We start from the raw sequence: 57,671 nt of genomic DNA on the forward strand, positions 1-57,671 counted from the left end.
ACACCCCGATCTTCCCTTACTCTCAGCTATCACTACGTCGAAGACTTTGATATATTGACCGAATTTTGAGCAGGCGGGCCAAGCGCCGGGGCTCCACCCGTTCCCATCCCGAACACGGCCGTGACACCCGGCAGCGCCGATGGTACTTCCCACAAGGGAGGAAGCGTAGGTCCCCGCCCGCTCTTTTTTTTATTTTTGTATTGTTATTATAAAGGTGATCCACAGATGGGTCACCTTTTTTATTTTAAAAAGGTGCCGGGTAAAGAAACTTAAATTTTGGTACCCAAAACTTCTGCTTTTTCTTTATACCAAGTATGGAAGGTATCATTGGTAATACGCTCTTTTACTTTATCCATCAGCCATAAGTAAAATGTTAGATTATGGAGGGAGGCCAATTCCAATCCAAGTAATTCATTGTTGCGAAATAAGTGATGGATGTAAGACATTTTATATTTCTGACATAAATCGGTGGGGAAGTCGGGATCTAACGGTTTTTGATGATTTTTCCATTTGGCATTTCGAATATTAATATACCCATTGCGGGTGAATATTTGACCATTGCGGGCATTCCTTGTCGGTAGTACGCAATCAAACATGTCAATACCGCGGGCAATGGCATGCAGAAGGTTTTCAGGTTTTCCAACTCCCATTAGGTAACGGGGTTTATCCTCAGGAAGATAATCGGTATTAAGGTCCGTCATTTCATACATTAGTTCGGTGGGCTCTCCAACGCTAAGTCCACCGATTGCAATGCCCTCAAAATCAAGATCAGTTACATACTTTGAGGATTCTATGCGTAAATCCTCATAGGTGCCGCCTTGAACAATGCCAAACTGAGCTTGTTTATGACTGTATTTAGGTTTTGTGTTGAGAAACGCTTCACGCCCTCGTTTTTCCCAGCGATGCGTAAGCTCCATCGACTCTTTAGCATATTCGTAGCTGCTGGGATAGGGTGGACATTCATCCAGAACCATCATGATATCAGATCCAAGGGTACGCTGGATATCGACAATATTTTCTGGAGTGAACATATGTTTGGAACCGTCCAAGTGGCTCTTAAATTTAGCCCCCTCTTCGGTTAGTTCTCGATTATCGGACAGGGAAAAGATTTGATACCCTCCTGAATCTGTTAAAATGGGTCGATCCCAATTGATAAAAGAGTGAAGCCCACCGGCATTTTCTATAATATCACAACCCGGACGCAGATAGAGATGATAGGTATTGCCCAGTATTATCTGAGCTTTTACTTTATCGATCAATTCGTCCTGCTTTACAGCTTTCACGGTTCCTAAAGTACCTACCGGCATAAAGATGGGGGTGTCTATTTTTCCATGGTCGGTAGAGAGTGTGCCAAGACGAGCCTTTGTTGATGAAGCAGTCTTCTTTAATTTAAACAATGGTAATTATATTAATAAGTTAGTAATTCTTTTATATTCTTAGTCGCTGAAGATAGGAAAATTATTTATGCAACATTAATAAGCTATTTTGTATCCTTAGTGCATCTTAAAAGAAAGAAAAGTATCGATGAATAGTAGAAATAATTATTACAAAAAGGTTTATGCCTAAAGAGACATTAGTAATTATTCCCACGTACAATGAAGCCAATAATATTTCGGAGCTTATCGGACAGGTGTTCAATCAAGATGAGAATATTGATTTATTGATTGTTGATGATGGTTCGCCCGACGGAACTGCTGATTTAGTTAAAGAAGCTCAAAATAAATTTGGGGAACGATTGCATCTGATTGAGCGATCCGGCAAGCTGGGATTGGGAACTGCTTATGTAGAAGGGTTTAAGTACGGCCTTGAACAGGGATATTCGTATATCTGTGAAATGGATGCTGATTTTTCTCATAATCCGGATGATCTCCCGGAATTAATTGCCAAAGTTAAGTCAGGGAATGCAGATGTAGCTGTTGGATCGCGGTATGCCAAAGGAATAAGTATTATTAACTGGCCGCTGAGCAGACTTATTTTGTCTTATAGTGCTAATCTCTATGCCCGATTTATTACGGGACTGCCCATTTTTGATACTACAGCCGGATTTAAGTGTATCCATCGTAAAGTGCTTGAGGGTATTTCGGTAGATAAAATTCGGTCGAATGGGTACGCTTTTCAGATTGAACTGCATTTTAGGGCTTGGCAAGCAGGATTTACGCTAAAAGAAGTGGCTATTATTTTTCGTGAACGCGAAGAAGGGGTATCAAAGATGTCAAAATCAATAGTTTGGGAGGCTATTTGGCGGGTATGGACATTAAAAATTCAAAGTATATTTGGGACACTTTAGTAAGTAAGATATCTTCTTAATATCTTCGTATATGTTCTTATATTTGAGGTCATTTTTAAGTGATAAAAATCCTTTATGCAGTATTTAGATTTTGAGCAACCTATTGCCGATCTGGAAAAAAAGATCAAAGAGTTGAGTGAATTATCTGTTGCGGATGATGAAGTACTTTCGCCAGAGATAAAACGGCTCGAAAAGCGTGTTGATGAACTCCGGGAATCAATATTTACAAACTTAACACGCTGGCAACGTGTACAGTTGGCACGTCATCCCGAACGTCCCTATACGTTAGATTATATTTATAAAATCACCGAAAATTTTGTTGAGATACACGGCGATCGATATCACAGTGATGACAAGGCCATTGTAGGTGGTTTTGCGACAATTGATGGTCAGTCTGTGGTTATAATGGGACATCAAAAAGGTCGAGATACCGAAAGTCGGCAATATCGTCGATTTGGGATGGCCAATCCCGAAGGATATCGCAAAGCTCATCGCTTGATGAAGCTGGGGGAAAAGTTTGATATCCCCGTAATAACGTTGCTTGATACGCCTGGCGCCTATCCGGGCTTGGAGGCCGAAGAGCGCGGGCAAGCTGAAGCTATCGCAAAGAATCTTAAGATGATGGCTACGCTGAAGGTGCCCATTATTACAGTTGTTATCGGAGAAGGGGCCAGTGGCGGTGCTATTGGTATTGGCATGGGCAATGAAGTGTATATGATGGAGAACACCTGGTATTCAGTAATTTCTCCGGAATCATGCTCATCTATTCTTTGGAAAACTTGGGATTACAAAGAACAGGCAGCAGCGGTATTAAAGCTTACGGCTGAGGATCTGGAAGGGATGGATATAATTGATGGTATCATCAAGGAACCACTTGGCGGGGCTCACCGTGGTCCGGATCAAGCAGCTAAAGCAGTAAAGGAGCAAATACTGGAATCGTTAAAACGGTTGAAGAAAAAATCGTCCGAGAAGTTGGTTGAATCCCGCATCGACAAGTATGCGAATATGGGTGAGTTCAAAAAAGTATCTAACAACAAGTAGACGAGTGTCCATTGTTTCCCGATAAAGATCCAATTTATAGCTATACCCATCAGTTGCGCAGTCGATATGGCGAAACCGATCAGATGGGGTATGTCTACTATGGACGATACCTGGAATATTTTGAGGAAGCTCGTACCGAAATGATACGGTCACTTGGTTTACCTTATGCCAAATTAGAGCAAAATGGCGTTATGCTTCCGGTCATTCACACCCAAGTGGATTACAAATCACCGGTCTTTTATGATGAGCTAATGGATGTGGAGGTATTGCTGTTTGATATCCCCACAGTGCGGCTCGAAACATATTATTATGTTAAGACTGAGCGACGGGAAGCTCCCCATATTCAAGGAAAAGTTGAGCTCTGTTTCATGAAAGAGGACACGCGCAAACCGTGCCGGGCACCCTCTGATTTTGTGAATGGACTAAAGGAAGTAGTCAACAGTTAATGCTATTATGCAAATACGTCAGCCAATATTATATGGATTGGTATTTATATTGGTTTTAATTTTAGTACTTGTTGCTATTGGAGGTGGATTGTTTAACCAATCTGCTCGGTGGCCTGTACAATGGCAGCACCAGGCTTTTAATAGTTTGTGTCACCAAATGGCTAACCGTTCGTTTTGGATTAACGGGCAGCCTATGGCGGTTTGCAGCAGATGTATTGGGGTTTATTCCGGCTTTGCTTTGGGATGGATGTTATTGCCAATGTTATCCTTAATAAGGATAACGAGATTGGCACATATAAAGAAAGTTTTGGTAGTTATATTATTATTTAATTTTATTGATGCTGCAGGAAATTTATTGGGACTGTGGCAGAATACATTGTTTTCACGAGCGATATTAGGTGGAATGTTGGGAAGTTCAGCAGCACTCATTTTTGTTGGGGATTTTTTTCATCATAACTAAAACAATAGGGGATCATTATGGATGAAGTAACAGAACAACAAGCAGAGCAGAATAATCAACCATCGTATTGGACATCAGTAGGGATAGCAGGAGTAATTTTTGGGATTATTGTTTTCGCCCTCTCGTTAGTAACGAGCTATGCAATGATTAATTCTGAGCCTTCTGGATCGCTATTTTCTCCAGTACAACTGTTGGGAATATTCGTTTGTCTGGTGGGTGCCTTTGGGGGAATGTTGGCTACCTGGCACTATGCTAATGAATATAACATCAGTATCAAGTTGGGCAAAGGGGCACTAATCGGATTATTTACCGGTATTTGTATTACAGTAGTTTACATTGTGTTTAATCAGATCTGGCAGTTTATTGATCCCGATATGACACAAAAAGCAATTGACAGTGTTATTGCCAATTTTGAGGCATCAGATTTACCCGATGCTCAAAAGCAGCAAATGATTGATTCTACGGTACAAAGTATGCGCGGTCAAAATAGTATAGGCACGCAGCTTTTATATAATCTCCCCATGTATGGTATCTTAAATGTTTTTACCGGAATGATAGGAGCTAAGGTTTTTGGAAAGCAGGAAGGATAATTAAGGCAGAGAAAATAAGTTAGTGAATAATAATTTATCTGAATCTGGTATTTCTAATTCCAATTATCAATCATGGGCCGAGCGCAATGGATTTTCGGACTGGGCGCTGGCCCTGCTTTGGATTATAGCGGCTTTTATCCTTTTTCAAGTGACGGCTTCTATTGTGGCTATTGCATTGATGTTAATAGAGGGTGGGATAAATGCTGATGCCAACCAGATGATGTCGCAACTAACAGAAAACCTGGATTTGCTTTTTATCGGCAATTCGGCGGGACAGATTTTATTTTTGGGATTGGCAACCTGGTTTTTTGCGCGATTGCATAGCTCCAGAGAGGGACGAAAGAAGTTTCTCCGATTTTCTATTCAGCCCGATACTTTGCGAAAGTCAGCCATAACGGTTGTATTAATTATTGCAATACAACCTACCATCTGGTTTTTATCGTGGCTTAATGCCCTTATTCCCGTGCCCGAGATGTTTAGCAATATGCAGAATACCCAGATGCAGATGATCGAAAATTATCTGCAGGGCGATCATATGCTGATGCTAACCTTATTTCATGTAGCACTGGTACCGGCAATTTGTGAGGAAACTCTTTATCGAGGTTATGTAATGAGGGCTTTTCAAAAAAGCTGGGGCATTTGGCCGGCCATCATTGTATCGGGATTGCTTTTTGGACTATATCACATTCAGCTTAGTAATTTAATTCCGCTTGCAACACTGGGGATGTTATTCGCATATGTTACTTGGGTATCAGAAAGTATTGTGCCGGCTGTTGTTGCCCATTTGGTAAACAATGGCGGGAGCGTATTGGTGGGCACCTATTATCCTAAATCTGCTTTTGCAGAAATTACACCAGAATCAATGCCGCCCCTTTGGGCCGTAATAATTAGTCTGTTAATTACTGCTTATATTGTATATTGGATGTACGGTCAAAATAAGAATTCAATAGCCTAAGGAGGTTTATTATGTTGGAAGGTTCTGAACCAAACGATATTGAAAACTGGACTTGTGTTAAGGAAGGCGGCACCGAATATGAAGTTGAAAGTGCTAAGAATTACCTTGCCAGCCTCGATATCCCCTCTAACATCTTGTCCAAACGAGATTCATCATTTAGTGTAAATTATGGTGAAATGGGAATGGTTTATCTGTATGTGCCAGATGAATACGAAGAAGAGGCCCGAAAAGCACTGGCCGAATTTGAGCTGCCGGAAGAAGGAACCAACGAAGAAGAATAATTGATCTGTGACTGAGCTTGCTAAACGTATTCTATTTGCTGTCCCGGCTGCGGCTTTCTTTATATTTATTACATGGCTCGGTGATTTTTATTTTGTTGGGTTAATTATTCTTGTGGCCCTTTTTATTCAGCGGGAACTTTCTATGCTGGCTGCCGGTGCCGGATTTGAACCGGATAATCTTTTCCCGTATACCATTGGCATGTGGATATTATTGAGTCCCTATTTACCTCATGCACTTGCCATTGGAATGGCTATCTTTTTGCTGTTTATAGCTATTCAGATTTTCAAGTCCGGTGACCATGCTTTAAAGCAGGTAATTGGTACGTTCTTTTGTGGTATTTATGCACCGCTGGGGTTGTTGGCCATTATTTTGATTAGAAATACAGGTTCTTCGGCTGTTGGTTTTGCTCTAACTATTGGATTACTACTCATGGTATGGGGGAACGATGTGTTTGCCTACTTCGGGGGTAAATATCTCGGAAAAAAGAAACTGGCGCCTGCAATCAGCCCCAATAAAACCTGGGAAGGATTTTTCTTTGGAATTCTTGGAGCACTGGTGGGATTGACCATCGCTTATTATGCCGTTCCGGTTGCCCTTTCGGTGTCATTACTTGTGTTAGCTCCGGTTACATTGCTGATCAGTATATTTGGTCCCATTGGTGACTTGACAGCCAGCAGAATAAAGCGAGTAGCTAATGCCAAAGATGCTTCTGATATTTTGCCGGGGCACGGTGGATTTTTTGATCGTTTTGATGCTCTCATTTTAGCAAGCCCCGTATTTTACCTTTACTTATACGCACTTCAAATTTTAGGATATGTCTCGTTTTAAGCTCGAATATGAAAAATTAGAACTTGTTCCTTCCCATCCGTTTACAATCGCACGCGGAACTAAAGAAACGGTTCCCAATGTACTGGTGAAGTTAACGGCCGATGGTATTACGGGATTGGGAGAAGCTGGTCCCAATAGTCGATATAATGAAGATGCGGATACCGTTATTGCTTTTCTAAAACAACTCCCCGCCTCATTTTTTGATGAGATTAATTCTGCCGAGGTAGTTTGGGAGAAACTTCAGCAAATAGATCAATCCGTACAGTCGGCAAAGACAGCAGTAGAGATGGCGTGGCTGGATTGGTGGGGCAAAAGCCAGGGACAACCGCTATGGAAGTTGTGGGATGCTCCCTCACAACAGACGCCTCCGACTTCTTTCACTATTGGCCTTGATGATATTGATGTCATGCAGCAAAAGGTGGAAGGAGCTAAAGAATATCCCATATTAAAAGTAAAATTAGGAACTGATCGGGATGTAGAAATTATTAAAGGCATTCGCGAAGTATCAGACCAGATTATTCGAGTAGATGCCAATGAGGGATGGGCAGATTTAGATACGGCCAAACGGCAGGTTCGTTTTTTAGCAGATCAAAATGTGGAATTTATTGAGCAGCCTATGCCTGCCTCATGTAAAGAAGAACTGATTCAGTTAAAACAATGGTCACCATTACCCATTATTGCCGATGAAAGTTTTGTAGGCAGAGAGTATATGGATGAAATAGCTGATCAGTTTGACGGAATCAATATTAAGCTCCAGAAGGTGGGGAGCTTGGTTGAAGCTTTTAAGCTAATTGATAAGGCCCGTGAGCAAAATATTGAGGTGATGATTGGATGTATGATCGAAAGTTCTCTGGGGATTGCCGCTGGAGCGTTACTGGGAACATGGGCCGATTATGTAGATCTCGATGGTCATTTGTTGATTAGCAACGATCCTTTTTCAGGGTTGACGCTTACTAAGAATAAGGAAGTTCGCCTATCTGATAACCCAGGGTTGGGAATAGAGGAGTCTAAAAAGTAGCGACCTTATCCAGTTAATAAATAAGTCCTACCCAAACTTTTTATTGATCTAATAAAATTAGGGATTTATAATGTAACATACTGCATGCTTTAGACTCTTGTAGAGCTGAAAGTGAAAATTTCTAAAAATATTAGTCATTACCTTTTAGTATGCAAGAAAAAAAAATATCGCTACAAGCCTATTCCCTTAAAATTTTCAGTTAATGTTTTAAAAGAGAATTTAAAAGAAATACCGACTGTACAACGTTGGGCTCGGCAGATGGGGTATTCCCGGTGTTACTTTTCGACTTCTTTTGCAGAACACTTTGATGAGACTCCGCACGAATGCCTTTCTAGAGTGCGGTATACCCGACTACACAAAGTGATTTTATCTTATCCCCATAAAACCAGTCGGGCTATTGCTGTAGAAATTGGTTTAAAAGATGACCAAGCCTTGTATAAATTTCTTAACCGACACTTTGATACAAATTTTACGGAAATTCGGAAAAAGTTATTGAACGGAGAACAGTAGGAAGTGTGCAGAATTTAGGTTCAGGATAAAAAATAGAATATGCAGCCATTGATTGTTGTAGGTTAGAAGAATTTGCCTAAGTGCCCTACTTAACCTGTAACATTCAACTTGCAACTTTTAAATAAGGGCTTGTAAATATAGTAACCACAAGAAACTGGACGCTGACGATGAGTACTGACACTCCAAAACAAAAAGGAGAGACAACTAACAAATTGGATACCGAACTTTCTTGAAGGTACGAATCAAATTTTTGAATATGGAAGTGAACTCATCGAAGGGGTACAGAGATGGTGATACGCAAATTATTGTGTGGCTTTTTCGGTGAAATATTCTAAAATAAAACTATAATTAAGTTAAGAGGTTTATTATGGAAAAGTTGGCAATAGAAAAAATGGAACAAATAGAAGGCGGTAATAAAGACGCGATATTAGGAGGTGCATGTGGATATGCAACCCTTATTGGAATAGGTGTAGCTGGTGCAGCTACTGGTGGAATAGGTACTGCTGCTGGAATTGCAATCGCAGGGCCAGCATGTGCGGCTGCTGTTGCTGGAGTTGTAGCTACGTAAATCCTATCTTCATATTTTTAATTCTAATTAAAAATTATTTGATTATGAATACTTTAAGTAAACAACAGATGACACAACTTAGTGGTGGTGATATGTGGGATTTTGTAGATGGCGGTTGTGCAGTATTTGCGGTTGGTACTGTACTATCTGGCGGTGCTGCTGCTGCTAATCCTGTAGGGGGTACTATCGCAGCTGGTTGTGCTGCTAGACAAGCATATAAAGCCTTTAGTTAAAAATAGGTTAACCATTTATATATCTAATCGGGGGGGATTTGCCTCCGATTAGATTTTATTATGTATACATTATTTTTTCTTTTAAAAAAAAGAATTAAATATATATTCGGTAAACAGAGATTACTTTCAACCTTATTTTATTTTTTATTTGTTTGGCTTCCATCTTTAGTTGCTGGCATAATTGGAGGGATTAGTTTAGCTAGATTTGAGGTCGGACTTAATGTAGGTTTTTTAGTGTTATCTGCTGTATTCATTAGTTTTATCAATGTCTTTATTAAAACTAATATTGGATATATAGTAAGGTCTTACCTAGTACTACCAATATCCAAAAAAGTTATTGCTGTTGAACTTATTTTATCTGAGTTATTTAGAGTCCTAAATATCGTTTTTTTTGTTTTCACCTCTTCTTATTTTATATCTATATATAATAATTTATTAACAAATTTAATACTCTCCATTCTCTTGTTTGTTTTTATATCTGTGCTATCAATTTCATTTCGAATATTGGTTAACAGATCTAGTTTGCATTTTGTTACAATTCTATTAATCGTCGGCTTTACATTTTTGTTAAATTATATTACAAATACATCTTTATTATATATTTCATTTTATAGGGTAATGCTCATAACAATATTAGCTGGGGGAGTTTTTTTCTTATTTAAAAAAGTAATTTTAAAAGGATTTTATTTGGAATATTTGTAAGATGAATAAAATGAGCTGGTTATATATTAAAGTGCTATTCAGAAATAAGCGTGCTGTTTTTCAACCTATTAATATTGTTATATTTTTTTATATAGGTTTATTTCAATTTGTAGTTGGTGCTGAAAACAATTTATTAATACAGGAAGTGTTAGGGTATTCTCTAGCTATAATTTCAACAGGTTTATTTTTTACACTACACTCTTATAGATTAGTCAGCATAAATTTTGATGCACTTTCTGTTTGGCCCATCTCATATTCTTCAATAAATCTATCTGTTTGGTTAATAAGTTTTTATATATCAACTCTTATATTTTTATCCGGTTTTTTGGTATTAGTATTTCTTAACAAATCACTAATATTTGATTTACTTTCATGTTATTTATTTACCATTGGTGTTTCAAATGTTGCCTATTTAGCTCTCGCTATCCAAGAAGAAAAAAGGTACGATCCTTCTCTAAGTGCTTTTAGTACAAAAGGATCTAGAGTTAGCCACCCATTTATTAATAATGCAGTCACATTATGTTTAGGGTTATTTGTTTTTTTAGTAAAAATGTTGAGCAATTGGTTCGGAGGTTATCTTTTTTGGTTTCTTATGAGTTCCGCTGGAGTTGTGGGTTTATTGCTTAATCCAATATTGTTAAAAAAAGTAGATGAGTTTGTTTTGCAACGGAGTTATTTAATGAAAGAGGGGTTTAGAAAATAATGACAATATATTTTAACAACGTAACAAAAACCTATAAGGATTTTTCTTTATCAATTCCAGAATTACATATAAAAACTGGCGAAGTTGTAAAACTATTTGGAAAAAATGGGGCAGGAAAAACAACTCTGCTTCGTTTGATAGTTGATCTTGTTGAGGTAGAAAACGGTATTGTGACTATAGATGGTATGGAGACTTCAAAAACGGCAGCCTGGAAGAAGTCTACAGCATGTTTTTTGGATGATTCATTTTTGATAAAGTATCTTGAAGTGCAGGAATATTATAAACTACTTTATAATTTTTATAGTATTCCTTCAAAAAGTGCTTCGGAAGTCAATGAACTAGCAGGTAACTTTTTAGATATGTATTCATTAAAAGATAAGAGAATAGAAAATTTGTCAACTGGTAATCAAGTAAAGGTAGGGGTTTTAGGCACTTTATTAGTTGAACCAAAATTACTTATTCTAGATGAACCAATTGCAAATCTTGATCCAGAATCTAGAATAATACTTATATCGTTGTTAAAAAGATATAAAGCAAATAATGATTGTACAATAATATTATCAAGTCATGACCTTAATGTTACAAACAGAATAACTGGCAGATCTATTATATTAGATAATGGGGCGATTAAATATGATCAATATGATCAAAAAAATAATCTGGAAAAAATCCAACAACACTTTAATAATAGTTTATAGTATTTGATTTTTATTTTTCAGTTATATTTTTATGGTTGGTATGATAAATCATTTATTTGATAGAATGAAAATTTCTATTAACCGATGTAACGGTTGGATAATATTCAGTATAGTAGTTTTTATATATTTATTGTTTTCTGTAATAATCGATCAGTATATCTTTGGCAAAGAGGTGTATATTCGCAGTTTTTCTGACCAGCTTACGCAGGAAAGCCTTGAAGCGATGTTAGGTTTTCAGGAACGTTACTGGTGGTTTGGCTATGTATTCACCCCCTTGTTACTTCTTATAAAACTGTCCTTTGCAACCGTTTGTATCAGTATTGGCACTGTTTTATCAAACGTAGAGTTCCACTTTAAAAATATTTTTAAAGTGGTCCTTTTGGCTGAAGTAGTTTTTATTGTGGCACAGACTTTGTACTTAGTTAACCTTTCTTTTCACTTAGATACCCTTACTTTGGAAACAGCTTCTAATTACTATCCTTTAACAATTCTAAGCTATTTTGGTACCGAAAATGTGGTACAGTGGCTGCAATACCCGCTCCAAACCTTAAACCTGTTTGAGGTTGCTTATATAGTTGTTATCAGTTGGCTGCTTTCGAAGCAGTGGAAGGAAGATTTTGCGGAGAGCATGTTAGTTGTTTTACCGTCTTATGCAACGGGGCTTATTCTGTGGCTGGTGTTTGTAGCTTTTATAACCCTGCAAGTGAGCTGATTTTAGTGAGCAGTTATACAGTGACAGTGTGACAAGGTACAAGAAGCAGGATGCAAGAATTCAAAATTCATCGAGCGCTGATGACTTTTCTAATCAATAACTTAACTACTCTTACTTTCGACTTTAGACTCAAAAATAATCATGAAACGGAAACTGGCTTTTATTTTTCTACTGTTTATTATAGGTGCTATTGGTTACCTGGGATTCTCAATTTATGATCAACTGCAAGAAAAACAGGTTGTTAAAGAACGCATAGCACAAGTACCTGAGTTTACAGCTATTGGCTTGGATGGCAGGGTTATTCAAAGTAATAACTTTGTAAGAAAAGCTCCTTTTATTCTTACCTACTTTAATACCGGATGCGAGTTTTGTCGGGCAGAGATACGCAGCATAAAAAGTCACAGATCATTGCAAGAACGTGCTATGATTTATCTGATCTCCGATGAGCCTGCCAGGGTTTTGAAACAATTTAGGAACAAACTTGAGTTGGATTCGCTACAGAAGATAAAAGTACTACAGGATTCCACTGCCGAAGTTAAAGAATTGTTTGGGGTAAAAGGAGTGCCAAATACATTTGTATATAACCGAGAGGGCAAGCTACTGAAGAACTTTCAGGGTGAAACTAAGGCTGAAATACTGTACAAGTTGGTGAAGAAATAAGCCATGGATCTGTACGGATTAGAAATGGATTTCTCGTGCTTCCGTGCTTGGGTGGTTTGTATGATTTGCCCTAAGAAACAGAAATTTTAAGAGCAATCAAGTTGTCGAGATGTGGGATAATAACTCAAATTTAAAAAAGAGAGCCAAAGAAGCATTTGTACGTCAGCAAGACCAGTCGGATTGTGGTGTGGCTTGTCTGTTAAGTGTCATTAATTTTTTAGGCGGAACTTCGAAGCTGGAACGTCTTAGGGAGTTGAGTGGTACCAGTAAACAGGGTACAACCTTACTGGGTTTATATCAATCCGCAGATAAAGTAGGCTTAAAAGCGGAGGCTTACGAAGCCGATTTGGAAAATCTTAAAAAACAGACCGATCCCTGCATTCTACATATTGTTAAAGATGAACGCCTGCAGCATTATATTATTTTTTACGGCATTAAAGATGGGCAGTTTATTATTAGCGACCCGGCCGAAGGGGTGAAGCTGGTATCACCAAAGGAGATTGAAAAGCTCTGGAAAAGCAAGGCATTGTTGTTACTAAAACCTGGAGAAGATTTCACCACTGTTGATGAAAAGAAAAAATACCAGTGGCAATGGATCAAACAACTGACAAAAGAAGATCTGAATATCTTGAGCCTGGCCTTGGTACTGGGAATTTTTGTATCAGTGTTGAGTTTAGCTACGGCTATTTTTTCTCAAAAGTTAATTGATGAAATACTGCCGGGAGAAGACACCTTAAAATTATTTGTAGGGCTTGGTCTTCTTGCATTCCTACTTTTTGCTAAGAGCGGACTTTCCTATGTGCGACAGCTTTTTTTAATTCGTCAGAGCCGGGATTTTAATAACCGTATTATTAATACCTTTTACAGTTCACTATTAAAATTGCCGGTTCCCTTTTTCTTTAATAGAAAAACGGGCGACCTTATTGCCCGAATGAACGATACACGTCGACTGCAACGTACGATCACCTATATTTTTAGTGAAGTAATGATAGATGTGCTACTTATTATAGTAGCCTCTGTTTTTATTATGACTTATTCAATTAATCTGGGTTTTTTTGTACTGCTTAGTGTGCCCCTGTTTTTTCTACTGACCTGGCAATATAATGAGCCTATACTGAAAGGTCAGCAAGATGTAATGAAGGCGCATTCAGCCAATGAAAGTAATTACGTGGATACGATACAAGGCATTGCAACAATTAAAACCGGGAATCGAGAACCCTTTTTTTCCAAGATTACTAAAAAGATCTATGGTTTTTTTCAGGATCAGATATTTGATCTTGGAAAAGTGGGAATAAAGTTTACCTTTTGGGCTGATATTATCAGTGCATTTTATATGGTCGGGGTGCTGGGCATTTCTTCTATGTTGGTTCTGCAAGATGAGCTATTAGTTGGGGCATTAGTGGCTATTTTTCAGATGAGTAGTCAGCTTATTCCTTCTGCTAACCGGCTTGCTTTAACAAATATCAGACTGCAGGAAGCAAGAGTTGCTTTTGATCGGATGTATGAGTTCACCTCCTTAGAACCGGAATACAACAAAAAACCGGAAATAAAGAATAAGTTAGAGAATGACAAAGTTGAAAGTATTCACGTATCTGATTTATCATTCCGATTTCCCGGGCGCAGTCCTTTATTAAAGGATATTTCGTTTGCTGTTGAGAAAGGAGAAATGATTGCTCTGCTGGGGGAAAGTGGCTGCGGAAAGACAACAATGTTGCAGATTTTACAACGTTTTTACGAACCGGAAAGTGGAAGCTTAAAAATTAATGAAAATATAGGATGGGGAGAACTGTCAGTTAAAAGCTGGCGGAATCACCTTGCTTCTGTTCCGCAGGATATTAAAATATTTAGCGGCACTTTGTTGGATAATATCTGTTTGGGAGATGTACAGGAAGAAGACGTTGAACAAGTTATTGAATTTTGTAAAGAGTATGGTTTTAGTAAATACTTTGAGGAATTTCCTCAGCAGTACGCAACTATATTGGGAGAAGAAGGAACAAACATTTCAGGAGGACAACAGCAGCTGGTTGCGTTGGCTCGTGCACTATATCAAGAACCGGACTTGTTATTACTCGATGAGGCGACGTCAGCAATGGACCGTGAAACGGAACAGGGTATGCTTCAAATGTTAATGGAGTCTAAAAAAGAAATGGGGATAATTTTAGTTACTCATCGTATTAAGAGTGTTAAATTAGCTGATCGAATTTATATTCTTAATGAGGGTAAAATTACGGAGCAAGGAAGTCCTCAGGAGTTAGCTACGGGACAAAATTTGTTCTCCCGTTCTCTGGAGGAGTTATCAGTATAGGGCTAATTTGTTGAAACCTATATAATAATAGAAAGATTATTAGGAAAGATGTCAGAAAATGGGGGCGTTTTATATAAATTGCTGAAACGCTTATATAGATGCTTTATCTGATATTTTTGGTTTCGAAGTAGAAAGCAAGTATGCTATAATAATTAAAGCTATTAGTATTAAATTTCTAAGCAGGGTAAATTCCAGTCCCGATGCAAAACCAAAAGCGCCAAAGCAGCCGCAATTTTCTACTGACATCCCCTGAAAATAAAAGTAGGATAGCACAGAAGAGAAGCTGATGAGCATAGCTAACGTGCCTGACAGAGCCCATTTTAAAAATTTATTCCAGATTAGAAATACAGCCAGCACGAGTTCAATAATGGATGTTGCAATTACAATAGCAGTTGCGTACTCAATGAGCCAGTAAAATTCGGTAGCCAGCAGTTCTACCAGATATCGGGCATCGGAGCCGCTGATGAGTTTTCCTATTCCTGAAATCAAGAATAGAATACCCAAGAGTAAACGAATAACTGTTATTGCTTTACTGAGATATGATTTATTCATTGCAGAACTTATTCTTAATGGAATGCTACTGAGATTCTAAATGTAATAGCTTCATACGAATAAAAAAGAAAAAATATTTATGAAGATTTTAATAACGGGCGGTACCGGATTTGTCGGATCTTATTTGCGAACATTGCTGCTTCAAGATGGACATTTTTTAACTATTGTGAGTAGGTCTCCTAAAGAATATGAGGATGAAACGGCAAAAAATCAGCAATTTGTTTCTTGGGATGACAATCTTGTGCCGGAAATGGAGAAAGCAGATGCGGTCATAAACCTGGCAGGGTCCTCGATATTTGGAACCCGATGGACCGCCGAAGTGAAAGAGAAGATCTATAACAGTCGCATTGAATGTACAGAACAGTTGGTGGAAGCTGTTAAGGGTGCGGAAAATCCTCCGTCGGTAATGATTTCTGCTTCGGGAGCTGACTATTATGAACCAGCTGGCGATACGGTATTGGATGAGTCTGCTCCGGCCGGAGACAGCTTCTTATCTAAAGTATGTGTGGACTGGGAAAAGGCTGCCCAACCGGTGACCGAATACGGGGTTCGTCTGGCCAATCCGCGTATTGGCGTTGTGCTCGAAAAAGACGGTGGCGCTTTGGAACAGATGTTAATGCCGTTCAAGTTTTTTGTGGGCGGACCACTTGGCAGCGGTAAGCAATATTTTCCGTGGATTCATATGCTGGATTTGTGCCGTGGGTTAATATTTCCTCTGCAAAATGATAAAATTGAAGGTCCCTATAATTTAAATGCCCCCAATCCGGTGACGATGAATGAATTTGCAAGTGAGTTGGCTTCACAATTGCATCGACCGTCACTGTTTAGAGTGCCGGAATTTGTGTTGGATATTGTCTTAGGAGAAGCTGCAAATCCCGTAATAACAAGCAAGCGCATGCAGCCGAAAAAGCTACAGCAACACGGATTTGAGTTTAAGTTTGGTTACCTGCGACAGGCCTTAGGGGATGTCCTGTAACTGTGGCTATTACTCTTAGGACTCCTCGCTATCCCCCTCATTCTCATCATCTGTACCAAAGATCGTCCACGTGCGAAGTCCTTCCCGCGTTTGGGCGATAAGTTCATTGTATCCGTCACCGTCGATATCTGTTACAATTGGATATTGCATGCCACTCGTAGGGACCGAATATATACGTTCACCATTCCTTATTTCCCAAGCATACAGTCGCCCGAAGTTTGCTAATGCTATAACATCATCTTGTCCATTTTTATCAATATCTGAGACAAAAGGTGAGAACTTTGGTGCAGCCGGTTGCCCCATACTCTGAGTGAATCGCAATTGTCCTTCCTGGTTAATTAAAAACACCGAGCCATTTGAGCTCATTGTTAAAATCATTGACCCACGATGGGTTTGGTCTCCATCCTGCACAGTTAAATCGAGAACAGATGGAGTTCCTACCAATGCACTGTTTGAGGCGTATACAGCTTCGATATCGGAAGATTCGGTACTTGTTTCAAAGACGTTAAGTGAATCAGCAAATAGTTGGTTGGGTCCTATGGAATACAGATAGCCGTCGGCAGCATTTCCTAAAATATTGCCCTCATATAGCACGGGAGAACCGTTTAATGATGCGTTAATAAATTTTGGAAAGCCAGTTCTTTCATCACCATTAGGATGCCATCCGTGGAGTGCATTTTCTGCAAATGCAAAAATAGTGGTTGCCCCCTGATAATCTGTAACTGTTGGGGTGGTTTCAATTTCTGCATTGGTTGTAATAGGCCAGCCGTTTATGTTTTCACCACGACCATCCATAAGATGTAGTTTTCTATCTGCTGTTGCGGTCAAGGTATTAGGTAATCCGTCTCGGTCGATATCTTCTACGACTAATGGGGAAGTAATTTGTTCGTCGAGTTCAAAGGGAAACTTGGGAAGCAGTTCTCCACTGTCATTCCACCCGTATACTTTGTTACCGGCTGCCAGCAGAATTACATTTTGATTGGTTCCATACCAGTCGTATACAACGGGAGATCCAACCGGAGTATCAGAGCCGGTATTGGCTTGCATTACTACCGTACCGTCAGCTGCCAGAGCGTACAAATTGCCGGATTGCGTAGCAAAAATGACCTCATTTTTGTCACTGCCGCCAATATCAGCTAAAATTGGTTTGCCTGTTAAGTCTGCTCCCGTAGGGAACAACCATTTTTCCTGATAAGGTGCTGAATGGTCTTCTGTTTGATACGCTTTTAAGCTAAAGGAAAAATTATCTTCATTATTTACAGTTGTTGATGCAGTAAGAAGGTCAAACTTTGAAGTGAGGGCATTAAGATTGTTATTGGGAGACAGAAACGGTTTTACAAAAGAATAGAAATCACTGTTACCAACGAAAAATCCGCTTATTTCTTCGGGAAGATCCTCTTTTATATTCCGAAATGTCTGCTCGTAGTACATGGTACGGCGACGGCTGCGGTCAGATGAAACCCCTTCGACAAGTCCTTTACGTTTAGAGATCGCTACAACATCTCCGATAATATCCAGATAAAAATTCTGAAACGTGCAAAATGAACCCCCTATTAGTTGGGCAATGGCGTTGCTTTGGATTACGTATAGACCATCGCTACGTTGGATCTGATCATCACGAACCAGTGAATTTAGTGCAGTCCGTAGAGCAGACACATCCGAAACTTTTCGAAGAAAAAGGTGTTCGCCGGTAGAAAGGAAGCCCGACTGCGCGTACATGACCAGCGAAAACTCGGGATCGAGTGTTTTGGCAATGTCCGAATAAGCAATCTGATCGTCCATAAGAACCGAATCCAATCGCGTTGTATCGGGTAGAGATGTCGGGGGCACTCTTCGCGGTTCAAGACGAAATAGGCCTGCTGCCGCTGCATTAGAGGAAATATATTGATCCAAAACAATGGGGGCATTGGTAGATGAGACAGCTGCTACCAAATGGGACGGGACTTTTTCGTTGAGTGGGACAGTGCCTTCAAGTTCAATCATGCTGCCTTGTCCTTCGCCTTCTTGCCCGACGGATAATAATACCGGCTCTGTACCTTCAAGAGCGTTCTTAATCATCGGGCGATAGGTTACCATGGATATCTGCTCTGCCCATTTATCAAGAGAAGGGGTATTCATAATGATATGCCCGGGTTGTGGCGTAATATCCGAAAGATTGGCCCGGGGATGGGAACCAAGATATGCTCGGATGGATTCTTCTACTGCCAGACTGGATTCAGAAATAAATAGATCATCATGAAGTTGTGCTGCAAAGAGTCTTCGATCGCTAAGATGTAAAATATGTATCTTGACGTCGTTAAAAGAGTACTGGTTTTGGGAAAAATCCAGATAAAAATTGTTTTGCATCCGTTCTATAAAACTGCCGGAGGCCTGGGCCATCCAAACAATGGCAAGCTGGTTATCAGCATCTGGATAGAGTGAAATGGCATTTAATGAAATTGGAGATTGGGCTGTAGAGTCGATTCGAGATAATAGTTGAACGGCCGAAGATGTGATATCATCTAATAAAGGAGTGTGGGATGCATCAAGGACCGTATTGAGCGAAGCTTCTTCATCGGGGATAATTACAAAAGGTGCTTCTTCTGGCACGCCATCCGACCAGCTGTGATCGGGAATATCTGAACATGATACTAAGAGTAGAACGGTACATAAAAAGAAACCTGCAGCTTTAAACGTATTCATGAATGGGGGATAATTTTTTCTCCGTAATAATTATTAAAATATCGCTGTTTATTTAATAGCTTATGTATAGGCAATTTTATTTGAAGGCCTCAAAAGTAACAATTTTGATATAAATGAACTTTCTTAATCCTTTATTTTTGCTGGGGCTTTTGGCCGTAGCGTTACCTGTTATCATTCATTTAATTAATTTGAAGCGGCCACAAAAAGTTGCCTTTTCAACCCTGTCATTTTTTAATGAGCTTCGTAAAAGTACAATTCGTCGCATACGAATCAAACAATATTTGTTGCTTGCGCTGCGAACGTTGGCAGTGTTGTTTTTAGCTCTTGCGCTGGCCCGTCCTTTTTTACCTCCAACCATAACGGGCTCAGCAAGTTCCGATGAGCCCCGATCTGTTGCCATTTTGATCGATAACAGTGCCAGCATGAGCCGGGTTGGAACTGATGGCCCACTTATCGAGCAGGCCAAAGATGTCGTTGGTCGAATAATAAGAAACGGTAACTCCGACGATAAATTTCTTTTAAAAACAACAAATATTACTGATGCAACAAATGCCGGGTTTGTCAGTGGTAACAGGGCAATAGCACAGTTGGATAATATAACCTCGGTTAATCGTGGACATTATACTGCAGATCAGTTTAAGGAGGTTTATGAGCAGCTTAAAGATACGCCGGAAGGCCAATCGGTGCTGTACGTTATTTCTGATGGACAGGTTAGCCAGCTATCAAGTTTGGAAGATGTAGATCTTGGTGATGAATCGGAAGCAAAGTCTATATCAGTACAGCTCATTCAGCTTGAAGAGGTCCAACAACAAAATGTGGCTGTTAAATCAGTTTCTCTTGAGAGTCAGCTGTTAAGTCCGGGTTCGCCGATAACATTATCAGTAAAAGTTGAAAATACTGGTAATACAGCTGTTGCTAATCAGTTTCTTTCGTTAGAGTTAGGAGGGGAAATGACGGGGCAATATGAGACATCGTTAGAGCCGGGAGAAACCAAAGACTTTTTATTCGAGCTTGTTCCGGAAGAAGTTGGATATCTGTCCGGCCAAATTCTTTTGGAGGGAGACGAAGTGGGTTTTGATAACACAAGACATTTTGTAGTACACATTCCACAGCAGCGCTCAATTTTATTAGTAAACAATAGCCAGGAATCCTCTTCTTTTACATCGTATATAGCTCCGGCATTAGAAGCAGCCCGCCAAACCAATGCGCGCATCCTGTTTGAAGAAAAGCAGATGAATAACATTGAACAGGGAGAATGGTCAGAATACGACGGATTGATATTAAATGGACTTACCAGCATTCCTTCATATTGGCATCGGGGGCTGCGCGAATATGTGCAAGGCGGAGGAGGTATTTTGTTTTTCCCCTCTGAACAGGGTGAAATAGCAAGCTATAATCAATTCTTTTCCCTCTTTAATGCGGGTCAATTTGATAATGTGATTGGAGAGTACGGTTCTTTTGAAACCGTTACAAAAATGGGAGAGCTTGAAGAAGGGCATCCTGTATTAGATGGAATCTTTAATAAAGAAAAGGATGAAGATATACGGGTTGATTTACCCTCGATTTTCTACTATTACCACTATGAGCCTGCTTCAAATTCCAACAGTTTAACCCTGCTTGAAGCAGCAAATGATGACGTTTTGTTGGCCGAACACCCTTTTGGAGAAGGGATGTTGCTCACTTCTACGTTGGGAGCTGATCCTGGGTGGTCAAACTTTCCGGTAAATCCTCTTTTTGCTCCCATGTATTACCGGACTATATTGTATGCATCATCACCTGAAAGAGGCGGTCTTCAGCAACATCAGCTTGGGAATACTTTTGAATGGGTGGAACCCATATCAGAGACGGATATTACGCTTACAATAAATGGTACGGATTATAAGCCAGAGGTTGAGCGACAGGTTGATGGCATGAAAATAGTGTATGAGGGTAGAGGATGGGAGCCCGGAATATTAGAAATATCGGCCGAGGATCAGAAAATTAAGGTGTCTGTAAATCAAGATATAATGGAATCGTACTTTGATACGTTAGATGAAGAGCAGTGGCAAAACATAATGGATGAAAAGGTCTACACTCCTGATATGATTGCTGCAAATGATCTCTCGAATGATAAATTGGATGAACAACTGCGATCTTCTGTGTTCGGAAAAGAAATTTGGAATTGGTTTATTTGGGTAGCATTGCTTTTTTTAGTTACAGAAACCTTGGTTACGCGGTTATTTAAAGCTGAATCAACATCATAACGATATGATAAGTGCTAATGCAGATATTATTCTTTGGTTTGTGCTGGGCGTCTTTACGCTGGGTGCGGCTGTACTGGCTACCATATCTGTAGTAAATGTTATTCGGTTGCGTAATGTGAGATTGAGTTGGAAGACTGGCAAACTGGGAGGATACCCCTTGTTTTCGACGCTGTTTATGATCACAGTTTTTATAGCAGGCGGCATAGCAATATACCAAGGAGCAACGAGCGAAATAGTAATAGCGGGTTTGTATAGTTGGCTTGGCTTTTGCTGGTTTACGGCCAGTTACTTGGCAACAAAGCGATTTATTACCGATCACGGGATCGTAAAAAATGTTAACGAACCGTCGCAAACCGTAGCTTGGCACCAGATCCGTGATTTTGTGGAAACCGAACATGAAACATATACCCATTATATTTTTATCTATAGTGTCGATAAAAGCGATAGCACCGATAAATTTATTCGGCTGGAACTGGATGTACCTCATTACCGAAAAGAATCTTTCAAAAAATTAATTTCACATAAACTCGGGCGGCGAATTCGTTGTTATGTTAAGGATGATATAAATATCCAGCAGTTTAAACAGCTGTAGCAATTACAATCACAACTTTTAGATTATACTCATTTGTTTGAAGAGATAAGAAACTCTGACATTGTTCAAGAACGGGCCATCCTCGTAGGTGTCTATGGACCCGAAACCCCGCGCATTCAGGCTGAAGAATATTTGGATGAGCTTGAACTGCTTACCTATACCGCTGGAGGTAAAACGATAGATAAGGTCTTGCAAAACCGAATGCATCCTGATCCCTCTTCGTATGTTGGATCCGGCAAACTTCGTCAACTAAAATCGATGAAGGGCGAAAAAAATATCGATACCTTTATTTTTGATGATGATCTTTCGCCGACGCAGATCCGGAATATTGAGAAAGAAACCCAGGCTAAGGTACTGGATCGCAGCGGGTTGATTCTGGATATTTTTGCATCGCGAGCAAAAACAGCTGCTGCTAAAACGCAGGTAGAACTGGCTCAGCTTCAATATTTGTTACCGCGATTAACGCGATTTTGGACACACTTATCCCGTCAGCAGGGTGGTATTGGCACCCGAGGTCCGGGTGAATCCCAGATCGAGATGGACCGCCGTATGATCGACAAACGCATTGCTACGCTCAAAGATAAGCTTGATAAAATTGATCAGCAGCGACAGACCCAGCGTAAAGGCCGGTCCGAAAAAGTGCGGATTTCACTCGTTGGCTATACCAATGCGGGTAAGTCTACATTAATGAATGGATTAACGGATACTGAGGTGTTGGCTGAAAATCGCCTTTTTGCTACACTCGATTCCACCGTTCGACAGTATGAAATTGGTAACCACGAAGTGCTTCTGTCAGATACGGTCGGATTTATCCGAAAACTGCCGCACGATCTTATTGCCAGTTTTAAGTCTACGCTCGATGAAGTGCGTGAATGTGATATTTTATTGCATGTAGTGGATGCTTCATCAAGGGTGGTACAGGATTACATCGATGTGGTAGATGATACTCTTGAAGATATGGGAGTAAATGATAAAAAGAGCCTGCTCGTATTTAATAAGATGGATATCATTGATTCCCATCGCATTAATGAGCTAAAACGGGCGTATCCCGATGCGGTATTTATCTCTGCCGAGCGGGGTATTGGTCTTGATAAGTTAGAAAATAGAATTAAGGAACTTATTGAGGAAGATTTCGTTACAAAAACAATGACCATTCCTGCTGCGAAGTATGAAGGGGTCGCCTTTTTACATCGCGAAGCAAATATTTTAGAAAAAAAGTACGAAGGTTCAGATATAAAGCTTACGTTTAGTATAGATAAAGCAGATTTGATGCGGCTTAATGCAATACTCGACAATATTGATACGGCCGAATCAGTTATGTAATAAATCCTATTATATTATCTACTGATGCTTGCAAATAAATCCATAACAGAGTCAGATTTTGAGCCTCTCCACGGTACTGATACCGTTGCAGCGGTTAAAAACCGTATGAAAGAGGTGCAGGTAAATGCCTTGCCGGTAGTAGATCCCACTACCCAAAAACTTATCGGACAGATTGATCGTGACCAGCTTTCTCGAGCAGAAGACGACCAGCAGATTTCAGATCTACAGATGGATAAAACGGTCAAAATTTTTGAAGGGCAGCATATTTTTGAAGGTGTTCGGTTGATGTTACAGTATGAATTGAATTTGCTTCCCCTGGTGAATAAGGAAGCTACTTTTTTGGGAGTAATTACCAAGCAGCAAGTTTTGGAAGCGATATCTAAAATGTTGAATCTGGAGCAACAGGGATCTGTGCTGACCATTGAAATTGAGCCGATAGATTTTTCACTCTCCGAAATTGTACAGATTATTGAAACCGAAGGTGCCAAAATACTTGGTGTGGCTGTAGAAAGTCCCGATAGTAATCATCAGGCCTTTGAAATATCTGTGAAGCTTAACTTGAAAGATATCTCTCGCGTAACAGCTGCACTAAAACGATATGGATATTCCGTTCTATCTGAGTCAGAAAGTACAGTGCTCGAAAATGATTTAGAATACCGAGCTGATGAATTGCTAAAGTACATAGATATGTAAATCTATGTATAATATAATTCCTTTCTTGTTTTTGCGGAACAAAACTCCAATTCTTGGTATATTCAGTAATAACTGAAACCTGAATTTTACTTGATCAATGGTAAACGTGCGTAGAATAATTAGCTTACTACTCATCAGTATACTCACCGGATTTTTGCAACTCCAAGCACAAGAAGTGCAAGAATCTGCTTCCCAAGATTTTGATAATGCAGTTACTCTTTTTAATAACGGACTTTTTGAAGAGTCTATAACTGAGCTCAAGCATTTTTTACAAACTCAAGAGGATCATCAGCTTGTTACAACAGCCAATTATTATTTGGCACGAGCCAAGGCTAAAACGGATAGCACTAACAAGACGGTACATTTTGAGGAGTTTATTAATGATTACCCTTTTTCTAACTATTCTTCAAAGCTGCTTTTTGATCTTGGTCAGCAGGCCGATAGCGCTGGTCATTACAAACAGGCAGAAACGTATTATAGTCGTGCCCAAAAATTAGGATTGAATAATAAAGAGTCGGCCAAGGCCTATTACTGGATGGGCGAATCGGCTGCATCCGACAGTAATTTTGTGCAGGCGCGCCAGTATTTTATGACGTTGGCTGATGAATATCCCAAAAGCAAGTGGGCTCCCAAAGCATTATATACTCGGGGGCGTTTATATCTGAGTGAAACCAAGTATGATTCTGCAACGACTTCGTTTGAGATTCTAAAAGACCGTTATCCTAATAATGAAATGAGCCGCCGCGTGGGTACGGCACTGGGAGAGTCGTATTATCAGCAGGGTCATTACCAAGAAGCTATAGAGGCTCTTAAAAACGCGATGCCGCATCTTAATGATGAGCTGCGTTCCAAAGCGGTTTATTTAATTGCCGAGAGCAGTAATTACCTGGGTGATTATGACGAAGCCTCAAGGTATTACAAGCAATACATAAATATGAAAGAAGGAACTGATGAAGTACGGGTAGCTCACTATGGATTGGGTTGGTTGTATCATAAGCAGGAGATTTATCACTGGGCTGCGGATGAATTTGGCAAAGCGGCTGAAGGTGATGATGAAACAGCCCGAAAGGCACTTTACTATAAGGCGGTTAATGAAAAGCTTGGTTCTCGATATGCTGATGCATTAAATACCTTCCGCACGTTTGGGGATCGTTTTCAAGAAGGGCTCTGGGTAGAACAGGCGTATTATGAATGGGCCATCACGGCTTACGAAGTTGGTCGGCATACCGAGGCTATTGATGCGTTGTTGCCGTTGGTTCGGAGTGATCGTGAGCTGGACTGGAAAGGCAAAGTCTATACTCTGCTGGGCGAAGCCTATTTTGCGAATAAAGAATATACTCGAGCCTTACAAGCTTTTGATGCGGCCGAAAAAGTTACAGATGTTGATCCCGCAATAAAGCGCCAGGCTAAGTTTCAAAAGGCGTGGGTTCAGTACAGTAATCAGGCCTACGAGCAGGCTCAGCCAATTTTTAGATCGGTATATACTGAGGCGCCCGATACCAAGTTGGGACAAGAATCTCTTTTCTGGAGCGCTGATGCCCTCTACCAGATGCAGCGCTATGGTCAGGCTGTCGAACAGTTTGCTGAATTTATTAATCGCTATCCCGACCATGAGATGGTTGGTCCGGCGAATTATGCACTGGGCTGGAGTTATTTTAAAAACGGGGATTACGAGCAGGCTATTGACCCATTTAAAACCTTTTATCAGGATTATGATGCGCCTGATGTGGCATTATATCCCTATGATACTGATACGCAACTGCGAATTGGAGATGCCTATTATGCGATTAACGATTATGAAAATGCTATTTCTTACTATCAGGATGTGATAGGAGCTGAACCCGGCGGCGACTATGCCATGTATCAAATGGCGAATAGCTATTATCGGGATGAACAGACTTATGAGGCGGTTACAACATTCCGGCGATTCCTGAGAATTTATCCTTATAGTCAGTTTGTGGAGCAGGCCCAGTATAATATTGCCTATATCTATTTAAATACCGGAAATTATACGCAGGCGGTTGAAGAGTTTCAGGAGGTTATTAACAAGTATCCGAATACGGAATGGGCGGCGCGCGCCCAGTACAATATCGGCGATGCCTATTACAATGCCGGTGATTATGAAAAAGCTATTACCGCATACAAGGATGTGATGGAGGGGTATCCGCAGAGCGAGTATATTATAGAGGCGGTTAATGGGATTCAGTATTCTCAGATGTCGTTGGGACAGGCTGATTCAAGCTCAGCTGTGTTGGAGGATTTCATTGCTGATCATCCCCAAACTTCGATGGCTGACAGACTGCGGTTTCGTCAGGCCGATAATCGTATGCAGTCGGGTAATTACCAGGCAGCTATTGACGAATTTCAGCAATATATCAGAATTACCAATAACCGGGAGTTATTGCCGGATGCCCATTTTAACCTGGCCAATGCTTATGAGCAAACCGATCAGATTGCCAAGGCGGTGGATGAATACGAGATGATTGTTAATGAATTCCCTGATTCTGAACGCGTGGGACCTTCACTGGCGTCATTGGGACGTATTGCCTATTCGCGGGTAAATTATAAACAGTCTTTTGAATACTTTAGTCGTCTTGCAGAACAGCAGCAAAAATATCGAGAGGAGGCATACATCGGTATGGGGAATGCCCAGTTGGCAATGAATAATTTGTCCGAAGCTGAAAAACACTATCAGGCTGCACTTGATAATAATGCTGATTATGAGGCAGCCAAGGTAGGATTGGCGAAAATTGCTATTGAAAAGGAAAATTATCAACGAGCACAAGAGCTATTGTCACCCATTGCCGAATCGAATACGACGGAAGTGGGAGCTGAGGCCCAATACTACTTGGGAGAAATTCATCAACAGCAGGGTAATTTTGAACAAGCTGTTAAAGCCTATGCCAACGTGAATATTTTGTATGAGGCGTTTAGTGATTGGGTTGCCAGAGCGTTGTTGCGACAGGCGGAGAGTTATATTCAGATGGGCCAACGGGGGGAAGCTCGCTCCACACTCAATACTTTGATCGAAGATCATCCCGAAACACCGCAGGCTAAGGATGCACAGAAATTATTGGATTCACAGTAAATTATGAATAAAGAAGTACGTCCCGCCCGAGCTCTAAACGGAAAAATAAAGCTGCCTCCTGATAAATCAATTTCGCACCGGTCGGTAATGTTTGCCGCGTTGCACGAAGGTAGATCTGTTATCCGTAACTTCTCATCTGCTGCAGATCCTCACAGTACTATCAATTGTATGCGGGGATTGGGAGTGACCGTGTATGAAGATGGCAATACTGTTGAAGTTGAAGGTGTAGGCAGGGATGGGCTGCAGTCGCCGGAAGGAGATTTAGACTGTGGTAACTCCGGTACTACCATGCGTCTGTTGAGCGGGATTATTGCAGGAGCGGGAATTCCGGCGCGGCTTGTGGGAGATGAATCCTTGTCAGCCCGAACGATGAAACGAATTATTGATCCGCTTACCGAGATGGGAGCAGAAATTACTGCTCGGAAGGATGATTTTGCTCCGTTGGAAATTAGCCGTCCCGGGCCATTAAAACCGCTGTACTTTCCATTGCCTATTCCCAGTGCCCAGCTAAAATCATGTGTGTTGTTGGCGGGGTTGTTTGGGGATGAACAGACCGAAGTGATAGAAACACTTCCCAGTCGCGATCACACCGAGCGATTGCTAAACCTGACAATTGAAGAAAAAGGGGAAGAAAAGCATATTTATTCATCGCGGGAAGATAATATCCCAGAACAGTCATATCGTATTCCCAACGACTTTTCGGCTGCTGCCTTTTGGCTGGTGGCCGGGGCCATCCATCCCAATGCAGAAATTACGCTGCCTAATGTAGGAATGAATCCAACCCGTTTTGGGGCCCTCGATATCCTGGAACAAATGGGTGCTGATATTACTGTGAATAATGAACACGATGAGGGGGCAGAACCGGTTGCTGATCTGCGCGTGGCAAGCTCAGCGTTGCAGCCTGTTGAAATTACTGAAGAGATAGTCCCTAATTGTATTGATGAAATTCCAATACTGATGATAGCCATGCTTTTTTCTGATGGCGTTTCCCGCATATCGGGGGCAGAGGAGTTGAGACATAAAGAAACGGATCGGTTAGCGGCGATGGCTGAGATGCTTGGAAAGGCCGGTGTCGACTTTACCGAATACGAGGATGGATTGGAAATTAAAGGAGATCCCGACTTTGTTCCGGAATCTGCATCCTATCAAAGTTATCATGATCACCGTATTGCCATGTCAGCCGCAGTATTGAGTATGTTGGGAAATAAGTCGTCGCAAATACAGGGCGCTGAATGTACTGCCATTTCTTACCCATCGTTTTGGGGTGATCTGTCACTTCTGACGAATTGATTGCTCATTCCGCAAATCTGACAATTCACTCTTGTTGATGACGTAATAATGCCAATACGTCATAAAAGTATCCCACCTTTACAGCTTGGCATTGTGATTGCTCATATAAAAGTGAATTTGAAACAAATGGGTAAATCCATGAATGACTTTACAGTTGATATTGAACGACAGCTGAATAAGCTGGGAAAGGATATACAAAATTTTGTAGAACGTATTGTACCTCTTGAAGATAGAGGACACGATTTTACCCCGGCTTGTGATATTGTGGAAAGTGATGAAACCTATGCGATTAAACTGGATTTGCCTGGGTTGTCTAAGAAGGAAATTAATATTGCTCTCAAAGAGCATGTTTTAACAGTCAAAGGCGAACGGGCTGAAGAATTAGATGATTCTGAGGTTTATCGTCGCCAGGAGCGTTCAACGGGTGTATTTTCGCGTTCGTTTGCGCTGCCTGAAAATGTGAATACTGCTGAAATTGATGCGGTATTTCGAAATGGGGTATTAACGATTACAATGCCCAAATCGGATGTTCTCAGTGATGCAGAATCGATTCCGATCAAGTAAAAAATTGAGTGGCATGCTGTCCCGAGTATTCGGGGTCAGCATCTGCACTGCGAAACAAATTATTGTTCATTGATCCCGAAACGAGTTCGGGATGATATGAAACACAAGAAATTGCACAAAGAATTAAACAAACAACAAAAAATCATAAACTACTATTATGGGAAAGATTATAGGAATTGACTTAGGTACAACCAACTCCTGCGTTGCCGTAATGGAGGGCAATGAGCCTACTGTTATTCAAAACTCAGAAGGCGGCCGAACAACCCCATCGGTTGTGGCTTTCTCCAAAGACGGTGAACGTTTAGTTGGTGCACCTGCTAAACGACAAGCTATTACGAACCCCGAAAAAACGATCTCTTCAATCAAACGTTTTATGGGTCGCTTCTACGACGAAGTGAAAGAAGAGGCCAAGCAAGCTTCTTACGAAATTGTAAAAGGTGACAATGATACGGCCCGCGTTCAGATTGAAGATCGCAAATATGCACCGCAGGAAATCTCTGCCATGGTGCTTCAAAAGATGAAACAGACCGCAGAAGAATATCTCGGTGAAGATGTAACAGAAGCGGTTATTACCGTTCCGGCTTATTTTAACGACGCGCAGCGTAAAGCTACGCAGGAAGCGGGTGAGATTGCCGGTCTCGATGTGAAACGAATTATCAATGAGCCTACCGCCGCTTCGCTGGCATATGGTCTTGATAAGAAGGACGATGATATGACCATTGCGGTGTATGACCTGGGTGGAGGTACATTTGATATCTCCATTCTGGAACTTGGCGATGGCGTGTTTGAGGTGAAATCCACAAGTGGTGATACCCACTTAGGTGGAGACGACTTTGACTCTCGTCTGATTGATCACTTGGCCAAGGAGTTTAAGAAAGATGAAGGCATTGATCTTCGTGAAGATCCGATGGCGATGCAGCGACTTAAAGATGCTGCCGAGAAAGCTAAGGTTGAGCTGTCAAGTTCACAAAAAACGAATGTGAACCTGCCGTTTATTACGGCTACAGATTCCGGACCTAAGCATCTGAACATTGACATCACTCGTTCGCAGTTTGAAAAGATGATTGATGATTTGGTCCAGAAGACGTTCGATCCTTGCCAGAAGGTTCTGGATGATGCGGATCTTTCCAAAAATGATATCGATGAGGTTATTCTGGTTGGTGGATCTACACGAATCCCGAAAATTCAGGAAATTGTGAAAGATTTCTTTGGCAAAGATCCAAGTAAGGGCGTAAATCCCGATGAAGTTGTAGCTGTAGGGGCTGCAATTCAAGGTGGTGTAATGTCCGGCGATGTCGACGATGTTGTATTGCTTGATGTTACCCCGCTGTCGCTCGGTATTGAAACGCTCGGTGGTGTGTCAACACAGCTTATTGAATCAAATACAACCATCCCAACCAGCAAGACGGAGACATTCTCTACTGCTGCTGACAACCAGACCAGCGTAGAAATTCACGTGTTACAGGGTGAACGTGCCAAGGCACAGGATAACCGAACACTTGGACGTTTCCACTTGGATGGAATTCCTCCGGCACCGCGCGGTGTTCCTCAAATTGAGGTTAAGTTCGATATTGACGCCGACGGCGTGCTCAATGTAAGTGCTAAAGATAAAGGCACCGGCAAAGAGCAGAGCATCCGCATCGAGTCTTCTTCCGGATTGTCTGAAGAAGAGATCGATAAGATGAAAGAAGAAGCCGAAAAGCACGAAGAAGAGGACGAGCGAATTCGCGAGCGTGCCGAGAAGTTGAACAAGGCCGACAGTCTTGTATTCTCAACACGCAAGCAGCTTGATGAGCATGAAGATAAAATCTCTGACGAAAACAAAGAGAAAATCGAAGCTGCGCTTGAGAAGGTGAAAGAACTCCACGATCAAGAGAAAGTGGATGAGCTTGATGATGCCATGGAAGAGTTGAATAACGCATGGTCAGAAGCTTCACAAGAAATTTATCAGGGCGCTGCCCAAGGCCAACCCGGAGCCGGTGCTGCCGGACCGGGAGCCGCTGCAGGAGCAGCCGCCGGAGCTGGAGCTCCAAACGGAGCCGCTGGCGCCGAAGCTGATGGAGACAGTGAAGATGATGAAGATGCTGTTGACGCTGACTTTGAAGTCGTCGATGACGATGAAAAAGAATAACAGCTATTAGATAATAATACAGTTGGAAAGCCCTTCGCCAGCCGGCGGAGGGCTTTTTTTATATTAATAATAGAAATTTATTATTTCTGTTGACCACAACCCGCACACAGTTTTTCAATTGTTGAGCGCAAATAATGTGGGAGAATTATAGAACAGAAATAGTACCGGGTACTTGGTTATCGAATTTCAGTAAAGGGTAAGGATGTTAGGTGAGATGCATAGAATGCCTTATATTTGATTGAATTTTAGTTACCCCAAGAAGTGAACAGTAGTAACACCTCAATAACTGATTTCCTCATCATTGGCAGTGGTGCAGCCGGCCTGCATGCGGCTTGGCATGCCAGTAAATATGGTAATGTAACACTCATCACTAAATCCAGTCTTGAAGTCAGTAGCAGTTATTGGGCGCAAGGTGGTATTGCCGCTGTTTTGAATGATCAAGACAGCTATGAAAGCCATAAAAACGATACCCTTGAGGCCGGGCGTGGTATCTGTAATCAGCAGGCTGTTGATATACTCGTGCAAGAAGGCGCGCATCGGGTACAAGAGCTTATAGAACTTGGAATGCCGTTTGATACTAAAAATGGGAGTATTGAACTTGGATTGGAAGGTGGACATTCAAATCGACGTGTACTCCACGCTAATGGGGCAGCTACCGGAAAAGCATTAATCGAATTTTTTACCGATCTGGTACAGAAACAGTCGAATATTGAGATTATTGAATATGCTTTTGCCTATAAGTTGTGTACTGATGGTGAGCGATGTACGGGAGCCAGTGCCTATTTGTATCAAAAAAAGCAATTGCTGACGGTTCAAAGTCCGGTTACTATTTTAGCTACCGGAGGGTATTCGGGACTTTATCAAAGAAGCACTAATCCACATACCTCAACAGGAGATGGTCTGTGGCTGGGATATAATGCTGGGGCTACTTTGTGTGATCTTGAATTTGTACAGTTTCATCCCACGGCTTTCTATGCGGGAGATGAACCTACGTTTTTAATTAGTGAAGCGGTACGAGGCGAGGGGGCCCGGTTGTATAATGAGATCGGTGAACGTTTTATGGCAGAACATCCCCGGCAAGAATTAGCCCCACGCGATGTCGTATCACAGGAGATTTTCAGACAGGTACAGCATCAGGAAACAGGTCACGTGTACCTGGATGTCAGCCACCTTAATATTGATAAGCTGCGCAACCATTTTCCAACCTTAATTCGGCGTATAGAAGAGCAGGGGATTGACCTGCAAGATAAAGGAATTCCGGTGGCTCCTGCGGCTCATTACTGTATTGGGGGCATAGAAACGGATCTTCATGCACGGACATCCATAGAAGGATTATACGCCTGTGGTGAAGTTGCTGCAACAGGTATTCATGGGGCTAATCGATTGGCCAGTAACTCGTTGTTGGAATGCCTGGTATTTAGTAAGCGAGCCGTTGATGTTGCGAAGGAACAGGATTTATCCGGGGGTCAACAGTCATTATCAATGGAATTTGAGATCGATGATGAGCAGGAGACCTCATTTATTGAACTACAGCAACAGGTGGCAGAATTGTTGAGTAGATATGTGGGAATAAAGCGCAGCAGGGAAGGATTAAAGAAAGCATTAAAAAAACTGGAAGTTTTGGAAGCTCAGCTATCGACGGTTGGTAAGGAATATTATTATCTGCGGTCAAAAGGATTAATTCAGATAGCGAAATTTATTAGTCGTTCCGCTTTAGCAAGAGAAGAAAGCAGAGGTGTTCATACTCGCAGTGATTTCCCTGAGTTGCAGACCTCATCAGTATCAATTCACTACCAGAAAGAAAATGTAGAAAACCCTGTTAGTAGGAGTATTTGAAAATGAAAAACATGGAAACAGTTTTAGCAAAAAATGAAGTCATTGAAGCACTTATTGAACGTGCTTTTGAGGAAGATGTGGGCAGCGGTGATGTTACTACAGATGCTGTTGTAGATGAATATTGCCAAGCCAAAGCAGTTTGGATTGCAAAGGAAGAAGGAGTTGTTGCAGGAATTGCTATTGCCCGGCGCGTATTTGAAAAGCTGGATCCTCAAGTTGAATGGTCTTCCCATGTAGATGAAGGAGAAAAGGTATCAAAGAAAACACCCCTCGTGACAATAAAGGGAAGTTGCCGGGCTATTTTGACGGCCGAGCGTATTGCATTGAATATTGCTCAGCGTATGTCGGGTATTGCTACAACAACTCGACAATATGTGGAGGCGATCGGGGAGTTGGATGCTAAAGTATTAGATACGCGAAAAACAGTACCAGGTTTGCGCCTACTGGATAAACAGGCTGTTGCTGCCGGCGGTGGAACGAATCATCGTATGGGACTTTTTGACTTAGCGATGGTTAAAGATAATCATATAGTAGCAGCTGGAAGTATTGAGGGTGCTGTGCAGCGTGTTCGCGCGAATAGCCCTTCGGTTCGCGTTGAAGTTGAGACAACCTCGTTGGATGATGTAGGAAAAGCCGTAGCCGTGGGCGCTGATATTATTATGCTTGATAATATGAGTACTGCTAAGATGAAGGAAGCGGTGGAATTAATAGATGGAAAAGTTGAAACAGAGGCCTCCGGTAATATTACTTTAGATACTATATACGAAGTGGCCCAGACAGGGGTCGATTTTATTTCTGTGGGAGCGCTCACACATTCAGTGACCGCTTTTGATATTAGTCAACAGTTACAAGAGATTTATAAATAGAATGAAAACAGAATAATTATTATGGATACTCAAGAGTTAATTGATGGAATTAAGAAACTTAAAGAGGAAAAGAACGCCGTAATTTTGGGGCACAATTATATGGTTCCTGAAGTGCAGGATATCGCTGATTATATCGGTGATTCCCTGGGACTGTCGCACCAGGCAGCAGATACCGATGCCGAGATGATTATCTTTTGCGGTGTCCATTTTATGGCTGAAACAGCCTCGATTATTTCTCCCGATAAAAAGGTACTGATCCCGGATTTAGAAGCTGGTTGCTCACTGGCCGACAGTATTACCGCCGAGCAGCTGCGAGAATGGAAGGCAGAGCATCCCGATGCTGTTACGGTAACCTATATCAATACTACTGCTGCGGTAAAAGCAGAGTGCGACTACTGCTGCACTTCCTCAAATGCGGTAGATGTTATTAATACAATACCAGAAGATAAAGAGATTCTGTTTCTGCCTGATAAGTTTTTGGGCGGATATATTGAGATGGTTACCGGACGCGACCTCAATATTTGGGACGGTGCTTGCCACGTTCACGAGAAGATCGGGGAACTCAACCTATCTGAAAAGCAGGAAGAATATCCCGAAGCTGAAATGCTTATTCATCCCGAGTGCGGATGTTCGACCTCATGCATGATGAAGTCAGCAATGTATTTTGATTGTGAGGATGGGCATATCCATTCAACAAGCGGTATGTTGAACCGAGCACAAGAGTCGGATGCAGAGGAGTTTGTAGTGGCTACGGAGACCGGTATTTTACACCGGATGCGGAAAGAAAATCCGGGTAAAAAATTCTATCCGGCCAATGAAAATGCGGTTTGTGAGTTTATGAAGATGATTACGCTTGAAAAGTTGTATGATTCACTGAAGCATGAACAGCATGAGGTAAAAGTAGAAGGAGAATTGGCCGAGCGTGCGCACTTGCCGATCAAACGGATGTTGAGTATCGCGTAAAATATCACAATTGTTTTAATTTTTGTTTGCTTTTGAAAACCTCATGTCATTCTGAAATAAATTCAGGATGATACTTAAATAGATGTTATAAAGCGTGTTATGAATATTTTAGGTATAGAGTCATCGTGTGATGAGACAGCCGCTGCTGTCTATACGCCTGATGGGCTTCAATCAAATATAATAGCTTCTCAGGCGATTCATGAGCAGTACGGAGGGGTAGTGCCCGAACTGGCATCGCGGGCGCATCATAAGACCATTTGGCATACTGTGCAGCAGGCACTTAATGAGGGAAGTATTACTCTATCTGATATTGATGCCGTGGCGGTAACGCAGGGACCGGGTTTAATGGGATCACTGTTGGTGGGAATTTGCTTTGCCAAAGGGTTGTGCCTGTCTCGTAATATCCCACTGGTGGGTGTTAACCACATGGATGCCCATATTTATGCCAACTTTATTGACGATCAACCTGAGTACCCGTTAGTGTCGCTTACCGTTTCCGGCGGACATACCCAACTTGTTCATGTGACAGCACCTTTTGAGCATGAATTATTGGGACAAACTCGTGATGATGCCGCAGGGGAAGCTTTTGATAAAATTGGAAAGATTTTGGGATTGCCATATCCGGCGGGACCGGTTATTGATGAGCGATCTGAGCATGGTGATCCCTCGTTCCATGATTTTCCCCAGGCGATGCTCGATAATGATTTTGAGTTCAGCTTTTCAGGACTCAAAACATCCGTCAAATACTTTCTGGAGGATCAGGATAATCGAGAGGAGTTTTTAAAAAATCATCTGGATGATATTTGTGCCAGTGTATCGCATGCGATAACAGAGGTGTTGGTTAAAAAACTGCGCAATGCTATCGAGCATACCGGAGTTAAAACTGTTGCTTTGGCGGGAGGAGTATCGGCCAACTCCATGTTGCGAAGAAAAGCTGAAAAATTAGCTGAGAATACCGGGTGTAACTTGCATATCCCAAAGTTAGCTTATTGTACCGATAATGCGGCCATGATTGCCATTACGGGCTCTATGATGACTCAGCAAAAGTTATATGCAGATATGGATATGAAGCCGTTCGCAAATTTGAAAGCTTTGGAAAGAATGAATGTTCAAAGGTAGCTGTGAAGCAGGGATTTATTGCAATGAATCCCTGCAAACTATAATCATTGAAAACGTTTTGAAGCTTCAACCGCCAAGGCATCCACACGGTTATTTCGCTCATTATCGGAATGTCCTTTTACTTTAATCCACTCAACCTTGTGGGGCTTCATAACCTCAAGCATCTCTTTCCATAAATCTTGGTTTTCAACCGGTTTTTTATTCGCTTTTTTCCATCCGCGCTTTTGCCAGCTGTCAATCCATCCCTGCTTAAAAGCATTTACAATAAGCGCACTGTCGCTGTGAATTTTTACGTGACACGGCTGATTGAGTGCCTTTAGGGCTTCAATGACGGCGCGCATTTCCATGCGGTTGTTGGTCGTATCATTTGTTCCCCCGGTCAGCTCTTTCTCTTCACCATTCCACTGCAGAAGTACACCCCATCCGCCAGGACCGGGATTTCCGCTGCAGGCACCATCAGTAAATACAATAACCGTTTTCTTCTTAGACATATCGTTGTGTTATTGGAGCTAATCTCAGTTGATAATTTTTGGCAGCTTCAGCTACTTGCCGGTGCCAATTGATTTCATTGTTTCCTGCATAAATGATACTCCTGCTGGAGTTGATAAGAGGAGTACCTGAGTGTTGTTCTAATGATTTGCTGAGTGCTTTAATCGAGCCGCCCTGTTTGCCAACCCCCGGAATAAGCAGCGGTGATGTGGGGAATTTGTTGATGACAGGTTCTAATTTGTTTGCTTTTGTTGCCCCCATAACCATCCCAATGGATGTTTTATTATCCTTCTGCTTGCGGTTTAGTTCTTTAGCGATAAATCCGGAGATAGTTTGTCCCCCCGCCAATTTTTTTAGCAGGATATCTTTGGCTCCGGGATTTGAGGTAAGCGTAAGTACATAAATTCCTTTGGAAACATCATCTAAAAAAGGTTCCAGCGTTTCAAAGCCCATTAAAGGATTCAGTGTAACCGCGTCGACCTCAAACTTTTTAAAAAATGCTTTTGCATAATGCTCGGCCGTAGAACTGATATCGCCCCGCTTTGCATCAGCGATTATAATTTTGTCGTCCGGGATATAATTTAATATAGCTTCAAACGTGTCCCAGCCACTGGCACCCAAGGCCTCAAAAAAGCCGAGGTTTGGTTTATAGGCAGCACAGTGCTCTTCGGTTACATCAATTACTTTTTTGAGAAACTGTTCTACTTTTTGGGAATCGGATTGCTCCGAGGAGGTAATCGGATTTGGCATCAAATCCAGGTTGGGATCGAGTCCCACACAAAGGGTAGAATCGGCCGTCTGTACGGCCGCCTTGAGTTTTTCGTTGAAAGTCATACTGTCAATCAATTTAAGTTCAGCGGAAGATACAAAGGGCAGGGAGGAATCGAAATCCAACAAATAAAAAAAAGCGGAGGGAAAACCCTCCGCTTTGAATTAGTACGCATATTATTGCCTATTAGTTGGCAACCGGAATGCCTTCCGGAATTTTAGACACGTTTATTTTATCGATATTGCCGTTCGTGGCACTGTTAAGGGTTTCGATCAGTTCATTTGTTAATGCTGCATGAGCACGATTCGATGGATGGATACCATCCAGACTAAATAAGCTTCCGATGGTTGGTTGTAAGGTTACATTAGAGTTGGGATCGGTATATTGACCATCTTGAATGACCTGATCGAAAAAACTATTCACATCAAAGTTTACATCTCCCTGAGAGGCAATAACGCTATTAAAGATGCCAGTTACAGTATTCGTAATACTGATTTCATTTGCTCCCAGTACAAATTGATTTGGAAATGGATTTTTTGAACTCAGGCCAAATGGTTGGTCAAAATCAAAGCCATCATAATTTGCGGCAAATGTTTGAGCTTCTGCAGCTCCAAATGTTTGCTGGTATTGCCCAATGGTCATTTGCCTCAAGGTATCCTCAATATCAGACTGGGAATAGTTGGCAACTTCTTCCTCTGTTGCTACACCAGCATTGACAATATATCCTCTCCAGTAATTGAGAATAGCAGTAACAGCTGCTTCATCGTATGATGGAGCCTGAGGATTGGCACTTACGCCTACATAAGGCAGATAGTCTCGTGCCGTCAATAAGACAAGTGCTTGAGAAGGATCATCAAGATTGGCTTTTTCAATCAAACTAGCTGGTTCTCGATTCTCTGACGCCCCAATTTGCTGATTTTCCTGGTAGAAGGTTTTCTGAACGACCAATCCAGGTACTTGTTGATTGCCTTCAATTTGAGCTTGGAACTGGGGGCCAACGGTTGTAGCGAATGGAATACTTGCTACGGATGGTATATTTGCTGTTATTACCGTTGGATCAGATTCCAGATTTTGAATCTGGGTAATGGCAGAAACATACTGTGTTTGGAAATTAGATGGGTTGGTAAATTCGCGGAGCCCACCACTGGTTACGTAGGTTAGGATATCATTATTTCCCAGCCAGAATGAAACGACGGTCGGCTGTAATTCTTGAACGGCCGCATGAATGTTTGGCAAGGGGTTTTGGGGATTTCCTTCATTTACAACCAGCGGATAAAACGGGTTGTCATCAGGCGCATTCAGATATGCATCAACCTTGATGCCTGGAACACCCAAATTATTATAAGGTTGCCCTATACCTGTATTAATAGGGTCACCTTGATTAGTATTGTATTGCGTAGTGCTACTTTCCAAGTTGGTTAGCTCAATACGCCCGGGATCACCAATACCGGGATTACTGATGAGAGGTTGCTCAAAGTTTTCAATTTGAAGTTGACGGGCCAGCAAGTTTGGAAACGAGTACTTTTGAGCATCTTCATACAGCGCATTGCTTTGAAACCCGGCAGTAAGGCTATTGCCCACCGCTACGTACGAAGAAAAATCAGCATCGCCGGTATCTACCGGTTCAACATCCAGATCCTGATAATCTTCACAGCCTGTTACAAGAGCCAGCACTAACGCCAGCGAAAGTATTCCTTTAATATATCTTTTAAAATAACTCATAGCGTAATATCCTTAATCATTTATAAATTCAGTGTAAAGCCGAGACCGGGAAGGTTGGCGTAGGTGGTATAGACACCGTCAATGCCGCCCTCATGTGTGTTGGTCACTTTTCGCTGCTTGGCCCGGATAAAGATATATGAGGCATCAACAGCCAGGTAATCGGTAACTTGATAGCTTAATCCGCCTGAAAACAACCATCGGTCAGAATCGGGCAGTGTTGGATCTACATAACGATCGCGGATGGGGTTTTCATCATACGCAATACCGCCACGAACGGTTAAGCCCTCAACAGGAAGTTCGGTGTATTCAGCCCCAAAACGAAGCTGCCATGCATCCTTATAATTTCGTTCATTTACAATAGTGCTGCCTCCGAGTGCCGGTATCGGTTGATCAAACTCAATAGCAAGTTCGTCGTAACTTGACCAACCCCACCAGACATAGTCGAGTTCGGTGCGTAGCCCTTTAACAGGCTCCACATTTACTGCCAGTACATAGCTTGACGGTAACGTAATTTCTGCACCGCCTTGAGCCGAGGAGGGGAAACCAACGCTTAGGTTGTCAAAAGTAGCATCACCTTCAAATTCTGTAGTAACTTTACTCCGATAGGTGAACCCAAAGGTAACTTTATCGGTAGGTTCGTATTGAAGACCAGCATTAAATCCAAAGGCAGGTTCTTTGAGATCGCCGTCGAGGGCAAAGGTGCCTTCGGGAGAGAAATTTGTTACTGCGCGGCTCAGTTTAACCTTGCCGTGTGCTGCAATACGCAGGCCAGCGCCCACTCGGATATTACCGATGCCCGTATCAGAAAACTCATAACCAACCGAGGGGGTGACAAATATGGTCTCGATACTGGTTTCAATGGAGGAACCTCTGCCAACCCAATCGTCTGGCCACTTTGTACCCAGACCAAAGGGAGCATTTACCCCTATACCCGCTGTTAGGTTATCGGTTATTTGATATGAACCGTAGAAGTTCGGTACCAGGAATTCCTGCTTCTCCATTACGGTTTTCTGACCGGTGGGAGCCAACGGGGATAGGTTTCGGAAAGTAGAGCGGGGAGCAATAACGGTAGCTCCGCCAGTCACATTGATTCCTTCCAATCCACCTAAGCCGGCGGGATTGTAAAAAATAGTTGATGCGTCATCAGCATAGGCCGAAAAAGCGCCGAGCACTCCATTGGCTCGTACACTGGCCTCATAGATCGAAAATCCGCTGGCAAAAGCGGATCCTGAACACAATAAAACAAGACATATAGTAGCAAATAATCTACGCATAGATTCCAAATTTTTAATTGAGGTTAAACAATAAGTGCAAAGGTGAATTTTAGTTTATAGGATAATGCAATATAGGTGATAAAACCTTAAAAGTATGAAGGATAATGTTAACACTGTTAACTATAAATAATCAAAAGATGGGGAAATATAAAAGTATCAGTTTGCAATAAGCATACTTTTTTACTTCATTCGGGCATAAAATAATGTAAACAGCAATAAAATAGCTTTATGGATTGGTTTGAAGAGTGGTTTGACAGTCCACTTTACGAAAAACTGTACGCCGATCGAGATGAAAAAGAAGCAGAAAGGCTAATTAAATTTTTAGAGCAAACGCTTCTATTAGAGGAGTATCATTCTATCCTTGACCTCGGATGTGGCCGGGGGCGGCATTCCCATAATTTAGCAAAACGAGGTTATGAGGTGACAGGTATAGATTTGTCACCAGAGGCGATTAAAACGGCTAAAGAAAAGGCTGATGAGCAGGGATTGCAGAACGTACAGTTTGAAGTACGTGATATGCGAGAACCGCTGCCCCAAAAATTTGATGCTATTGTAAACCTGTTTACCACTTTCGGTTATTTTAAAACTGATAAGGAAAACGCATCGGTATTTGAAAGCGTCGTGAAAATGCTCAGGGATGAAGGGCTTTTTGTGCTCGATTATTTAAATGCTGAAAAGGTAAAAGAAAACTTTGTGCCTGAAGAGGAGGGAGAGTTTCAAGGAATTCGATATGAAATTAAACGCTATATCAAAAATGGAGCTATCCACAAAGATATTGCTTTTGCGGGCGATAAACTCGATAAACCGCGTGTATATTGGGAACGCGTAAAGTTGTATGGACTGGATTGGTTTGAAAAGGAGATGGATAAAAGAAACCTGGAGATTATTGATGTAAATGGGGATTACCAGGGAGGAGACTTTGATCCACAGACGAGTCCACGATTACTAATTATAAGTAGGTTATCAAAGTAATGAAATTTAAAGAGGTTATCCCGATAAGGAGATAACCTCTTTGGAAAAGTAGGATTTTTAGAAGGTATTTGGGTTACAATCCAAAGTTAACATTCTTGGCTACCGTTTTTTGCTGCTGTTGACTTACGCAGTTCCCCGCACATACTTGAACGCTGGGTAGGTTGAGAACATCCACTTCTGGAATATTGGCTCCAAATGCATCCTCAATAACGCGGATGAATTCATTTGCCAGTATGGCATTTCCTCTCGGATTGGGATGGATGCCATCCGTGGAAAATACGCCATTGGGACTAAAATCCGGTTGTAGCAGCTGACCGTCAATTCTGATACCCAAGTCCTCTTCATTAAACTGACCGCTTTCATATCCAAAAAGATCGGTAAAGGCACTGCCGGAAGCTTGCGTATCATAAAGGGCCAGCCGATCGCTACTGTTAACGGCAGTTTGAATAATTTCGTTAAACTGTGCAATTCTAATCAGGATTTCAGTGATTTCGCTTGGAATCAGTGAATATTGATCGGTCAATGGGATAACTATACCTAATACAGATTGTTGGTTATTGGGATCAGCCAATGTGCCAATAACAGATCCGGCGGTAAATGTTAAAAGGTCACTATCAGTAGCCGGTCGAGCAATACAGTATGGATCAATATTCGGATTGTAGTTGCATAAGTCCGTTAATGTTTCGTCGTTAATTAACACAGGATTGTCACCATCTGCATAGCTAACTTTTCGCTTTTCAGCTTCTGATTCGGTAATTACATCCTGACTTGCAAATTGATCCAGTGCCTGATTGTATTGAGAAAAGTTTTCATTCAGACTATTAACAGTTGCCTGATCTTCAGGATCGGAGGTATCAAAAGAAATTACATTCCAATTTACCGCTTGGAAATAGGGCACGGCCAGCAGATTCGGAATATTGACTACCACACCATTCGCACTGGTATTTATCATCAGCTGATTGATAACATTGTTGTATTGGCTATTAAAATCACTGCGGGAGGTCAATAAACCCGGATTTGAAGCGCCCGAAATAGCATAGCCCAAAACATCATTATTTCCAATCCACAGGGTAAAAAAGGAGGGTTGCGTAGCAATAGCATCACCTAATATCCTGGAAGATCCAGGGGCTGATGCAAATCGCTGATAGAAAGGATTAAATGCAGGATCGGACTGTGGTCCGCCGGTAGCAGGTGTTAATAATTGTCCGACCAGAATACCCGGTACGCCAAAGTTATTAAGTTCGGCTGTGTTTCCATTATAGGGGGTAATTTCTTCACCGCCCAATGTGGGCGACGGACCGGGAATGCTGGTGTCCAGTTTGTAGCGACCTAAAATGGGTCCACCTTCGGGCTGATTAACAGAAGTGTTAAAACCTAACTCAGAATTTATATCCGGCTGATTGAAGTTCTCAGAAGCACCCGCATATTGCATCTGACCGTGAATGAGGGCTGCCAGTGAGTATTGCTGTCCCATGTTGTAAAGCGCCCCATCCATAAATCCTGCGGTCAGAGAATTGCCAATTGCCACATAATTGCTGAAATCGGCACTTCCGGAGCTACCTTCAGGTGTTGACTCCTCGGGCACAGGATTTTCATCTACTTGGTCGGAGACGAGGGAGTCATAACTGTCTTCACACGAAAATAGAAAGATGACTGCAAATAATAGTACAAATGTTGTTTTTGAGAATAATTTCATGGTGTTGGTAGTTTAATTCATGAATTGGTCGAAGGTGAAGGAAATCATATAAATAGCTCCAAGCTGGGGATTCCCAAACGAGGTGGTGTGATGACTGTTTAGAATGTTACTTCCACTCAGCTTAATAGAGGTATTGAGGTCGGGCAGTCGGTAACTTACTTGTGCATCAAGCGACCCGTAAGCATCAATGACGCCTTTCCCGAATGAAGACTCCCACAAGAAAGCATCCTGCCAGCGGTATACAACATTAAAACCAATAGCCGGAGTTACTTTTCGGTTCTCAAATTTAAGGTTATAGCGCCATTCAGGGGTATTGTATTCAGCACGGAAGCCCTGATCAATGAGATCTTGCTGAGAGATAAGTTCATTCCATGCTACATTACCTCCGATGGTGTATCCTCTCCCGATCACATATTTTGCATCAAAAGCGAAACCCTGGGCTTCTACTTTACCATCGGCATTAACGTCTACGCCATATGTCTGGAGCCGACCGCCGGGGACATTATCATTGATGATAGCATCCTTGCCGGACTCAGAGGTTGGATCAAAACCTGACACGGGAGAATAGCCGTCGCGGGTGTTGGTGTCGGTAAGATCAACCGCCTGAGTAAAGAGAATCTCAGCGATAAAATCTTCATAAGCGCTATAATAGTAATAGGCATCCACCGTAAGACGTTCTCCGATGAGTGCCTTGTACCCAATTTCGTAAGAATTAACTTTTTCGGTTTCGAACTCATCAAACTCAACCGGCGTTAAAAGATCACGCGCTGCCTGCATATTGCCTTCAGCGGCCTCGGCGCGTGCAGCCTGCAGATTTTCAACTCGGTACACGGGATTTGAGCTGAAGTTATACCGTTCCTTCAATATAGGGTTGCTGCCAATCAGACGATTGCTGACGACATCCAGATCGATAAATTGTGTTTGAGTATTGGGAATACGGAACCCTTGCTGGTATGAAGCCCGAATATTGTGATTTTCAGCAACAGTATATACTGCTGAGAAGCGGGGACTAAACTGCCCGTCAAAGTATTCGTTTTTATCGTATCGCAGCGAAGCCTGTAGATCTAAGTCTTCATTAAACAGAGATTTTGAGGCCTGAAGATAGGTTCCGAATTCATCAATATTGAATTCTTCTCCGTTGTCTTTCAGAGCAAAGAGGGTTCCGCCCGATTTTAGGTCATAACGACGGACGTTACCGCCTACGATAAGTTCCACAAGGGATGGATCTATAATTTCAGAGAAGTTATACTTTGTTTCAGCGTGCCAGAGTCCCGTTTGGTCAGTGAATAGTGCTCCTCCTTCCGAAATTGGAGTACTTCGTAATCTGCTTGCAATGTTCTCGTAAGCCTGCGTACCGGGTTGGGGTTGCACCGCATTGCCCACCGCTCGTGCCTGAGCATGTGCTTCGTCGATGGTAGCTCCTTGTGTCCGGGCATTACCAAAAGCATTTACATATGCAGGGACAAATGTCTCTGCATTAATAAGAGATGCCAGTGTATTAGCTGCATAGGTGTCACCGGCATCTTCTTGCGTAGTGTAGGCACGTAAAAAGAAATTGGGATTATTTAACTCAACTTTTGCAGTCCAGATATTAAAATCATCGAGTACAAAGCGGTCATTAGCAGTATAAACAGAACTTCCGCTCCCCCAGTTAAATTGCCCCAGTAATTCATAATTGTCTGTTATACGGTAGTGCAGGGCAGTTCCCAGTTTTAGGCTTTCGGAGGTGTTATCCACCACTGAAGCTTCCGGATAGCCGGTAGGGGTAAAGTTTCCGGCCTCACCATCGGGAAATAAACTTCTGATAGCCTCAACTTGTTGATTGCCTCCGGCTATGGCCCGATCGGCAAGTTCGCCGAGATTCAGTAACGGTTGTCCATATACGTTGACCCCGTTATATACGCGATTTCCGTTGCGCGACGTGGCCCCTCGTTCTACTACTCCATATGACCTCGGTCCCATATCGCGGGTATCTTGGGCAACGAAATCAGTTGCCCGCAGATAGGAAAAGTTAAACTTATAACCGAATTTGTCATTAATAGTATTTGCATATCGGAGTCCATAGTCTTGGTAAAGTGCGGGATCATCTTCAACATTGGAATCGAAATGATTGGCACCAACTTTTGCCTGTACCGAAAGCCCGGGATATTTAAAGGGACTTTTACTCTGCATTAAAAGAATACCGTTTAGTGCATTGGGGCCATAGAGTGCTGAGGCAACGCCTGGGATTAGTTCAGCGCTTTCCAGGTCCAGTTCCGGAATACCTACAACGTTACCTACGGGGAAGTTCAAGCCCGGAGCCTGATTGTCAATTCCATCAATGAGCTGTACAAAGCGGGTGTTTCCATTTGCGTTAAAACCACGTGTGTTAATTGAATGGAACGTGATGCTTTGTGTACTAAAGTCCACACCTTTTAGATTAGCCAGCGACTCATAAAAGCTTGGTGATGCTGCCTGTTGTATACTTATGGCATCTATTTTTTCGATAGAGACCGGAGATTCCAAAATATTCTCTTCAACTCGTGAAGCAGAGACAACAACCTCGTCTCCTACAATAGCTGCTTCCGAGAGCTCTACCGTTAAATCAGTCACTGTATTTTCAGTGATTTCAACTTCTTGGGTTCTAAACCCAACCATAGTAAAAACAAGGGTTAGGGGAGGCGCTTGTTGCGTATTCAGAGAAAACTCACCATTTGTTCCGGTGGATGTCCCTATAACTTTACCTTTAACGCTTACATTTACCCCTCCGAGTGGTGAGCCGTCTTCAGCATCTACCACACTGCCCGATATCTGAGTTTGGGAGTAAGCATGGTTACTTATGAACAAGATGAAGGAAAAGACCATCACCAATATCACCGATAACTTTTTGAATATTACTCTATTCATATAGATATAATTTTAATGAAGATTTGAAATAAAAAGGAAAGGATATAGCGATATTAGCCGCATTGCGACTGGATGGCTATTGATAATTATACTAAATAAATTCCGATCCCTACTACATAGTTGTTCGATTAGTATAGATATTAAAAAAAAGAATACTAATCTCTCTTTATTTTAAATATATGTATTGTATCCCTGTAATACTTAAGAATATTAAGTATCAAATAACGAAAAGCGGAGGTATTTTAAAAATTATAGGGAATAGCATAAGTGGATGGGCAAAAAATTAATATAAAATGGACTTATTTTTTAAATCTCAGTTTCAGAGAAAACCTCTTCAGCTCCGTGGGGTGGATTATCCAGCGTCCAGGTCTCGAAATAGAAATGTCGTTCAGAACGCATACGCTTATTATTAATGCTGAAAAACCGGAATTCTTTATCCACCAAAGGTTTGAAAGCTTCGAAAAGACGTGGATAAATATTTTCCTCAGAAAATAGATGGAGGTCAAAACCGTGGTGAGCAGGTTCTTTATATAAAAGATAAGCTCCTGATTCAATTACTGATCTTATCTCATCTTTTTTATGTCCCACTTTTGATTCCTCATCAATAGTCAGCGTGGCTAAATCTATTTCTGGCAATCGATCATTATCTGAAATGATCAAAGCTTCCCCAATTTGAATATTTGTCAATCCATTTGTTAGGGAATTAAATGAATCATTAGTTGTAGCGGTAAACTGATAATTTTTGAAGACCAAATTGAGGTTCTCAAGAATAGCTTTACTTTTATCAAGTACGTTGATTCCAAATTTCTCATCCTTAAGAAGAGTACCGGTAATATAAAACTTGGAAAAGGTAGGGTCGGGCTGCATAAAATCATCGAGTGTAGCCTCAACTTCTTCTTTGGTTTTATTTGCGTTACGCTTGGCAAGCTTGTCCAGCCGGAGGTCGTGATTGAAAAACAGCTTAAAGATATCCATAGAAGTTATACGGATTTGGTATTTCTGAGAAATTGAATATACGGAATAGGAGAGAGGCATTAAATAAAAAAGCCCCATCCCGAGAAGTCGGAACAGGGCTTGGAATCTTAACTATCTTAACTTAGATCATTGTTGCAATTACAAGAGCAACAACCGACATAAGCTTAATTAGAATGTTGAGCGAGGGACCTGAGGTATCCTTGAACGGATCGCCTACCGTATCACCAACAACAGAAGCTTTGTGAGCTTCGGAGCCTTTTTCAAGCATTTCTCCGTTATACTCAAAACCTTCTTCAATCATTTTCTTGGCATTATCCCATGCACCGCCGGCATTGGATTGGAAAAGAGCCATCAACACACCAGAAGCGGTAACACCGGCAAGCAGTCCGCCGAGCATTTCGGCTCCGCCAAGGAATCCGAAAGCAACAGGTACTACTACTGCAAGAACGCCCGGAGCAACCATCTCACGGAGTGAAGCCGTAGTCGAGATTGCAACACATTTTTCGTACTCGGCTTTTCCAATAGCTGTTTCAAATGTATCCTGATCTTCTTCGGACCAGTTTTCGAGCTTGGTACCTTCATTTCGGCTCATGGCATCGAGTCCGGCGCGCAACTCAGGGATATCGTTGAACTGACGTCGAACCTCTTCAATCATAGACATTGCAGCACGTCCTACCGCTTTCATGGAAAGTGCGGAAAACAGGAAGGGCAACATGGCACCGATAAAGAGAGCGGCCATCACATATGGATTGGTAACGCTTATGGAAACACTTGCGCCTGGATTTACAGCTTCATAAGAAGTGATAAATGCGGCGAAGAGTGCAAGGGCTGTCAATGCAGCAGATCCAATAGCAAATCCTTTTCCGATGGCTGCCGTGGTGTTACCAACAGCATCCAGCTTATCCGTGCGTTCACGTACTTCATCGGGTAGTTCTGACATTTCAGCAATACCGCCTGCATTATCAGAGATGGGGCCGTAAGCATCTACGGCTAACTGAATTCCAGTATTTGAAAGCATTCCGACAGCGGCAATAGCAATTCCGTAAAGGCCGGCAAGGTGGAAAGCTCCAATAATGGCAGTAGCAATAATTACGATGGGTATAGCAGTAGAGATCATTCCCACGCCTACACCGGCAATAATATTGGTAGCAGCTCCGGTTGATGATTGTTCTACAATGCCGGTAACAGGGCCTGTACCAGTTCCGGTGTAATGCTCAGTAATCAGGCCAATTAACAGTCCGGCAGCCAGACCAAAGATCGTTGCCCAGAATACGCCGCTTGGGGTATATTCAATACCGTTGAATGTCCAGGTTCCAGGTAGCATCCAGTGAATTAACAGGTAGGAAGCAACCAGCATAACAGTGGCAGAAACAAATTCACCGATGTTAAGGGCTGTCTGTGGATCTCCACCTTCTTTAACTCGTACAAAAAATGTTCCGAGGATAGAGGTTAAAATCCCGACTCCTGCTAAGACCAAAGGAAGGAGAACTGCATTTAAGCCGTTAAATTCATTGGCTACAGTAAATCCGTCAAGTCCGATGAAGGCTGCACCCAGTACCATGGCACCAATAATAGATCCTACATATGATTCAAAAAGATCGGCTCCCATTCCGGCAACATCACCTACGTTGTCTCCAACATTATCGGCAATAGTAGCGGGATTTAGGGGATGATCTTCGGGAATGCCTGCTTCAACTTTTCCTACAAGGTCAGCACCAACATCGGCTGCCTTGGTATAAATGCCGCCGCCTACACGAGCAAAAAGGGCAATTGAAGATGCTCCAAAAGAGAATCCGGTAACGATGGCTAATACTTTCTTAACATTTTCAGCAGTTTCAAGCCCAAAATGATCACCAAAGAGAATAAAGAGAACGCTAAGTCCTAATACCCCCAAACCTACAACGCCAAGACCCATTACGGAGCCGCCGGCGAAAGCTATATTTAATCCTTCGCCAAGGCTGCTTCTGGCAGCATGGGTAGTACGAACATTTGCTTTGGTAGCAACACGCATGCCAATAAAACCAGCTAAGCCAGAGCAAAAGGCTCCCAATATAAAGGAGATAGAAACCATCCAACTGGAAAGTTGAGGGTCTGCGCTCCACGCGAGAATAATAGCAACGACAACTACAAAAATTGACAGTACTTTATATTCAGCTTTTAGAAAAGCCATCGCCCCACGTTGTATGTGTGAGCTGATGGTCGCCATTTTTTTCGTGCCGGTGTCTTGTTTATTAACCCAAGACGATTTAAAGAAGGTATACAGTAGCGCAAGTATACCACTAACCGGTATTAAGTAGGTTATTAAGGTATTCATGTCAGCTTTAGTTTATTAGGATAAGTTAGTAGTTGATTAGTTAAACTTGTTCATTGTCTGATCGATGCCCTCTCTGACAAAACAGAGAGCAGCATCTACCGCATTGTCCAAGGTTGATTCAATAGTCGTACGCTCATCATCAGAAAAGGAGGAAAGTACATGCTGTACTTGTTGTCCTCTTGGAAAGTCATTTCCAATACCGATACGTAATCGGGGAAAAGAGTTCGTCCCTAATTTATTGATAATATCTTTAATGCCGTTATGTCCGCCTGCACTTCCTCCCGGACGCAAACGAAGAGTTCCTATATCTAAATCGAGATCATCATAGCAAACCAGGCAGTTGCCAACATCTTCTTTATACCAACTTACCGCCTGTTGTATTGCATCACCACTGTTGTTCATATAGGTAGTGGGCTTTATCAGGTAAATCGAATGGCCTGCATGATTTCCTTTTCCCACATGAAAAGGGCCTTTCCCAGGCCCCATTCGTGCTGACAACGATGTTGCCAGCTTATCGATAAATTCAAAACCAATGTTATGACGGGTACCAGCGTACTTACTTCCGGGATTTCCCAGACCTATAATTAACGGCATAAAGCAATTACGCTGGTTTTGTCAATGCTATTGTTCGGTTTCTTCTTCGTCGCCTTCGGTTTCTTCGCCCTCTTCGGCTTCTTCACCTTCTGCAAGCTCTTCTCCTTCTTCGAGTGCTTCTTCGCCTTCTTCAAGCTCTTCTTCTGGTTCTTCGGTAATAAGTGAAGAAGTAAGCAGCGCTTCGGATTTTGGAGGACGGATGGTTACCAGTGTTTGTGCCAGATCGTCGAGCGGAATAATTCCTTCAAGCTCGAGGTCACGGACATGCAAAGAATCACCAATTTCCAAATTACTAACATCAACAGTATAAGCCCCGGGAATAAGATCGGGTTTAACGCGGATGCGCAAGATGTGCATTGGCTGGAAAATACGACCACCGCCTTCAGTAACACCAACAGGAGTGCCTTCCAGCCTGATGGGTACACTCAACGTTACTTTACGGTCTTCGGCCATTACATAAAAGTCGGCATGGACGGGACGGTCTGTCAACGGATGGAATTCGACCTCTTTAAGAAGAGTGTTATACTCCTCACCGTCAACAGTGATATTTAGTATCTGACGCTTGCTTTCGCTCAGTACTTTTTCGAATTCCAGTTCATCAATTGAAAAATGTACATTTTCTTCAACCATGGGACCATACAAAACACACGGCACGCGCATAGCATCCCGGAGGGCATCAGCGGCTTTACGTCCTGTTTCTCGTTTTTTTCCTTCTAAGTCTACTACTTCTGGAGTAATCATAATCCTAAAACGTTAATTTAATCGTCAAAAAGTGCACTTATTGTATCGTTGGTGTGGATACGCTGTATCGCTTCAGCAAAAATACCCGCCACGCTCAAAACTTTAATCTTACTCGAAGGTTTACGCAGCGGTACCGTATCGGTAACCAACAGCTGATCAATAGGTGAATCTTCAATTCGTTGGTACGCAGGGCCCGATAAAATCGGATGCGTACATGTTGCTATAATGTTAAGTGCTCCGCGATCTTTCAGTGCGGAAGCGGCATTTGTTAATGTGCCTGCCGTATCAATAAGATCATCAACGATCAGCACATTTTTGTTTTCAACTTCACCGACAATGTTCATTACTTCGGCTACATTTTGTTTGGGCCTTCTTTTATCAATAAAAGCAAGCCGTGCTCCCAGACGTTTGGCATATGCTCGAGCCATTTTCAGGCTTCCCACATCGGGAGCAACAACGACCAAATTTTCAATCGGATGGTCGCTAAAATAATCAATAAATAACCGGCTGGCGTATAAATGGTCAACCGGGATATCAAAAAATCCCTGAATTTGTGCTGCATGCAGATCCATAGTCAAAATACGATCAGCGCCGGCCTCAGTAAGTAAATTCGCCATCAGTTTAGAGGCGATAGAAACACGTGGCTGATCTTTACGATCTTGACGGGCATACCCAAAATAGGGAATTACAGCTGTTACTCGCTTTGCCGAAGCCCGTTTTGCAGCGTCCAGTAATAATAATAACTCCATGATGTTGTTGCCCGGCGGCGGGGTGGATTGTACCACAAAAATATCTTCGCCGCGAATACTCTGCTCGTACTTTACGTAGAGCTCACCATCAGAAAACGGCTTGATGGTAACTTCACCTAAATCAGTACCGTACTTTTCAGCAATAGCTCTTGAAAGAGCAAGATTGCTGCGTCCGGCAAATATGGCTAAGGGCGTATCCAACGAAGCGAGTTTTCAGGAAGTTATAAAAAATAGAAAAGGATGGCTGTGAAGTCATCCTTTAGAATTTGTTGCCCGGGGAGGACTCGAACCCCCACTGACGGTACCAAAAACCGCTGTCCTGCCATTAGACGACCGGGCAATTTCATGCCTTTTTCAACAGATGCAGATGATATGAATTTACACGTTCTGAATCAAGAAGAAATTACACTTTTAAAAACTTTACAATCCTGACAATTACGAGGACGGCAATAGGATCGTAGCTGATAGATAGATCCCAGCTTCTTTTTGTACAGGGAGGAAGGAATACCGGTATTTTCAAAAAGTTTAAGTAACGAGGAGGGGATTTGAGCCTCGTGCTTTTGCCAAAGTGACCAGCAATGATTCTTGAGCGGTTCTCTGAAAAACAGATTTCCTAAGAAATACATTGCAGGCAGAAATACCGTTCCGAACAGAATGGATGCTCGCTCTTGGCCGATACCGGGTTTTGTTCGTATATCATTGAGCAACTTTTTCCACACCTCCCGGGGATTATCGCGCAACCATTGTTCAAAGGGGCGTTGGTGAATGTGCCATAAGAGTTCTGCACTTTGTTGAATACGAAGTCGCGGGTGGTTGCCCGGCCGGCATCCTTTATGGTTCCAGTTGATGGATTCCCGGGCGGTATCATTGTGATCAGTATTAATGCCCGAAAGTTTTAAAGCGCGAATGCGAACAGCATTTTTTGAAAGGGTATCAATATCATTTTGATATAGAAGATTGCATAGCTTGCGCATATGATGTCGGTTGTGAGATATACCGAGACCGTCAAAGAGGCCGAGGGTAAGCATTTTTACCCATGCCTTTGATGGAGGCAGGGAAGCATCATAAAAAGCCAGCAGGTCATCTACCTTTTGTTCAAAATATTCTTTATGGGCTTTTTGTAACTGTTGGGCAAAGGCCTCATCTGATATGAAAGAAAGCTGACCTGCACAGGGTAATTCGGGTTTACTTTGATACTGTTCCAGGAAAGATTGCAATGGTTGGGAAAGATGCGGAGCTAAACAAAGAGTGGGAATTTCTGTTTCATCACTTCGGTGGCTGTGGTTTTCGGTAGCATTAAAAACGACGTGCAGAATGACGTTATCATAATTGGGATCGGCGTGGTGGTCGTGAGCCCGCCAGTCGGATAGCGACCAGTGCAATTCAACATTTCCAAACCAGCGCAGGTTGTCGATGGTAATTTCTGCAGACAAAAAGTCGGGCCCGTCGGATTTATTTATCCGTCCTGTATCATGGATCCGGACCTTTTGACCATCAATCGTTTCGAGATTACGAAAATTGAAGCCCCGGTTTTCCCAGATCCAGTGAAGAAGTTTCTCGTGGTATGGAGAGACTGACTCACTCATTCAAAATAGGGCTATTACTTAATGGAATAGTCGCCGTAGCTTCGTAGGGATCGGGTATATTTTGTCGGATACCTTGGTGAATATTTTTTCGAAGCTTATCAATTTCTTGTGAACTTTTTCGTTTACCTATATAGCGATGTATTTTAGCCCACCTGTTTAATTCTGACACATGTTTCGACACCCAGACCCTGTTTTGTTTTCCCTTTTTAGGAGATAATAGGAAGCCGGCAGCCAGCCCTCCTAAAAAAGAGGTGGTCAATAATAGAAGGTTTGTTTTACGGCCCATGATAAAACTCTCTTTCTCTTTTCAAAGTTATTTTGTTTTCATTATTAATAATGTACAAAGCTGTTTGTTTATTATAAATTATTTGCACCAGTTTATTTCTAATAAAGAGTAAAATAAATGAGTTCTGGATCAGAATTAGTATTGATGAACAGGGAAAGAATTTTACGATCCCTGAATCGCATGGCACACGAAATTGCAGAGCACAATGTGAATGACGCTTCCATTGATCTTTTTGGTATTAATGACCGGGGATATGCAGTCGCTGACGCTCTGGAAAATCTGTTAACTCCCATATGTAATGATGAAGTACAATTATTTCAGCTTCCGTTGAAAGAAAAAAAACCGCAGGATGCTTTGGAAGATATTAAATTACGGGATAACCACTATCCTGTTATTGTGGATGATGTCATTTTCTCGGGTAAGACGATGTTTGAAGCGCTGAAAATTATTTCAAGCTATATTAACCCTTTAGAGATACACACTGCAGTATTAATTGATCGTGGACATCGGAAGTTCCCTATTAAAGCTGAATTCTATGGGATGGAACTGCCTACCAAATTAGACGAGCATGTTTCAGTAGTTGTAGAAGAGCAACAGTTGGAAAATGTTAAATTGACAAAATATGCATAATATGGCTTTTATAGGGGTAAAAATGTCACTATATTTAGTGTAGTATAAGTTAAACAACGCCAGTCATATAATTCCCTATAATTTCATGCAAAATTTTTTTGCTTTCGTTGCTCTCCTAATCAGTATCTTTCTTTTAATAACCCCGCCGGCTTTAAGTCAGGAAGCAACTGAAATAAGTAGATTGCTGGAAAAGGATTCTGATATTTCGGTACGAGATATGTCTAATGTTAACAGCAAAGTTGTTGTTTCGGACACCTTGAGAGGATGGCAAATGGATTGGGTTAGTGGTATAAACGGTTCTCAGGCTTCCTATGATAATTGGAGTCAGGGTGGTGTAAATACGATAAGTGTTACTGCTTCTACAGTCTTTAACGCAAAATATCGTAAAGGACAGTTTGCTTATGCATTGGGGACGAATTTTAAATATGGTAAATCACGATTAGAAGGTGAAGGAACCCGCAAAACGGATGACCGTATCGCTGTAAATAATAAGTTTAGTTACCTTTTTGAGGATGAGCGTTGGAGTGCTTTTGGGAATATAAATTTCAGTACGCAGTTTGATAAGGGGTATAATTATGCTGAGGAGCCGCCGGTAGTTATTTCCAGCTTTTTTGCGCCGGCGTATTTTACACAGATAGCAGGTATTTCATTTCAACCGGAAGATTATTTTACTGCTGAGGCCGGTATGGCGATGAAACAAACCATTGTTTCAGATACAAGCCTGTCTACACGCTATGGTCTTGATCCGGGGAAAACTTTCAGATTTGAGCCGGGTTATTCATTGGCGATGAATTTTGAAAAGAAAATTGTGTCTAATGTTCGGTTGGTCAGTTCGGTAGAAACATTTACGAACCTTCAGCGCCATGTAGATCAGACTGATGTTCACTTTTCAAATGAGTTGATTGGTAAAATTAATGACTATCTGAATATGTCATTCCAGTTTGTTATGGTGTATGACAGTGACTTTTCTCGAGAACTGCAAATTAAGCAGGTGCTTTCCGCCGGATTTTCGTACAGTATTCTCTAAAACTTTTACAGCAAAATATTTTACAATAAAAAAGCCCCAAAATCGGGGCTTTTTTGTTTTAGGATAAGTTAGCTTCAACAAGGGAATTTATTCTACATCAAACTCAATACCTTGTGCTAAGGGCATTTCATCACTCCAGTTGATGGTGTTTGTTTGTCGGCGCATATAAGCTTTCCACGCATCAGAGCCGGATTCACGTCCGCCGCCGGTTTCTTTTTCACCTCCAAATGCACCGCCGATTTCAGCACCGCTGGTTCCCACATTGATATTCGCAATGCCGCAATCCGATCCTCGGGCGCTCAAGAAGGTTTCAGCTTCTCTCATATTCAGCGTAAACATGGATGAGCTAAGCCCTTGGCGAACACCGTTTTGTTTGGCAATGGCTTCGTCAAGATCACTGTATTTAATTAGGTACAGGATTGGCGCAAAAGTCTCTTCCTGTACAATATCGTACTCATTTTCAGCAATCACGATAGCGGGATTTACATAATTCCCCCCGTTAAGTTTCTTTTTATCCAGTATTTCGCCGCCGTAAATAAGTTCACCGCCGGCTTCCTGAACTTCCTCAAGGGCCTGCTGCATGCTTTCGGCTGCATGCTCATCAATGAGTGGACCTACCAGGGTATCTTCATCCAGCGGGTTACCGATATTCACATCTTGATAGATTTCAACAAGGCGATCTTTCAGTTCATCAAAAACGTCCTCATGGACAATAAGGCGTCGGGTAGAAGTACAGCGCTGTCCGCAGGTTCCAACGGATCCAAAGACTGTTGCCCGGGCCGCCATTTCGAGATCAGCATTTTCGGAAACAATGATTGCGTTGTTACCGCCAAGCTCAAGAATGGTTTTGCCGAGTCGCGCGCCAACCGTTTTAGCTACTTCTTTACCCATCCGAATAGAGCCGGTTGCCGAAATTAGGGGAATGCGCTCATCTTCTGTCATCCATTCACCCACTTCGCGTCCGCCAGTAATGAGGTTGAAGATGCCCTCGGGCAGATCATTACGCTTTAATACTTTGGCAATAATATTTTGGACAGCAATGCCACACAGTGGTGTTTTTTCGGATCCTTTCCAGATCATCACATTACCACAAATGGCGGCAATCATGGCGTTCCAGCTGTAAACCGCGACCGGAAAATTAAAGGCCGAAATAATTCCAGTAATGCCCAACGGATGCCACTGTTCGTACATGCGGTGTTTGGGACGCTCCGACTGCATCGTCTTGCCATACAGCATGCGCGATTGACCCACGGCAAAATCACAGATGTCAATCATCTCCTGTACTTCGCCGAGTCCCTCTTGGTAGACTTTGCCCATCTCGTAGGTAACCAGGCGTCCGAGATCTTCTTTATGTTTGCGCAGTTCAAGTCCAATCTGACGAACAATCTCACCGCGTTTTGGAGCGGGAACCATGCGCCATTCTTTGAATGCTTCCTGTGCTTTGGTCACCACTTTATCGTAATCTTCACGAGAAGTTACCGTAGTGTCGGCTATTTGGGAACCGTCAATTGGTGTATGACTCGATATTGTCTCTTCACTTCCTGATCCAAAAAACTTTTGTCCGGTACTTGTGCCTAAGTTCGTGCCTTCGATACCTAATTTCTTGAGAAAATCCATAGCTTTGGTTTCATGATTTGTTAAATTTTGATAGTAAAATAAGGATCATTTTCGTGATATGAAGCTGAGTTCATAAATAATTTCTTCTGATATTTTGTGCCCGCTTTACTTTCAAGCATCCCAATACAAATTAGAATTAAGCAGTTAAACATTGAATTTAACAACGGCATCCAATCGTCAACAGACACTTCTTCGTAAATTAAATCGTAAAAAGTATCGCTATAAAGAGCGTCTTTTTCTTTTGGAAGGGGCCCGTGCGGTACAGCAGGTGATAGCCAATAAAGAAATACAGATACGAGCACTGTTTTTTGATGAAGGTCAGCGGTATTGGGAGCAGCCTGACTGGAAAAATGTAGTTGACCAATTGGAGGTTGCTGTTCTGCCGCAGGAGTTTTTTATAGAAGTATCGGATACCGAGACCCCACAGGGTGTGCTGGCGCTGTGTGAGATGCCTTCGGAGGCTACTGCAGAGGAATTGTCCAAAAAGTCGGGATTAATTATTGCCCTGGATGGGTTGCAAGATCCCGGGAACCTGGGTACAATTATTCGTACCGCCGGATGGTTTGGAATTTCGGGCATTGTCTCGGGCAAGGGAACAGTGGATATGTTTCATCCCAAAGTTGTGCGGGGAACAGCCGGGGCAACGGGTACGATACCATTTATGAATGGGGAATTGTCCGAGGTTTTTGATACGCTTGAGCAGCATAACTGGCACGTTTTTCTGTTGGATGCCGGCACCCAGTCAAAGGCATTGCATGAAATATCATCCATAAAAAAGGGAGTAATTGTGGTAGGTAATGAAGGGCATGGTATTCGTGATGAGCTGATGACGGCGAACCGGAGTAGCGTGTGCATTCCGTCGCCGGTGGGGCAGCAAAATGTGGAGAGCCTGAATGCGGCCATTGCTGCGTCGATTGCCCTGTATGCGCTGGGTTGAGGTTGCATGTTGCAGGATGGTCGTTTCAGGTTAAGGTTTGAGAGTAAGATTTAGTTTTTTTTATCTGGTATTCGGCATCTAAATGATCACCGAAAACTAATTTTTGCACCGAGTAACACAAAACGAGGGTTTAATGCATTGCGACGTTGGCTTTGGGTATAGCTTCCCACATTGACTGTTTCAAAAGCGGTTTGATCGAGCAAGTTTCGCCCATCCAGGTAGAGAGTGAGCCTATCATCGATGGCATCAAATTGAAGAGAAGTATTTAGAAAATGATAGTCGCCGGCATCTTCAATTTGGTAGAGGATGTATTCGGTGGAAAGCTGCCAACGGTCGCCCAAATCAAGTGTAGTATTGGCAAAGCCTGAAAAATATTGCGAACTGCTGATAAAATTATTGGTCTGGTTATTTGATTCCGAAAAATTATATTCGGCTCCTATGGAGCTGTTAAAGGCCCCGACAAAGGCCGTTCGCAGATAGGTGCTTAGCTG

The 57,671-nt window shown here is 42.1% G+C and carries 52 protein-coding genes, 1 tRNA gene and 1 rRNA gene (1 of these 54 running past the window's edge); 35 read left to right on the forward strand and 19 right to left on the reverse strand.

Annotated elements, in window-relative coordinates:
• Positions 1-69 precede the first annotated feature (69 nt).
• Positions 70-182 (forward strand): 5S ribosomal RNA (gene rrf, locus CK503_RS13600).
• A gap of 87 nt (positions 183-269) precedes the next feature.
• On the opposite strand, the gene tgt is transcribed toward rrf, so the two are convergent.
• A complete protein-coding gene (tgt, locus tag CK503_RS13605; RefSeq protein WP_095607380.1) occupies positions 270-1,397 on the reverse strand; it encodes a tRNA guanosine(34) transglycosylase Tgt in 1,128 nt (375 codons plus the stop codon).
• A gap of 161 nt (positions 1,398-1,558) precedes the next feature.
• Here tgt and CK503_RS13610 point away from each other — a divergent pair, with 161 nt between their 5' ends.
• The 17 genes from CK503_RS13610 (at position 1,559) to CK503_RS13695 (ending at position 14,998) form a co-directional block, all read left to right on the forward strand.
• Positions 1,559-2,287, forward strand: coding sequence for a polyprenol monophosphomannose synthase (locus tag CK503_RS13610; protein ID WP_095607381.1), 729 nt, complete (start codon positions 1,559-1,561; stop codon positions 2,285-2,287).
• A gap of 75 nt (positions 2,288-2,362) precedes the next feature.
• Positions 2,363-3,328: an acetyl-CoA carboxylase carboxyltransferase subunit alpha gene (locus tag CK503_RS13615; protein ID WP_095607382.1), complete on the forward strand. Its 966-nt coding sequence runs from the start codon at positions 2,363-2,365 to the stop codon at positions 3,326-3,328.
• An 11-nt stretch (positions 3,329-3,339) separates the two neighbouring features.
• Positions 3,340-3,774 carry an acyl-CoA thioesterase gene (locus CK503_RS13620; protein ID WP_255233430.1) on the forward strand — a complete coding sequence of 145 codons (435 nt, stop codon included), beginning with the start codon at positions 3,340-3,342 and terminating at the stop codon, positions 3,772-3,774.
• A 193-nt stretch (positions 3,775-3,967) separates the two neighbouring features.
• Entirely contained in the window at positions 3,968-4,234 is a 267-nt protein-coding gene (locus CK503_RS16485; RefSeq protein WP_350354271.1) for a DUF2085 domain-containing protein, read from the forward strand.
• 17 nt (positions 4,235-4,251) lie between these two features.
• The gene (locus tag CK503_RS13630) at positions 4,252-4,824 is read left to right on the forward strand and encodes a DUF4199 domain-containing protein (protein ID WP_095607384.1); all 573 of its coding nucleotides are present in this window, start codon (positions 4,252-4,254) and stop codon (positions 4,822-4,824) included.
• Positions 4,825-4,846: 22 nt separating this feature from the next.
• Positions 4,847-5,779: a CPBP family intramembrane glutamic endopeptidase gene (locus CK503_RS13635; protein WP_095607385.1), complete on the forward strand. Its 933-nt coding sequence runs from the start codon at positions 4,847-4,849 to the stop codon at positions 5,777-5,779.
• Between the two features lie 11 nt (positions 5,780-5,790).
• Positions 5,791-6,060: a putative signal transducing protein gene (locus CK503_RS13640; RefSeq protein ID WP_095607386.1), complete on the forward strand. Its 270-nt coding sequence runs from the start codon at positions 5,791-5,793 to the stop codon at positions 6,058-6,060.
• Positions 6,061-6,067: 7 nt separating this feature from the next.
• Positions 6,068-6,889: a phosphatidate cytidylyltransferase gene (locus tag CK503_RS13645; protein WP_095607387.1), complete on the forward strand. Its 822-nt coding sequence runs from the start codon at positions 6,068-6,070 to the stop codon at positions 6,887-6,889.
• Positions 6,876-7,907 (forward strand): dipeptide epimerase, encoded by a 1,032-nt coding sequence (locus CK503_RS13650; protein WP_095607388.1) that lies wholly within the window; start codon positions 6,876-6,878, stop codon positions 7,905-7,907. The genes CK503_RS13645 and CK503_RS13650 overlap by 14 nt, the downstream gene beginning before the upstream one ends.
• Before the next feature lie 258 nt (positions 7,908-8,165).
• The gene (locus tag CK503_RS16490) at positions 8,166-8,417 is read left to right on the forward strand and encodes a helix-turn-helix domain-containing protein (protein ID WP_095607389.1); all 252 of its coding nucleotides are present in this window, start codon (positions 8,166-8,168) and stop codon (positions 8,415-8,417) included.
• Between the two features lie 391 nt (positions 8,418-8,808).
• Entirely contained in the window at positions 8,809-8,985 is a 177-nt protein-coding gene (locus tag CK503_RS16175; RefSeq protein ID WP_176466319.1) for a hypothetical protein, read from the forward strand.
• A gap of 68 nt (positions 8,986-9,053) precedes the next feature.
• Entirely contained in the window at positions 9,054-9,218 is a 165-nt protein-coding gene (locus tag CK503_RS16180) for a hypothetical protein (RefSeq protein WP_176466320.1), read from the forward strand.
• A gap of 712 nt (positions 9,219-9,930) precedes the next feature.
• Complete coding sequence (locus CK503_RS13675; RefSeq protein WP_141239943.1) at positions 9,931-10,623, forward strand: hypothetical protein; 693 nt, start codon at positions 9,931-9,933, stop codon at positions 10,621-10,623.
• On the forward strand, positions 10,623-11,321 hold the full coding sequence (locus CK503_RS13680; RefSeq protein ID WP_095607394.1) for an ATP-binding cassette domain-containing protein: 699 nt from the start codon (positions 10,623-10,625) through the stop codon (positions 11,319-11,321). Before CK503_RS13675 ends, CK503_RS13680 begins: the two co-directional genes overlap by 1 nt.
• A 130-nt stretch (positions 11,322-11,451) precedes the next feature.
• Positions 11,452-12,033, forward strand: coding sequence for a hypothetical protein (locus CK503_RS13685; protein WP_141239944.1), 582 nt, complete (start codon positions 11,452-11,454; stop codon positions 12,031-12,033).
• A gap of 141 nt (positions 12,034-12,174) precedes the next feature.
• The gene (locus tag CK503_RS13690) at positions 12,175-12,693 is read left to right on the forward strand and encodes a TlpA family protein disulfide reductase (protein ID WP_095607396.1); all 519 of its coding nucleotides are present in this window, start codon (positions 12,175-12,177) and stop codon (positions 12,691-12,693) included.
• A 109-nt stretch (positions 12,694-12,802) separates the two neighbouring features.
• The gene (locus CK503_RS13695; RefSeq protein WP_095607397.1) at positions 12,803-14,998 is read left to right on the forward strand and encodes a peptidase domain-containing ABC transporter; all 2,196 of its coding nucleotides are present in this window, start codon (positions 12,803-12,805) and stop codon (positions 14,996-14,998) included.
• 90 nt (positions 14,999-15,088) lie between these two features.
• On the opposite strand, the gene CK503_RS13700 is transcribed toward CK503_RS13695, so the two are convergent.
• The gene (locus CK503_RS13700) at positions 15,089-15,550 is read right to left on the reverse strand and encodes a MauE/DoxX family redox-associated membrane protein (protein WP_095607398.1); all 462 of its coding nucleotides are present in this window, start codon (positions 15,548-15,550) and stop codon (positions 15,089-15,091) included.
• Between the two features lie 79 nt (positions 15,551-15,629).
• Between CK503_RS13700 and CK503_RS13705 the strand changes: the two genes are divergently transcribed.
• On the forward strand, positions 15,630-16,526 hold the full coding sequence (locus tag CK503_RS13705; protein ID WP_095607399.1) for a TIGR01777 family oxidoreductase: 897 nt from the start codon (positions 15,630-15,632) through the stop codon (positions 16,524-16,526).
• A gap of 15 nt (positions 16,527-16,541) precedes the next feature.
• On the opposite strand, the gene CK503_RS13710 is transcribed toward CK503_RS13705, so the two are convergent.
• Positions 16,542-19,208 (reverse strand): hypothetical protein, encoded by a 2,667-nt coding sequence (locus tag CK503_RS13710; RefSeq protein ID WP_095607400.1) that lies wholly within the window; start codon positions 19,206-19,208, stop codon positions 16,542-16,544.
• A gap of 113 nt (positions 19,209-19,321) precedes the next feature.
• Between CK503_RS13710 and CK503_RS13715 the strand changes: the two genes are divergently transcribed.
• The 12 genes from CK503_RS13715 to tsaD all read left to right on the forward strand — a co-directional run bounded on the left by CK503_RS13715 (position 19,322) and on the right by tsaD (position 35,916).
• Positions 19,322-21,451 carry a BatA domain-containing protein gene (locus CK503_RS13715; RefSeq protein ID WP_095607401.1) on the forward strand — a complete coding sequence of 710 codons (2,130 nt, stop codon included), beginning with the start codon at positions 19,322-19,324 and terminating at the stop codon, positions 21,449-21,451.
• A gap of 4 nt (positions 21,452-21,455) precedes the next feature.
• Positions 21,456-22,043 carry a hypothetical protein gene (locus CK503_RS13720; RefSeq protein ID WP_095607402.1) on the forward strand — a complete coding sequence of 196 codons (588 nt, stop codon included), beginning with the start codon at positions 21,456-21,458 and terminating at the stop codon, positions 22,041-22,043.
• Positions 22,044-22,076: 33 nt separating this feature from the next.
• The gene (gene hflX, locus CK503_RS13725; RefSeq protein WP_095607403.1) at positions 22,077-23,366 is read left to right on the forward strand and encodes a GTPase HflX; all 1,290 of its coding nucleotides are present in this window, start codon (positions 22,077-22,079) and stop codon (positions 23,364-23,366) included.
• Between the two features lie 24 nt (positions 23,367-23,390).
• On the forward strand, positions 23,391-24,059 hold the full coding sequence (locus tag CK503_RS13730; RefSeq protein WP_095607404.1) for a CBS domain-containing protein: 669 nt from the start codon (positions 23,391-23,393) through the stop codon (positions 24,057-24,059).
• Between the two features lie 106 nt (positions 24,060-24,165).
• Complete coding sequence (locus CK503_RS13735) at positions 24,166-27,147, forward strand: tetratricopeptide repeat protein (RefSeq protein WP_255233433.1); 2,982 nt, start codon at positions 24,166-24,168, stop codon at positions 27,145-27,147.
• A 3-nt stretch (positions 27,148-27,150) separates the two neighbouring features.
• Entirely contained in the window at positions 27,151-28,437 is a 1,287-nt protein-coding gene (gene aroA / locus CK503_RS13740; protein ID WP_095607406.1) for a 3-phosphoshikimate 1-carboxyvinyltransferase, read from the forward strand.
• Between the two features lie 138 nt (positions 28,438-28,575).
• Positions 28,576-29,001: an Hsp20/alpha crystallin family protein gene (locus CK503_RS13745; RefSeq protein WP_095607407.1), complete on the forward strand. Its 426-nt coding sequence runs from the start codon at positions 28,576-28,578 to the stop codon at positions 28,999-29,001.
• A 157-nt stretch (positions 29,002-29,158) separates the two neighbouring features.
• On the forward strand, positions 29,159-31,132 hold the full coding sequence (gene dnaK / locus CK503_RS13750; protein WP_095607408.1) for a molecular chaperone DnaK: 1,974 nt from the start codon (positions 29,159-29,161) through the stop codon (positions 31,130-31,132).
• Between the two features lie 261 nt (positions 31,133-31,393).
• Complete coding sequence (gene nadB / locus CK503_RS13755; RefSeq protein ID WP_095607409.1) at positions 31,394-32,968, forward strand: L-aspartate oxidase; 1,575 nt, start codon at positions 31,394-31,396, stop codon at positions 32,966-32,968.
• Between the two features lie 11 nt (positions 32,969-32,979).
• A complete protein-coding gene (gene nadC, locus CK503_RS13760) occupies positions 32,980-33,834 on the forward strand; it encodes a carboxylating nicotinate-nucleotide diphosphorylase (protein WP_095607489.1) in 855 nt (284 codons plus the stop codon).
• Positions 33,835-33,855: 21 nt separating this feature from the next.
• Entirely contained in the window at positions 33,856-34,797 is a 942-nt protein-coding gene (gene nadA / locus CK503_RS13765; RefSeq protein WP_176466321.1) for a quinolinate synthase NadA, read from the forward strand.
• A gap of 99 nt (positions 34,798-34,896) precedes the next feature.
• The gene (gene tsaD / locus CK503_RS13770) at positions 34,897-35,916 is read left to right on the forward strand and encodes a tRNA (adenosine(37)-N6)-threonylcarbamoyltransferase complex transferase subunit TsaD (protein ID WP_095607411.1); all 1,020 of its coding nucleotides are present in this window, start codon (positions 34,897-34,899) and stop codon (positions 35,914-35,916) included.
• Positions 35,917-35,960: 44 nt separating this feature from the next.
• On the opposite strand, the gene rnhA is transcribed toward tsaD, so the two are convergent.
• The 4 genes from rnhA to CK503_RS13790 form a co-directional block, all read right to left on the reverse strand.
• Positions 35,961-36,407, reverse strand: a complete 447-nt coding sequence (gene rnhA / locus CK503_RS13775; RefSeq protein ID WP_095607412.1) for a ribonuclease HI — start codon at positions 36,405-36,407, stop codon at positions 35,961-35,963.
• Positions 36,400-37,239 (reverse strand): orotidine-5'-phosphate decarboxylase, encoded by an 840-nt coding sequence (pyrF, locus tag CK503_RS13780; protein ID WP_095607490.1) that lies wholly within the window; start codon positions 37,237-37,239, stop codon positions 36,400-36,402. The genes rnhA and pyrF overlap by 8 nt, the downstream gene beginning before the upstream one ends.
• A 121-nt stretch (positions 37,240-37,360) precedes the next feature.
• Entirely contained in the window at positions 37,361-38,896 is a 1,536-nt protein-coding gene (locus CK503_RS13785; RefSeq protein WP_095607413.1) for an SGNH/GDSL hydrolase family protein, read from the reverse strand.
• 20 nt (positions 38,897-38,916) lie between these two features.
• Positions 38,917-40,170 carry an OmpP1/FadL family transporter gene (locus tag CK503_RS13790; RefSeq protein WP_095607414.1) on the reverse strand — a complete coding sequence of 418 codons (1,254 nt, stop codon included), beginning with the start codon at positions 40,168-40,170 and terminating at the stop codon, positions 38,917-38,919.
• 228 nt (positions 40,171-40,398) lie between these two features.
• Between CK503_RS13790 and CK503_RS13795 the strand changes: the two genes are divergently transcribed.
• On the forward strand, positions 40,399-41,142 hold the full coding sequence (locus CK503_RS13795) for an SAM-dependent methyltransferase (protein WP_095607415.1): 744 nt from the start codon (positions 40,399-40,401) through the stop codon (positions 41,140-41,142).
• 73 nt (positions 41,143-41,215) lie between these two features.
• Here CK503_RS13795 and CK503_RS13800 read toward each other — a convergent pair whose 3' ends face one another.
• From CK503_RS13800 to CK503_RS13845, 10 genes are all read right to left on the reverse strand, one after another.
• On the reverse strand, positions 41,216-42,838 hold the full coding sequence (locus tag CK503_RS13800) for an SGNH/GDSL hydrolase family protein (RefSeq protein WP_095607416.1): 1,623 nt from the start codon (positions 42,836-42,838) through the stop codon (positions 41,216-41,218).
• 12 nt (positions 42,839-42,850) lie between these two features.
• Positions 42,851-45,724, reverse strand: coding sequence for a TonB-dependent receptor (locus CK503_RS13805; protein ID WP_255233434.1), 2,874 nt, complete (start codon positions 45,722-45,724; stop codon positions 42,851-42,853).
• Positions 45,725-46,030: 306 nt separating this feature from the next.
• A complete protein-coding gene (locus CK503_RS13810) occupies positions 46,031-46,699 on the reverse strand; it encodes a hypothetical protein (protein ID WP_255233435.1) in 669 nt (222 codons plus the stop codon).
• A 121-nt stretch (positions 46,700-46,820) separates the two neighbouring features.
• A complete protein-coding gene (locus CK503_RS13815) occupies positions 46,821-49,013 on the reverse strand; it encodes a sodium-translocating pyrophosphatase (protein ID WP_095607418.1) in 2,193 nt (730 codons plus the stop codon).
• A 36-nt stretch (positions 49,014-49,049) separates the two neighbouring features.
• Complete coding sequence (pth, locus tag CK503_RS13820) at positions 49,050-49,607, reverse strand: aminoacyl-tRNA hydrolase (RefSeq protein WP_095607419.1); 558 nt, start codon at positions 49,605-49,607, stop codon at positions 49,050-49,052.
• A 27-nt stretch (positions 49,608-49,634) separates the two neighbouring features.
• Positions 49,635-50,348: a 50S ribosomal protein L25 gene (locus CK503_RS13825; RefSeq protein ID WP_095607420.1), complete on the reverse strand. Its 714-nt coding sequence runs from the start codon at positions 50,346-50,348 to the stop codon at positions 49,635-49,637.
• Between the two features lie 17 nt (positions 50,349-50,365).
• Positions 50,366-51,298 (reverse strand): ribose-phosphate diphosphokinase, encoded by a 933-nt coding sequence (locus CK503_RS13830; RefSeq protein WP_095607421.1) that lies wholly within the window; start codon positions 51,296-51,298, stop codon positions 50,366-50,368.
• A gap of 68 nt (positions 51,299-51,366) precedes the next feature.
• Positions 51,367-51,437 (reverse strand) — tRNA-Gln (locus CK503_RS13835).
• A 52-nt stretch (positions 51,438-51,489) separates the two neighbouring features.
• A complete protein-coding gene (locus tag CK503_RS13840; RefSeq protein ID WP_095607422.1) occupies positions 51,490-52,683 on the reverse strand; it encodes a DUF2851 family protein in 1,194 nt (397 codons plus the stop codon).
• The gene (locus CK503_RS13845) at positions 52,676-52,969 is read right to left on the reverse strand and encodes a hypothetical protein (protein ID WP_095607423.1); all 294 of its coding nucleotides are present in this window, start codon (positions 52,967-52,969) and stop codon (positions 52,676-52,678) included. The genes CK503_RS13840 and CK503_RS13845 overlap by 8 nt, the downstream gene beginning before the upstream one ends.
• A gap of 117 nt (positions 52,970-53,086) precedes the next feature.
• On the opposite strand from CK503_RS13845, the gene CK503_RS13850 reads away from it, so the two are divergent.
• Together CK503_RS13850 and CK503_RS13855 are read left to right on the forward strand one after the other, a co-directional pair.
• Complete coding sequence (locus CK503_RS13850; protein WP_095607424.1) at positions 53,087-53,599, forward strand: phosphoribosyltransferase family protein; 513 nt, start codon at positions 53,087-53,089, stop codon at positions 53,597-53,599.
• Between the two features lie 85 nt (positions 53,600-53,684).
• A complete protein-coding gene (locus CK503_RS13855; protein ID WP_095607425.1) occupies positions 53,685-54,626 on the forward strand; it encodes a DUF3078 domain-containing protein in 942 nt (313 codons plus the stop codon).
• Between the two features lie 87 nt (positions 54,627-54,713).
• On the opposite strand, the gene amaB is transcribed toward CK503_RS13855, so the two are convergent.
• Positions 54,714-56,243 (reverse strand): L-piperidine-6-carboxylate dehydrogenase, encoded by a 1,530-nt coding sequence (amaB, locus tag CK503_RS13860; protein WP_095607426.1) that lies wholly within the window; start codon positions 56,241-56,243, stop codon positions 54,714-54,716.
• A gap of 151 nt (positions 56,244-56,394) precedes the next feature.
• On the opposite strand from amaB, the gene CK503_RS13865 reads away from it, so the two are divergent.
• The gene (locus CK503_RS13865; protein WP_095607427.1) at positions 56,395-57,180 is read left to right on the forward strand and encodes a TrmH family RNA methyltransferase; all 786 of its coding nucleotides are present in this window, start codon (positions 56,395-56,397) and stop codon (positions 57,178-57,180) included.
• An 86-nt stretch (positions 57,181-57,266) separates the two neighbouring features.
• Here the strand turns inward: CK503_RS13865 and CK503_RS13870 are convergent, their stop codons facing one another.
• Positions 57,267-57,671: the 3' end of a carboxypeptidase-like regulatory domain-containing protein gene (locus CK503_RS13870; RefSeq protein WP_095607428.1), read on the reverse strand. 2,250 nt of this gene lie beyond the right edge of the window; only the last 405 of its 2,655 coding nucleotides appear in the window; its start codon lies off the right edge, out of view; it ends in the stop codon at positions 57,267-57,269.

The organism is Fodinibius salipaludis (assembly GCF_002287075.1).
Taxonomy (GTDB): domain Bacteria; phylum Bacteroidota; class Rhodothermia; order Balneolales; family Balneolaceae; genus Fodinibius; species Fodinibius salipaludis.

Excerpts from the sequence above, each read along its gene's own strand:
- CK503_RS13610 (WP_095607381.1), top strand. The coding sequence starts at position 1,559 with ATGCCTAAAGAGACATTAGTAATTATTCCCACGTACAATGAAGCCAAT.
- CK503_RS13615 (WP_095607382.1), top strand. The coding sequence starts at position 2,363 with ATGCAGTATTTAGATTTTGAGCAACCTATTGCCGATCTGGAAAAAAAG.
- CK503_RS16485 (WP_350354271.1), top strand. The coding sequence starts at position 3,968 with ATGGCGGTTTGCAGCAGATGTATTGGGGTTTATTCCGGCTTTGCTTTG.
- CK503_RS13630 (WP_095607384.1), top strand. The coding sequence starts at position 4,252 with ATGGATGAAGTAACAGAACAACAAGCAGAGCAGAATAATCAACCATCG.
- CK503_RS13640 (WP_095607386.1), top strand. The coding sequence starts at position 5,791 with ATGTTGGAAGGTTCTGAACCAAACGATATTGAAAACTGGACTTGTGTT.
- CK503_RS13650 (WP_095607388.1), top strand. The coding sequence starts at position 6,876 with ATGTCTCGTTTTAAGCTCGAATATGAAAAATTAGAACTTGTTCCTTCC.
- CK503_RS16490 (WP_095607389.1), top strand. The coding sequence starts at position 8,166 with ATGGGGTATTCCCGGTGTTACTTTTCGACTTCTTTTGCAGAACACTTT.
- CK503_RS16175 (WP_176466319.1), top strand. The coding sequence starts at position 8,809 with ATGGAACAAATAGAAGGCGGTAATAAAGACGCGATATTAGGAGGTGCA.
- CK503_RS16180 (WP_176466320.1), top strand. The coding sequence starts at position 9,054 with ATGACACAACTTAGTGGTGGTGATATGTGGGATTTTGTAGATGGCGGT.
- CK503_RS13675 (WP_141239943.1), top strand. The coding sequence starts at position 9,931 with ATGAGCTGGTTATATATTAAAGTGCTATTCAGAAATAAGCGTGCTGTT.
- CK503_RS13680 (WP_095607394.1), top strand. The coding sequence starts at position 10,623 with ATGACAATATATTTTAACAACGTAACAAAAACCTATAAGGATTTTTCT.
- CK503_RS13690 (WP_095607396.1), top strand. The coding sequence starts at position 12,175 with ATGAAACGGAAACTGGCTTTTATTTTTCTACTGTTTATTATAGGTGCT.
- CK503_RS13695 (WP_095607397.1), top strand. The coding sequence starts at position 12,803 with ATGTGGGATAATAACTCAAATTTAAAAAAGAGAGCCAAAGAAGCATTT.
- CK503_RS13700 (WP_095607398.1), bottom strand. The coding sequence starts at position 15,550 with ATGAATAAATCATATCTCAGTAAAGCAATAACAGTTATTCGTTTACTC.
- CK503_RS13705 (WP_095607399.1), top strand. The coding sequence starts at position 15,630 with ATGAAGATTTTAATAACGGGCGGTACCGGATTTGTCGGATCTTATTTG.
- CK503_RS13710 (WP_095607400.1), bottom strand. The coding sequence starts at position 19,208 with ATGAATACGTTTAAAGCTGCAGGTTTCTTTTTATGTACCGTTCTACTC.
- CK503_RS13715 (WP_095607401.1), top strand. The coding sequence starts at position 19,322 with ATGAACTTTCTTAATCCTTTATTTTTGCTGGGGCTTTTGGCCGTAGCG.
- CK503_RS13720 (WP_095607402.1), top strand. The coding sequence starts at position 21,456 with ATGATAAGTGCTAATGCAGATATTATTCTTTGGTTTGTGCTGGGCGTC.
- CK503_RS13730 (WP_095607404.1), top strand. The coding sequence starts at position 23,391 with ATGCTTGCAAATAAATCCATAACAGAGTCAGATTTTGAGCCTCTCCAC.
- aroA (WP_095607406.1), top strand. The coding sequence starts at position 27,151 with ATGAATAAAGAAGTACGTCCCGCCCGAGCTCTAAACGGAAAAATAAAG.
- CK503_RS13745 (WP_095607407.1), top strand. The coding sequence starts at position 28,576 with ATGAATGACTTTACAGTTGATATTGAACGACAGCTGAATAAGCTGGGA.
- dnaK (WP_095607408.1), top strand. The coding sequence starts at position 29,159 with ATGGGAAAGATTATAGGAATTGACTTAGGTACAACCAACTCCTGCGTT.
- nadC (WP_095607489.1), top strand. The coding sequence starts at position 32,980 with ATGGAAACAGTTTTAGCAAAAAATGAAGTCATTGAAGCACTTATTGAA.
- nadA (WP_176466321.1), top strand. The coding sequence starts at position 33,856 with ATGGATACTCAAGAGTTAATTGATGGAATTAAGAAACTTAAAGAGGAA.
- tsaD (WP_095607411.1), top strand. The coding sequence starts at position 34,897 with ATGAATATTTTAGGTATAGAGTCATCGTGTGATGAGACAGCCGCTGCT.
- rnhA (WP_095607412.1), bottom strand. The coding sequence starts at position 36,407 with ATGTCTAAGAAGAAAACGGTTATTGTATTTACTGATGGTGCCTGCAGC.
- pyrF (WP_095607490.1), bottom strand. The coding sequence starts at position 37,239 with ATGACTTTCAACGAAAAACTCAAGGCGGCCGTACAGACGGCCGATTCT.
- CK503_RS13785 (WP_095607413.1), bottom strand. The coding sequence starts at position 38,896 with ATGAGTTATTTTAAAAGATATATTAAAGGAATACTTTCGCTGGCGTTA.
- CK503_RS13790 (WP_095607414.1), bottom strand. The coding sequence starts at position 40,170 with ATGCGTAGATTATTTGCTACTATATGTCTTGTTTTATTGTGTTCAGGA.
- CK503_RS13795 (WP_095607415.1), top strand. The coding sequence starts at position 40,399 with ATGGATTGGTTTGAAGAGTGGTTTGACAGTCCACTTTACGAAAAACTG.
- CK503_RS13800 (WP_095607416.1), bottom strand. The coding sequence starts at position 42,838 with ATGAAATTATTCTCAAAAACAACATTTGTACTATTATTTGCAGTCATC.
- CK503_RS13805 (WP_255233434.1), bottom strand. The coding sequence starts at position 45,724 with ATGAATAGAGTAATATTCAAAAAGTTATCGGTGATATTGGTGATGGTC.
- CK503_RS13810 (WP_255233435.1), bottom strand. The coding sequence starts at position 46,699 with ATGGATATCTTTAAGCTGTTTTTCAATCACGACCTCCGGCTGGACAAG.
- CK503_RS13815 (WP_095607418.1), bottom strand. The coding sequence starts at position 49,013 with ATGAATACCTTAATAACCTACTTAATACCGGTTAGTGGTATACTTGCG.
- pth (WP_095607419.1), bottom strand. The coding sequence starts at position 49,607 with ATGCCGTTAATTATAGGTCTGGGAAATCCCGGAAGTAAGTACGCTGGT.
- CK503_RS13825 (WP_095607420.1), bottom strand. The coding sequence starts at position 50,348 with ATGATTACTCCAGAAGTAGTAGACTTAGAAGGAAAAAAACGAGAAACA.
- CK503_RS13840 (WP_095607422.1), bottom strand. The coding sequence starts at position 52,683 with ATGAGTGAGTCAGTCTCTCCATACCACGAGAAACTTCTTCACTGGATC.
- CK503_RS13845 (WP_095607423.1), bottom strand. The coding sequence starts at position 52,969 with ATGGGCCGTAAAACAAACCTTCTATTATTGACCACCTCTTTTTTAGGA.
- CK503_RS13850 (WP_095607424.1), top strand. The coding sequence starts at position 53,087 with ATGAGTTCTGGATCAGAATTAGTATTGATGAACAGGGAAAGAATTTTA.
- CK503_RS13855 (WP_095607425.1), top strand. The coding sequence starts at position 53,685 with ATGCAAAATTTTTTTGCTTTCGTTGCTCTCCTAATCAGTATCTTTCTT.
- amaB (WP_095607426.1), bottom strand. The coding sequence starts at position 56,243 with ATGGATTTTCTCAAGAAATTAGGTATCGAAGGCACGAACTTAGGCACA.